The organism is Rhodothermus profundi, assembly GCF_900142415.1.
GTDB lineage: Bacteria > Bacteroidota > Rhodothermia > Rhodothermales > Rhodothermaceae > Rhodothermus > Rhodothermus profundi.
The window spans coordinates 226,473-284,143 of sequence record NZ_FRAU01000002.1; the positions used below are offsets into that span (position 1 = coordinate 226,473).

A 57,671-nucleotide genomic window follows, 5' to 3' on the forward strand; every position below is an offset into this window, starting at 1 on the left:
TTCCAGCATAGTCGTTGTGGGTTGATGAACGATTCGGCCGAGTAAACAACTTTTTAGTTATGTTGTTTCCAGGTAAGACTCCTTTTCACAGTCAAAGTAATGTGGATGGTTGCGTGAAAAGGAATATGGGTTGCTTCGGAACCAATATAACCAAAGAGTGATTTATGAGGCAAGTTTTACGGGAGGTGTTGTCCGATGGAGACCTTGATTCCGCGTTCAAAGCTGCGCGAGGTTGCCCGGCGATTTCGGTTGCTGGGCGATCCGGTACGTCTGGAAATTCTGAACCTGCTCCACGTGCACGGAGAGCTGACTGTGCAGGAGCTGGTAGCAGCCACCGGGCAGAGCCAGGCCAATATCAGCAAACATTTGAAGCTGCTGCGGGAAGCCGGTCTGGTTACCCGGCGGCAGGATGGACTCTATGCCTATTATCGGATCAACGATCCGATGCTGGCCGCGCTGTGCGTACTGGTGTGCAGTCAGGTGCAGGCCGTTGTGGAGACCACAGATTAAGGAAGCCCCAGAGCGCAGCCGGTCCAATCCATTGCCCGAAGTAACTGGCGAGGCGGTTGGAGCACCGGGTCCAGCAGGCCGATAGGAGCTCCCGGAGGAAGTTCCAGGCGAGGGAACGTAGGTGCTTCGGGCGTAAAGGTGCGATTCAAGAAGCGTAAGATCCAGGCGCGGTGGTAGCGACGGTGAGCACGCGTAGCCGCATCGGGTCCGGGATGCTGCGCGAGCCAGTCGGCCAGCGTCTGCAGGTGGGCTTCCAGCTCGACGCGCACGTCGATGGGCGTCTGATGATCCTGCACGCGTTCGAGCAGACCGGCGGTCCAGGCCGTTTGAACGACGCGCTGCAAATGCGCCTCGTAAGGGTCGTCGGGGATAGCGGCCTGCCAGACGCGTCGGGTTATCTGGTGGAGCACTTCCGTCAGGGAGGGCAGCTCAGGGTTAACGAATACCTGGTAGCGCAGGCGGCTCAGGCGTTCGGGTTGCAATAGTAAATCGAACACCTGGCGGGCAGCTGCTTCGGCAGGAGCGATGGGATCGAAGAGCGGAGCCGTCCGGCGGGCGAACAGTTCGCGATGGGGCGGGTAGCCCGGGGGGCGGGGCGGAATAAGGGTGCGAAGCGATGCAGGAAGTCGCAGCGTGGCGGGCTGCACAATGGTAAGGAGCGCGTTCAACGCAGCACGCTGCGTGGCGCCGGGTACAGGGCGGACAATTGGCGCGTCGGGCATTGCTTCGGAGCGGAGGGCGTACGTGTAGAAGGCCCCGCCGATCAGTTTGACGGTGGCTTCTGTCTGGTATCGGTGCCACAGGTAGATCGGAACCAGCACCTCTTCGAGAGTGGCCAGTGGACGTCCTGCGCGCAGGTTGTGCAGGCCAAAGCGCTCCAGGGCAATCTGGCGCACCCGGAGCTCTCGGTGCAGCGCTTCGACCGCGTCGGTGCCGTTGTCCCAGAGGTGGGCCAGCGGATGCGCTCCGCCGGGAGGCCGCGCGTCGGCGTCCGTTATGAAGTGCAGGCCCTGTCGGGTTGCTTCTTCGAGGATTGCTTCCAGCGCAGCCGTTTCGTCGGTGCCCGGTGGAAACTGGCTATAGCCATAGCGAATGGCTACTTTGTCCCAGGCGCCGATGCCGGTATCATAGGCCTCCGAGACGTCCAGGGAGCCGTCAGCGCGCACGCGCACGTACGGAGCCGGATAGTCCATGACCGAAGCGCGGTCGTTCACCGAGGCGGCAAAGTTATGCTGCAGCCCCAGAGTGTGTCCGACTTCGTGCGCAGCCAGTTGGCGAATGCGTGCCAGAGCCAGTTGCAGCATGGGATCGGCTTGGGGCGGGTAGCCCTGCGCGTGGGCGCTGTCGTAGGGCGCCAGCAGTCCTTCAAAAATCAGGTAGTCCTGACGGATGCGCAGGGAGCCCAGCGTGACATGCCCCTTAATGATTTCGCCGGTCCGTGGGTCGATAATTGTGCGGCCATAGCTCCAGCCGCGGGTCGCCCGATGCACCCACTGGATGACGTTGTAGCGCACGTCGAGTGGATCGGCGGTATCGGGCAAGAGTTCGACGCGGAACGCATTGCGGAAACCAGCTGCCTCAAATGCTTCAGCCCACCAGGAAGCCCCTTCGATTAGCGCCTGCCGAATGGGCTCAGGCGCTCCGGGGTCTACGTAGTACACAATGGGCTTCACCGGCTCGCTGACCGGCGCGTGGGGGTCTTTCTTCTGGAGCCGGTGCCGGACGATCCAGCGGCGGGCCAGGGGTTCGCCTACAGGGCTCGTGTAGTCATAAAAAGTGAGATGAAAGAAACCGCTGCGCGGATCATGCAGGCGGGGTTGGTAGCCCGGTGGCGGCAGGGCCACAAACATCAGGCGCTGGCGCAGCGTGACGTGCTCGGGAACGGCCGCTACCTGCCGCACAAAACGGCCCGGCTGATCACTGGAGAAAGTAAGCAGCGCGTCGATCACAATGTTTTGAGGAAAGGCTTTGACCGCTTCAAACAGAATCGTGCTCCGGTCGCGATCCAGGCGAAACGTGCCCTGGCGGGTCCGCCGCAGGCGGCCGACCACGTCCATCGCGTCGTGCAGCGCAAAGTCGGTTGCATCCACCAGAAAGCGATTTCCCTGACGGGCTACGACCGGAAAACGCCAGAGCACCGCGGCCGCAAAGGCCTCTTCGACGGCCCGCTGGGCCGGCGCGTCTCCGGTAAGGGCGCGGTAGGTCAGGTTAGGGGCATAGAGCAGGATCTGGTTGCCGGTGCGCCGAAATTGTACGACACGCTCTTCGCCAAAAAGTCCGCGGTCCAGCCCTACGTCGTTAGAGCCCAGTCCTGCCGGCAGGGCTGGAACCAGCAGCAGCGATGCCTCAGAGGGGACGACTTCCAGGTAGAGCTTGCCGTTCAACGTGTCCACGTGCACTGTAAGCAACCCCTCATGACGCACCATGCCCTGGGTGAAGGTGTCGATATTCGGCAGTTCCTGGGCAAAGAGCAGGGATGTCCAGAGCGCAGGTAGCGCCAGCAGTAAAAAGCGGTGCCGCATCGCTTTTCCTGGGGATTTATAAACGGCCTGACTCTGCATCAAAATAGCAAATTCTGTATTTTCTGAAAGCGCTTTTTGTTAACCAGACCTGCAGGCCGCCATGCGTCGCGTAGCCCTTGTTCTGTTGCTTCTGCTTGTCTCTGGTGCGGAGAGTTATGCGCAATCGGCACGGCTGACGCTGGACCGCTATCTGGAGTGGGAAGATGTAGACGATCCGCAGATTTCTCCGGATGGTCAACGCATTGTCTTTACGCGCCGGTGGGTGGACAAGCAAAAAGATCGATGGCAATCAGCGCTCTGGATTATGAATGCTGATGGGTCGCAGCAGCGCTTTCTGGTTGAGGGACGGTCGCCGCGCTGGTCGCCGGATGGGACGCGCATTGCCTTTATCGCCAACGATGCGGAAGGGCGCCCGCAGATTTTTGTCAAATGGGTCGATCTGCCAGAGCCACCTACGCAGTTAACGCGCCTGACCGAAGCGCCGGCCAGCCTGAGCTGGTCGCCCGACGGGCGGATGATTGCGTTCACGATGAACGTACCGGTCGAGGTGCGCTGGAACATTAAGCTGCCTCAAGCTCCAGAAGGAGCGCAGTGGACCAAGCCACCTCGGCTGGTGCGACGGCTGCATTACCGGGCCGACCGCCGGGGATTCATGGAGGAGGCCTACACGCATCTCTTTGTGATTCCCGCCGAAGGAGGCACGCCCCGGCAGCTTACGGAAGGGACCTGGCATGTGGGACCCCGTTTTGATGGTCTGCCGGCCCGCGCTACGCTGAGCTGGACGCCGGACAGCCGCACCATCGTGTTCGATGGATTCAAAGCATCAGCCGATTCGGTGGACCGTAACTATCGCAACGCGCATCTCTATGCGATTGATGTGGAAACCCGGCAGCTGCGCCAGCTTACGCAGCGGCCCGGACGCTGGACGCAGCCGGCCGTCTCGCCAGACGGCCGATGGGTAGCTTTCACGGGCTTTGCCGAAACCCGCCAGACCTACCATGCGGCGGATCTCTGGATCATGCCGCTTGACGGCAGCGCCGAGCCCCGTAACCTGACCCGGACGCTCGACCGGGACGTCAGCAACCTCCACTGGGCCCCCGATGGCTCAGGCGTCTATTTTACGATTAACGACCGGGGCACGCGCAACGTTTACTTCGCGTCGGTTCGAGGCGAGGTGCGCCAGGTAACGCGGGGCGTGCACATGCTCTCGCTTACCTCAGTGGCGCGTAACGGAATCGCCGTCGGCGTGCGCACCAGCTATCATGAGCCGGATGATGTGGTCCGCTTTGCATTGAGCCGGCCCGACCAGATCGAGCGGCTGACGGCGGTTAACGACGACGTGCTGCAGGACGTGAAACTGGGCGAAGTCGAAGAAATCTGGTACGCTTCGCGCGACGGGACGCGCATTCAGGGCTGGATTGTCAAACCACCGGACTTTGATCCCGCTCAGAAGTATCCTTTAATTCTGCACATCCATGGCGGTCCGCATGCCATGTACAATGTGGGCTTCAACTTTTCCTTCCAGAATTTTGCTGCCAACGGGTATGTTGTGCTCTATACCAATCCGCGGGGCAGCACAGGCTATGGGACCGAGTTTGGCGCAGCGATCAGTCAGGCCTATCCGGGGGTGGACCACGAGGACCTGATGGCCGGAGTCGATGCGTTGTTGGAGCGGGGCTACATTGATCCGGATCGGTTGTTTGTAACCGGATGTAGCGGAGGCGGCGTGCTTTCCAGTTGGGCCATTGGCCAGACCGATCGGTTTGCTGCCGCGGCTGTGCGCTGCCCGGTAACCGACTGGATCAGCATGGCCGGTACGACCGATATTCCGCTTTTCACGTTCAACTGGTTTCACAAGCCGTTCTGGGAAGATCCTTCAGAGTGGTTGGCGCGCTCGCCTCTGATGCTGGTCAGCAACGTTAAGACGCCTACGTTGCTGATGACCGGCGAGCTGGACCTGCGCACGCCAATGAGCCAGACGGAAGAATACTACATTGCACTGAAGATGCGCGGCGTGCCGGTCGTGTTGCTCCGCTTTCACGACGAGTATCACGGCACGGGCTCGCGGCCGTCCAACTTTATGCGGACGCAGCGTTACATCATGGACTGGTTTGAAAAGAAAGGCCGCATTCCGGGCGTGACGGTCGAAGCATCGAAGTAGCCGGGCGTCAGGACAGGCGCTCTGCCTCCAGACGCGCTTCCAGCGCCAGAGCTGCTTCGATCAGTTGCTCGCGGAGGGGGTGAAGTTGCTCGTGCTGGTCGATGTAGCGCGTGAGGGCTTCGCGCAGTGAGCTGTCGCGTTCAACAATGGTGCGCTGCTCGCGCACGACCGGTTCGACCGTACGCTCAATGCCCGCAATGTGGGCAGCAGCCTGCAGGGCTTCACGGATGCGGCGCAGGTCGATACGGGCTACCTGGTCTTCGTTCACCTGGTAGCGCACGCGCACAATGGCATCGGCTACCGCTACCCGGCCAATAGCGTTCAGAATGCGCTCCGTAGGGTCGTCGCTGTCTCGAGCGTCCACCTGCACGTCCACGAAGCGACGGGCCGGGGTTTCCACGAAGCGATACTGCGTCTGTTTGCGGGATCCCTGCGTCTGGATTTCGACCAGGACAAACCCTTTGGGATCCTCTGCTTCGCGAAAGGAGACCCGTTCGATGCTGCTGCTGTAGACGACCGGGATGCCGTCGGGGTTGAGGTTCTGGTGCCGGTGAATGTGGCCCAGGGCAACGTAGTCGATGGGCGGCAGGGCCAGCTGGCCTACGGTAAACTTGGGTTCGTAGGCTATCAGACTGGTACGCTCCGAGCCCGACAGTTCTGCGCCCTGCACGCTGAAGTGTCCGGCCAGTATGGTAGGGAGCGAGGGATCCAGTCGTTCAACGGCTTTCTGGACGTATTCCGTGTAGAGTTGCTCGATGACCTCGCGCACTTCTGCGGCTGATTTCTGACGATATTCCCTGCGGGTCAGGAGCAGGCTGCGCACGGGCCAGGGGAGCGCGATGAGTTGGAGGGGGCCGCTTTTGGTCTGGATGGTAGCCACTTCAGGACGTCGGAAGACGCGGGCCTGGCCTTCCAGATAGCGAAAAATATCAATAGAGGATGCGCGTCCAAAGGTAACGGGATGGTCGTGGTTGCCTACCAGCAGGACGAGGGGAATCCCCCGTTCTACGAGGGGCTGAAGACATTCGGCAAAGATCATCTGCTCGGTGGGCGAAGGGTCCGGGTTGCGAAAGGCGTCGCCGCAGAACAGAAACAGATCGACGTCTTCGGCAAGCGCTTGTTCTACCAGAAAGGTAAACGACCGTCGGAAGTCCTGCAGGCGCGAGTTCAGACCGGTGGCCGGATCAACGCGGCCATACGTTGTGATGCCCAGGTGGATATCGGCTGTGTGCAGGATTTTCATGGCATGGACGGGCTACCGGTCGTCGCCAAAGATAAGACGACCGTGCCTTGAACGCCAGCGTTACCAGCCGACGCGGCGTTGATGCAGCTCTGGAATAATTCGGCGTTCCTGTTGGAGCGAATCGGCACCGGGCAGATGCAGGCCGAGAGGCAGCGGGAAGGTGGCATCGCTGATTTCGATATCCGGCGCCTGCTCCATGCGTCGCCAGAAGTCGCCGACGATCAGCAGCGCATTGTGAGCGCCCTGGCCCCACCAGTGCGTGCGGAACGTGACCCGGGGGTCGTTAAAGCCCACCCATGCACCGGTAACCAGCTCCGGATGCATCAGAACAAACCAGCCATCGGCGCTATTCTGCGTAGTGCCCGTTTTGCCTGCCAGATCGTACCGCGTCAGCCCGAACTGCCAGCGGATGCGCTGCCCTGTTCCATAGCGGATTACGTCCCGCAGCATATCGACTACCGTGTAGGCGGTTTCTTCAGAGATGGCTTCGCGGGGAGTAGGCCGCGCTTCGTAGAGCACATGACCGTTGGCGTCTTCGATCCGGGTTACCACGGTGGGTTCGTAATACAGGCCCCCGCTGGCCAGCGTAGCGTAGGCGGAAACCAGCTCGAGCAGCGTTACGTTGCTGGTCCCCAGCGCCAGGGAAGGGACGGCTTTTAGCGGACTTTTGATGCCCATGCGGCGGGCGTAGAAGGCAACATTACTGGGACCTACCTGCAGCACCAGGCGGGCCGAGACGGTGTTTACCGAGCGGGCCAGGGCTTCGCGCAGCGTGATGAGCTGTCCCGTCGATTCGCCCTCTGCATTTTTGGGCTGCCAGACATTTCCGGCCGGATCCACGTACGTTACAGAGCTGTCGGGGAGCACGTCGTAGGGCGACCAGCCGTTGTCGATGGCGGCAGTGTAAAGGAATGGCTTGAAGGTAGAGCCCGGTTGCCGACGGGCAATGGCGACGTGGTCGTACCAGTCGCGCGTCAGGTCGCGGCCACCCACCCAGGCCCGAACGTAGCCGTTGCGCGGGTCAATGGCCACAAAGCCAGCTTCCAGCCGCGTCTTGACGGCTTTAAGCGAATCCATGAAGCGCTGGTCGGCTCGAAGCTGGCGCAGCGCTTCTTCCGGAGCAATGCCCTGTGCTACCAGACGCCGGTAGCGTTCCGTTTCCCGGATAAACTGATCTACCGTGTCTTGCTTGCTGGACCAGTAATAGGCAAACGGTTCATAGTGCTGCTGCCGAAGGTACCGGTTGATGTCGTCGCCCAGAAAGTAGCCGGTTTCGCGACTCCACTCGTAGTTGACCACGGCCTGCAGCTTATCGAGCTGCTCTACCACTGCCTGGCGGGCCAGCTCCTGCAGCCGACTGTCCAGCGTGGTATAGACGCGCAGCCCATCGGTGTAGATGTTGTAGCCGTGCGCTTGGGCCCAGTTGACAAGCCAGCGGCGCACGTATTCTGCGAAGTACGGCGCGATGCTGGCGGTGATCGAAGAGGTGTGGAAATCCGTAACGATGGGGTCATCCTTGTGCGCTTCAAAAAAGGCGCGGTCCAGATAGCCGCGTCGGACCATTTGCCAGAGCACCACGTTGCGTCGCTGGCGGGCGCGTTCCGGAAAGCGGATAGGGTTGTAGAGAGCCGGGTTGCGGAGCATGCCGACCAGCGTCGCCGCCTCCAGCACGTTCAGGTCTCGGGCAGGCTTATTGAAAAAGGTGCGGGCGGCCGATTCAATGCCAAAGGCGTTGTAAACGAACTCGACCGTGTTCAGGTACATTTCGATGATTTCGCGCTTGGTGTAGCGGCGTTCGAGTTCGACGGCCGTGACCATCTCTTTCAGTTTGCGTTTGATGGTCTGGGCGCGGCCGATTTGCTCGTTGTACAGGTTACGAGCCAGTTGTTGCGTGATGGTGGAGCCGCCTTGCACCTCGCGTCCCAGGCTCAGGATCGTTTGCGCTACGGCCGAGGCGGTGCGAAACAGGTCGATGCCCCAGTGGTCGTAGAAGCGGTGGTCTTCGGTAGCCAGCAGGGCCTGAATCACATAGGGGGAAATCTCGTCATAGGAGACCCAGGTGCGGTTCTGACGGGCGTAGCGGGCCAGCTCGCGGCCGTCGGCGGTGTAGGCGACGGTGGCCAGTTCGAAGGTAGGGTTGTCCAGTTGTTGAAAGGAAGGCAGTTCGTCGGCAAGCGACCACACGTAAAGTCCCAGTGCTAGCATGCCCAGCAGCGCCAGCCCTACCAGTACGCTCAGCACCAGGGCGGCCTGCGCCTTGCGGGGATCCCGGAAACGCCGGTAGAAGAAACCGCTCAGTCCACGGCGTTTCCGGGCAGGGCGGCCGTCGGAGCGTAGCCGGGCATGGCGGAAATTGGGGTCGTTGAAGTACCGTTGCAACTCTTCTTCGGTGTGGGTCCAGCGGTCAGGCATGGATTCGTTGCCGTTCCACGGCTCAGGGTAGGGGATACCGGATCAACGTCTGTAGGCCGTCTGGGGTCCAGCGGCAGAGCGCCAGCGCGTTCGCTTCCAGGAGGCCGAATGTCTGGTCCTGATACCAGCAGCCCGGGTTCAGATAGAGACCTTCGGGCCAGCAGTGCAGTTCGGCCTGATGACTGTGGCCCAGGACCACAATGTCGGCTTGTTTTTCCTGCAGCACGCGATGCGCATGCTGGCGCAGGCGCTCGGCGATAACAGGGTTGAGCCGCTCGGGGCGCCATTGCGTAACGCGTCGGGCCAGGGCAAGGCCCAGGTCGCCAGGTAGCAGCGTTCGGTACAGCCAGACCGGTACAGGATGCCGGAGCAGGCGGCGGAGGGCGCGGGAGAGGGGGCCAGCGATAGCCAGATCCCCATGGTCCAGATAAACGCGGTATCCCAGCAACGTATCGACCACGGCTCGGTGCAGCACGCGCACGCCCAGCTCCTGGGCGAAATAGTTCTGGTGCCAGGGGTCATGATTGCCGACCACGTAGGTGACCGGAAGGCCGCGGTCGGTCCAGCGTGCCAGCAGCGCCTGAAAGCGCACAAAACCTTTGGGCACGAGATGCCGATATTCAATGTAGTGGTGAAAGACATCCCCTACCAGTACCAGGTGCTGCGTCTGAGGGGCCAGGGTGTTCAGACAGGCCAGCAGGGATTGTTCGACAGCGCGTTCCGTGGCCGGATCCGCGCGTCCTAGATGTAAATCGGCAAAAAACAGAATCACGGACAAAACGTTAGGAAGTCGCCGTAACTTAAAGGCAACGCGCGGCCTTGTTCGCCTGAGGGGGTGGTAGAGTTCCGGGCCCGCGTCAGGTCCGCACCCTTTTGGCGTCTGAGGCGTTGGATGCGCGTCTGCGAACCGGTAGTGAGCCAGCAATCATGTACCGAGATTACGACTATTACCAGCCGCCCACGCGCTTTGCGGTTTTTCCGCCGGTCGTTAAGAATCTCCTGATCTTGAATGGGCTGGTATTTCTGGCGCAACTGGTACCCACCACCGACCGATTGCTGATCGAGTGGTTTGCACTCTGGCCGTTAGGGCTCCCGGAATTCTATCCTGGATTCTGGCCCTGGCAGCTCCTCACCTATAGTTTTTTGCACGGAGGCTTTGCGCACCTCTTTTTTAATATGTTTGCCCTCTGGATGTTTGGGGTGCCGATTGAGCGGGCCTGGGGGTCGCGGCGTTTTGGCGTATACTACTTTGTGAGCGTCATCGGAGCAGGGCTTACGCAGTTGCTTGTGGTGACCCTCAGCGGGGCGGTATATCCAACGGTAGGGGCTTCGGGAGGCGTTTTTGGCATTTTGCTCGCTTTTGGGATGATGTTTCCCAACACGCCTATTTACCTGTACTTTCTGTTTCCTATTAAGGCGAAATGGCTTGTCATTGGCTACGGGCTGCTAGAACTCTGGGCGGGCATAACCGGCACGCAGGCAGGCATTGCCAACTTTGCGCATCTGGGCGGGATGCTTTTCGGGTTTCTCCTGATTCAGTACTGGCGAGGCAAGCTGCCCTGGCGTCCGACTCGGCGCCTGTACTGGTAGCAGGACAAAACCTTTCGCCGGTCCATGCAGTACACACCAACAGGTCCGTGGAACCATCCATTCGGAGCGATCCGTGAGCCGGTTTCTGGTCTGGTACCGCATGCAGCCGCCTGCGTTGCGGGCGTTGCTGACCATCAACGCCGGATTCTATCTGCTGTGGGTAGTGGCGCTCATGCACATCGATGTAGTGCGCCGGTTTGTCTGGATGCACCTGGCCCTGAATCCTGACTGGCCGGCCATCTTAACGCATCCCTGGCAACTGGTCACCTACAATTTTTTGCACCTCCAGCCTGGCTTCTGGGGGTTGATTCACATTCTGTTTAACATGCTCTGGCTGGTGTGGATTGGGCGTGAGTATGAAGAGTTGCATGGGTCACACCGGCTGCTGGCGTTGTACGTAATTGCCGGGGTAGGGGGCGGCCTGCTCACGGTGGTGCTGCACATGCTGTTTCCGGGCGTGGGCGCTTTCGGGGGGCTGGTGCATGGCGCTTCCGCTTCCGTGCTGGGGGTGCTCATGGCAGTGGCAATTCTTTATCCTTTCAAGAGCGTGGCCCTGTTTCTTTTAGGTCCGATCCGGTTGCTCTATCTGGTGCTGATCTTTCTGGCACTCGACGTGCTCTTCATGGCTGGCGGCGGGACGGCCGTTGGAGCCCATCTGGGAGGTGCCCTGTTTGGCCTGCTCTATGCAAAAGCTGAGCAGCGGGGCATTGAGCTGGCCGGTTGGGCGCGCGTCTTTTTCCAGAGGCGACGCGCGCGTCGGCGGCAACCCGTTGCCGCCGAAACCGGATGGAGCCTGCGCCGGGTGGGGGCCTGGATGGAGCAGCGACGCGGATCGGCGGCAGAAAGCCGGGGCAGCGCTGCCCGAGAGCGCTCGCTGGAGGAAGAGGTGGACCGCATCCTGGATAAAATCAGCGCGCACGGGTACGATTCCCTTACCGAAGAGGAGAAGCGGATCCTTTACGAAGCCAGTCGGCGTTGAAAGCTTCGAGTCAACCAGCACAACCACTGAGCTGCTAACGATGGAGCGACCACGTCGCAAGTCTCGGCCGGTGATGGTCGGGAACGTGCAGATAGGGGGAGGGGCCCCGATTTCGGTGCAGTCGATGACCACGACCAAGACGCACGATGTGGCGGCCACGCTGGCCCAGATTCAGCAACTGGCTGAGGCGGGAGCCGACATCGTGCGGGTGGCTGTCCCACGTCCGGAAGATGCGGACGCTTTGCGAGACATTGTGCAGGGGAGTCCGGTGCCCATCGTGGCCGATATTCATTTCAACTATCAGTATGCCCTGAAGGCCATTGAGGCGGGCGTGGCCAAAGTGCGGATCAATCCGGGGAATATTGGCAAAGAAGAGTGGGAACGAGAAGTGCTACTGGCCGCCAAAGAAAAGGGGATTCCAATTCGCATTGGCGTCAATTCGGGCTCGCTGGAGCGTGATCTGCTGGACAAGTACGGTTATCCCAGGCCTGAGGCGCTTTTTGAGAGCGCCATGCGACACATCGAAATCTGCCACAAGCATGGATTCGAGGATATTGTCATTTCGGTCAAGCATTCGGACGTTTACTACATGATCCAGGCGTATCGGCTGATTGCCGAACGCACGGATTTTCCGCTGCATCTGGGGGTTACCGAGGCCGGTTCCTTTGTCAGTGGCAGTATCAAGAGCGCCATCGGCATTGGAGCGTTGCTGGCCGAAGGCATTGGCGACACGATCCGCGTTTCGCTGGCTACCGATCCGGTGCAGGAAGTAGAGGTAGCGCACCAGATCCTGAAGGCTTTGCGGCTGGGGCCGCCTGGTGTCAACATTATTGCCTGCCCGACGTGTGGTCGGCTGACCGGAGATCTGTTTTCTATTGTGGAGGCCGTGGAGGCGGCCGTCAAGGCCCGGAAGTTCAAAAAGAATCTGAACGTGGCCCTGATGGGCTGCGCAGTGAACGGGCCGGGCGAAGCGGCAGGGGCCGATTTAGGCATTTCGCTGGGACGAGGCCGCGCGCACCTGTTCATTCGGGGCAAGGTCGTCCGGGTGGTGCCCGAAGATCAGATTGTCGAGGCCGTGCTGGAGGCTATTGAGCAGTGGGAAGAAACGTCGGATGAAGCGGCACACGCCTCTAAGCAGAATCATACATAAACTGCACACTTTCTTGTCCTAAATTTTTTTATCAATCGTTTTTCACAGGAGTCTTGAAACCGGAGGCACAAGGGGGACGTTGGGAGGCGCCGGAAGCGCTTTTGCTGTGTAAACGGGGCCGTTGTAGGGAGGAAAGGAAAGCGAGCTCTTTTTCAGTAACAAGCTGAGTTAACAGCAGGTCTTATGGATTACAGCTATCCTAAGGCAGCGCCTTACAAAGTCAAAATCGTCGAGCCTCTTCCGCACCTTTCTGAAGCCCAACGTCAGGAAGCCCTGATCCAGGCAGGCTACAACGTCTGGCGACTGCGCGACGATCAGGTCTTCATCGACCTGGCAGACGCCCACGGCAACGGAGCCATGAGCCAGGCGCAGTGGGCCGGGTTGATGATCGGCGACGAAGCCTACGCAGGCAGCATTAACTTCGAGCACCTGCAGGAAGCCGCGCAGGCGCGTTTTGGAAAGCGCTACCTGGTGCCCACGCATGCCGGACGTGGCGCCGAACATCTGGTATTGCTTGCCTTAAGCCATGACGGGCAGCAGGTGGTGGGCAACGCGCCCAGTCCCACGTTGCTTCGGTTGCTGGAACGCTATGGCCGGACGTACCGTGACCTGACGGATGCCGCCTCGGCGTTTCCCGGCGACGTGAACCTGCAGGCGCTGGAAGCCCTGCTGCAGGAAGCGGCCGAGCAGATCGCCTATGTGGTGCTGCATGCGGCTGCCTGGGTGCAGGGCGGCCAGCCCTTTTCGCTGGCCAATGCCCGTGCCGTGGCCGAGCTAGCCCGTGCCTACCAGAAACCGCTGGTGCTCGACGCAACGCATGTCTTCACGCAGGCCCTGATCTTGCAGGAGCAGGAGGCCGACCTGAAAGCGCATTCGGTCTTTGCTATCGTACGAGCTCTGGCCGACCTGGCCGACGTAGTGTACCTTTCGGCTCGAGGTGATCTGGGGTGTCATGTAGGCGGCTTTATTCTGACCAATTCGGAGGCAGATTACATCCGGCTGCGGAGTCTGGTGGTCGTGTTTGAGGGGCTGCATACCTACGGAGGGCTGGCCGGACGCGACATAGAGGCCATTGCGGTGGCCCTCCAGGAAGTCTCCGAAGATGAACTGCGCTTCCACCGAGGACAGCTCCAGGCGTTAGGCCATCGGTTGCGGGCGCTGGGCTACCAGGTGGCCGAACCAGTGGGCATGGTGGGGCTCTCGCTGGACGCCGCTGTCCGGGTCGAGGGAGAGTTTGCGGCCCACGCGCTGGCAGCCGCGCTCTATTTGCTGGCAGGAGTCCGAGGAGGACCCCGGGGGACGCACCTGCATCTGGCGCTGCCGCGCCGCGTCTACACCGAGCACCATCTGGACTACGTGGTGGCTGCCCTGCAGGCCCTGCAGACGGTGCCGGTTCCCTCTCTGAAGCTGGTAGAGGACCATCCCCTCCAGCGAGACGCATTGGCCCGGTTCCGGCCGGAAGGGACATTTGAGGCAACAGCCTGGTCCCCGGAGGTGCAGCCCGAACCCTATCGGATCAAAGCCATTGAGCCGCTGGTGCTCACCACGCGGGCTCAGCGGGAGGCCGCTCTGCGCGAAGCCGGATGGAATACGTTTTTGCTGCGCTCGCAGGACGTATATATCGACTTTTTGACCGATTCGGGCACGTCGGCCATGAGTAGCGTGCAGTGGGCTGAAATGATGCGTGCAGCCGAAACGCTGAGCTACTCAGCGGCCTACCATCGTTTTGTGGAGACGATCCAGGAGGTATATGGCTTTCCCTATGTGCTGCCTACCCATCAGGGACGAGCAGCCGAGCACGTCCTGTCGCAGGTGCTGATCCGGCCCGGGCAGTATGTGGCCAACAACATGTACTTTACAACGACGCGCGAGCATCAGGAGCGTGCCGGTGGCATTTTCGTAGACGTGATCATTGATGAGGCGCACGATCCGGCGGCCCATCATCCCTTTAAGGGGAACATGGACCCCGAGAAATTGCGGGATCTGATCCGTCGCGTGGGACCCGAGCAGGTGGCGTACGTCTGTCTGGAGCTCAACGTCAATATGGCGGGTGGGCAGCCCGTCTCGCTGGAAAATGTGCGAACCGTGGCGCAGCTCTGCCGGGAATTCGGCATTCCCCTGATCTTCGATGCCACCCGGGCGGCTGAAAACGCCTACTTTATCAAAGCGCGGGAGCCCGGGATGCAGGACCGGGCGATTCCGGACATTTTCCGCGAGCTGATGTCGTACGCAGATGGCATTACCGTCAGTGCCAAAAAAGACCTGCTGGTAAATATCGGCGGCTTTCTGGCGGTGCGGGATGCAGCGCTTTACCGTCGCATGGAGCAATTTGCCCTTCGATTTGAAGGACATCCGGCGGATGGAGGGTTAGCGCGGCGAGACCTGGTAGCAATGGCGCAAGGTGCGCGGGAAATGCTCGATGTCAACTACTTGCGAAGCCGTATTGAACAGGTAGCCTATCTGGCCGCCGCGCTGCGGAAGGCCGGAGTGCCGATTGTGGAGCCGCCAGGAGGTCATGCCGTTTTCATTGATGCGCGCCGGTTTTTGCCCCACCTCCCGCAGGACCAGTTCCCTGCGCAGCGGCTGGCCGGCGAGATCTATCTGGCTGCCGGCGTGCGGGCAATGGAGCGTGGCATCGTCTCGGCCGGTCGCGATCCCGAGACAGGACAGCACAAATATCCCCGGCTGGAACTGGTGCGCCTTACCATTCCACGACGCGTCTACACGCAACGACATCTGGATGTAGCGGCTGAAGGAATTCTCGACGTGTTTGCCCGGCGAGAGCAAATTGGCGGTCTGCGGATGGTTTTCGAGCCGCCTGTGCTGCGGTTCTTCACGGCGCGTTTTGAGCCGATGGCGTGAAAAGGTCCGGGCTTGCTTTCATGAGACCGCCCACAACGGAGGCGGGCAAATGCCTGCGGGGCTGATTATTTCATCTTTTTACCCACCGATCTCAAACGTTGCTCAGGGGATAGGGGCAACCCGTTGGAATTTAACACGCTGTCTTTAGCGCCGGTCTCGAGCAGAACGAATTTTCCTCCGTACGCGAGAGGACAGCAGGGCTTTTTTTTCTCGCGGGGAAAACCCGGGGGCTTGACTAAAATGCAAATGCGTTGTTTATTTAGCCCTTGGTAAGCGCTTACGCAAAACCGACCAATCGGCCGGGGCATGGGACTGACCATTTACGACATCGCCCGTGAAGCAGGCGTTTCGATTGCTACTGTCTCTCGCGTCTTTAACAACAGCCCTCGGGTAGCGCCTCACACGCGTAAGCGGGTGCTGGAAGTGGCGCGGCGGTTGGGCTATCAGCCCCACGTATCGGCTCAGAGTCTGGCGCGGCGGCAGGCGCAGACGGTAGCGGCCATTGTGCCCATGTTGACCAACTACTTTTTCGTTGAGGTATTGCGCGGGTTGCAGGATCGACTGGCCGAAACGTCTTTCGACTTGCTCGTCTACGCAGCTCCTACGCTTTCTGACGTGAATGCGCATCTGGAGCGTGCGTTGCAGCGCGGACGCTCGGCCGGCGTCATGATTTTTTCGACGCCGATGACGGAGGAGCGGGTTGAACGGCTGCGGCGCAGCCGGCAGCCTGTGGTTCTGGTGGACTCGTTTCATCCTGATTTTGATTCGGTTTCGATTGATAACGAGCAGGGCGGTTATCTGGCGGCGCGCCATCTGCTTGAGCATGGCTATCAGCGCATAGGGTTGCTTATGGCCCACCCTGATTCGGTGCCTGCGCGGGAGCGCCGCCACGGTTACGAGCGGGCGCTTCGCGAGGCAGATCTGGAGCCTGATCCTGCGTTGATTGTTGCCAGCACAGATCCGCATAACCACGGCTACACGGAGGAAGGAGGGTATGAGGCGATGCGGCGGCTGCTGGAGCGGAATCCTCGTCCAGAAGCTGTGTTTGTGGTATCCGACATTATGGCGCTGGGCGCTTTGCGGGCTATTGAAGAAACGGGGCTGCGGGTGCCGGAAGATCTCGGGCTGATCGGGTTTGACGACCTGCGCGTGAGCCGCTTTCTGGGGCTGAGCACGCTTCGCCAGCCGATGTACGAGATGGGAAAACTGGCTGCCGAAAAGCTCTTGCGACGGATTGCCGAGCCAGAGTTGCCGGTGACCAGTACGGTTTTCGCGCCCCGACTGATTTGCCGTCGCACCTGCGCCTCGGACGAGCAGGACGGCCAGCGTGATGTGACAACGCTAACCCGAAATCTGGCATGAAAGCCCTGAGCCTCGCTCTTGTCGGGCTGTTGCTGTGGAGTGGGTGTCGGTCCGATTCCGCGCAGCGGACGCTGCTGGCCGAAGGCCCTGGCGTGCGCATAACGGCCGATGCGTTTCGCGAGGCGTACCTTGATTACCTGCTGCGGACAGGGCTTTCCGATCACCCCCGGCTGCGCCGACTGTTTCTGGAGCAGATGATTCAAGAAGCGCTTGTTGTGTATGAAGCGCGTCGGCAGGGGCTGGAGCGCACGCCGGCCTATCAGGAGGAGGCGCAGGCGGTCGAGACAAAGTTGCTGGTGGAAGCCTACGCGCGGCGCGTGCTCTACGATACAGTGCAGGTGCGTGAGCAGGAGCTGGCCGAAGCGTTCGTCCGCCTCAATACCGAAGTGCGGGCGCGCCACCTGTGGGCGCCCACGCGGGCAGCCGCTGAGTCGCTCTACGCGCGGCTTCAGGCCGGGGCTTCGTTTGAGGAGCTGGCGGCAGAGGTCTTTCAGGATAGTACTCTGGCCCGCAGCGGCGGGGATCTGGGGTGGTTTACCTTCGATGAAATGGATCCGGCTTTTGAGGACGTAGCCTTTCGGCTGCAACCTGGAGAAATTTCACCCCCTGTGCAGACCGCCTATGGCTACTCGATTATTCAGGTAACCGACCGCTTTACCAGACCGATTTTGACCGAAGTCGAGTTTGCAAAAAAGCGCCCCTTGCTGGAGCGTTACCTGCGCTTCCGCAAACAACAGGCCGCCCGCGAAGCGTGCGCGCGAAGCCTGGCCGACTCACTCCAGATTCGCTTTTACGAGGCGACGCTGCGCCGGCTTTATGCGCGCATTGCCGGGCGCGTGGTGCAAGAGACCGAAGCCGACCGCGATGACTGGATGCAGGCCCCACTGCTGACGTTCGGTCCGGCCGCGCGGCGCGTTACCTGGACCGTAGCCGACTTTCGGGAGCAGGCGCGGCTCACGGGGGCGGCCCACCGAGAGGCAGCAGCCCGTTCGCCCGAAGCGCTTAAGGAGTTTGCCCGAGGGCTGGTTGTGCGCCACGTGCTGGCGGAGCGCGCTCGAACCGCCGGGCTGCACCGGACGCCAGATTTTGCAGCAGCCCGGCAGCAGGCGCTTGATCGCTGGCTGTACCAGTATGTCCGGCAACAGGTGCAGGCGGAAGCAGTCGTGCCCGAAGATACGCTGCGAGCGTTTTACGAGGCGCACCGCGCCGACTTTCGGATGCCGGCCCGCCGGGCCGTCTGGGAAATTCTGGTGCCTACTGAGGCAGAGGCTCACCGCCTGCAGCGGTTGCTTGCAACTACCGACTTTGTAGCGCTGGCCCGTCGCTACTCGCGGCGGCCCGGCGCCGCGACGACCGGCGGGTATCTGGGCTTTGTAACGCAGGAGCAATTAGGCAAACTCGGGCCCGCGGTCTTCAGAGCCCGTGAGGGCGATGTGCTGGGACCGCTACGCGTTGCCGACGGATACGTCCTGCTGCGGGTCGGAGCATGGCAGCCTGAGCGGCCGATGACGCTGGAAGAGGCGCGGCCGCTGATCGAACGCCAGCTAAAGCCCTATTTCGCACGAAAACGCTGGCGGCAGTACCGGGCAACGCTGATGGCACAATATGCAGAACGAATCACGCGCTATCTATCCCGACTCGACACGCTATGCCTGACGCCCTCAACCGATGCCTGAACGGGACCAACTGAGTGGCAGCAGTTGATCATGAAGCTACGAGCCATTGTAAGTAAAGCGCTTACACTATGGGGCGGTCTGCTACTGAGCGGATTACTGGGAGTCCCGGTTGCCGCGCAGACCACCGGTAAAATTACGGGCCGTGTTATTGATGCGGGAACGGGCGCTCCATTACCTGGTGTGAGCGTTTACATCGAAGGGACGACGCGGGGCGCTGCTACTGACATTAACGGTGAGTACGTCATCATTGGCCTGCGGCCAGGGACATACACCGTTGTCGCCTCCTTCGTAGGGTATGCTACCGAGCGCCGCGAAGGCGTGCAGGTGAGCAGTGGGTTGACCACGCGCGTGGATTTTGCGCTGCGGGAAGAGGTTATCCAGGGCGAAGAGATCGTGGTGGTCGCGCCGCCTATCACCGTCCGAAAGGACCTGACCAGCGCAGAAGCGCGCGTAACGGCCGAGACCATTGACCGCCTGCCCGTCCAGGAGGTGAGCCAGGTGCTGACGCTGCAGGCGGGCGTGACCGAACGCGGCGGATTGCACATCCGAGGCGGCCGCGCCAGCGAGGTCGTGGTGATGGTTGATGGGGTGCCTGTCACGGATAACTTCGATGGTTCCACGGCCGTCCAGCTCGAAAACGAAGGAATCCAGGAACTGCAGGTCATCTCGGGCACCTTCAACGCCGAGTATGGCAATGCGATGTCGGGCGTAATCAACGTCGTTACCAAAGAAGGACGCTCCGATCGATGGGGCGGAGCATTGAAGGTGTACAGTGGCTCCTATCTGGTTTTCGGAGAAGGAGGAGCAGCCTACCTGCGGGGCGTCGAGGTGGCCCGCTACACGCGCCAGGGCATTCAGTACCGGGACGTCGATCCGTATAGCTATCTGCCTGTTAATCCTACGCATTACTACAACATTGAAGCCGCTCTGGAGGGACCAGTTTTTACGCCGCGTCTGACGCTCTTCGGACTCGTCCGCTACTTCCACAACGACGGCTGGCTCTACGGCGCCCGCCTGTTCAACATGGATGGCACGTATGGCGACTCGGCCCTGGTACCCATGAACACCTATACCAAACTGAGCTGGCAGGGCAATCTCCGCTTTCAACTTACCCCGAACCTGTTTTTAAATCTGATCGGACTGGGATCGGTGACGCGCAGCCGCCCCTATGATCTGTACTGGCGCTGGAATCCTGACGGCCGCACGCGCAGCTACGACCTGGGCTACAATCTGAAATTACAACTCAAGCATCTGCTCAGCGCCCGCACCTTTTACACCGTACACCTGGCTACCTTCCGGCGCCATGCCTGGAGCCGGCGCTTCGACAATCCGCTCGATCCGCGCTACAATGGGCTGGCCGTTCTACCCCCCGACTCGATTGAGGTGGCGCCAGGCATCTGGAGGCCCTACCTGACAGGAGGAGGTCGCTTCGCCCGAGGGGGAATGGATATGAACCACTTCGAGCGCACCTCGCAGGCCTATTTCGTCAAGGCCGACCTGACCAGCCAAGTGGCGCGCAACCATCTGGTCAAAATTGGAGCCGAGCTGCGCATCGACCGGCTGAACTTTACCGCGTTCAACCTGATCCCGGCCACCGATGCCGATGGCAACGTAATCGAACCGTTCCAACCAGCTATTCCCCCCGAAACGTCCCCCCAGTATCAACACTACGAGAACGTCTCGCCCCTTACAGCAAGTGCCTATGTGCAGGATAAGATCGAGTTTGAGGATTTCATCGTGAACGTCGGACTGCGGTTCGACTACTTCGATGCCCGCACGCCTGTCCCGGCCGATCCCGAAGACCCGAACATCTACTTCCCCTTTAAAAAGATCCACATTTACAAAGACCTGAATGGCGACGGCGTGATTACGGTCGATGAGGAGCGAGAAGACAACCGCTATACGCTGGAAGAACGGGAGGCCTTCTGGTGGAAGTATCCGGCCCCGAAGTTTCAGCTTTCGCCCCGGCTGGGCATTGCCTATCCCATCACAGAGACCGGCGTGCTGCATTTTTCGTACGGCCACTTTCTCCAGATTCCCACGCTGAACCTGCTCTTTGCGGGCTACGGCTACAAGATTCAGAACCAGTCGGGGCAGTACGGACCCTATGGGAATCCCGACCTGAATGCGCAGCGGACCGTCATGTACGAAATCGGTTTTCGCCAGGGATGGGGGCCGTTCCTGTTCGACGTAACCGCTTACTATCGGGACGTGCGCGACTGGGTCTCAACCTCGACACCTATCGAGACGGAAATTCCCGGGGTCGTCTATGTGATCTACACCAATCGAGACTATGCCAGCACGCGCGGCGTAACCGCCACGTTTTCGCGGCGCTTTGAAAACGGCTGGGGCTTTGATGTGAATTACACCTTTCAGGTGGCCGAAGGCTCTAACTCGAATCCCGACGAGGAATTCTTTGCGCGGCTGAGCAATCAGCAGCCGCCTCTGGCCCTCCTACCCCTCGACTGGGATCAGCGGCACAAGGTGGCGGCGGCCCTGTACCTGGGCGGGCAGAACTGGGGCGCCTCTATGGTGAGCGTCTGGGGATCGGGCTTTCCCTACACGCCCTCGTTTCCGGAAGCGGCGATCGCGGGCCCGGATGTGCCCCCTGCCTTTCCGCGAAATGCACGCCGTATGCCTTCCACCTGGCAGGTGGACCTCTACGTTTACCGGGACTTCGAGATCGCGGGCGTGCGGCCGCGCCTGTTCCTGCAGGTCTATAACCTGCTGGACCGCCGCAATCCCGTATCTGTCTTCAGCGACACGGGCCGGCCCGACGTAACGCTTCCGCAGCAACAGGCGGCCTCGTTCGATCCGGGCTACTTCGTACGGCCTGAGCACTACAGCGAACCCCGACGGCTCCACATAGGACTGGAACTGCAGTTTTAATCAAGGAAAACACGGGCCATGCGTATGCGCCTGCCTCATAGCTGCCTGATAATGCTGGCTCTGGCAGCCGGCTGGATCGCCGGTAACCTGACGGCAGCGCAGCCGATTGAGCGAGAGCACGTGCCCAGCAAAGAGCGCGTCGATCCCCTGGAGCGGCGGCGCGATGACATCGACGGCAACAACGTCCGCGCAACGATCACAAACTGGCTCCAGACGGCCCAGTCGGGTAACCCGGGCGACTTCTGGTACGAGTGGCCCAAAAACACGCGCCGCATCTACGTATCGCTCACCCAGCTCTGGGTCGGTGCCCAGGTAAAGGCCAACGTGGGCAGCAATCCGGGCCAGACCCTCTACATCGTCGATGTGGCCGACTTTCGGCAGAACCGCTTTGGCGGTACCAATTCCTGGACGTTTGAACCCATTAAGGGCTACGTCAATCCGGCTGGCAGTGAATACGGCATTGCCCAGAGCGACGATCCGGAAAGCTGGCCACCGTTCTGGCCAGACAAGCTGGCCGATCAGAACGACCCGGGCTGGCGCGGCTCCTGGAATGGCTTCTTTGGCAAAAACATTTTCAACGCGGACCAGGAATTCTTCTTTAAGGCCGGCGACGACCAGTACGACCGCTACCTGAATGCCTACCGACCTGACTCGACTGATCCAACACGGGGCGGCCTGGGGCTTGTCGTCGAAGCCCGCTACATGGCCTGGACTCAAATTCTGATTGACGATGTGGTCTTCTTGCTCTATGAAGTCAAAAACGACGGGACCGAAGACCTTGAGCGCGTAGGCTTTACGGTCTGGCTGGCCGACTGCGTAGGCGGTGATTGCGGCGATGATATCCCCTTCTTTGACATCCTGGAAGACGTCGCGTTTATGACCGACCGCGACGGCGTGGGCGACCAGAACTTTGGTCCGGACCCTGTCGGCGTAGCCGCCATCACCTTCCTGGAAACACCCGGGAATGGCATCGACCGGATCGATAACGACGCGGATGGATCGACCGGCAACCCGGACTGCAGCGTGGCCGAGTGCAACAGTCCGGTAGTGCCAGAGGCTTTTCTGGTAGGCGAAAACCCGCTGAATGGCATCGACGACAATGGCAATGGACTGATCGACGAAAACGCTTCGCACGTGCCTTTCCAGGCCGAGCAGGGATCCAGCCCCGGAGTGGGCTACGCGGATTTCATTGACAACGATGGCGATGGGGAACTAAACAGTCCGGTCGTGACGGAAGCCATGGTGGCGGCCGCGGCGGCCGACGTCTGGAACCGCTGGCCGCCCAATCCGGAGGCTGATTCGCTTCAGCAGCGGGCGGACGGCCGACCCATCGTGCACCTGATCGGAGTAGGACAGGAAGATATCGGGCGCGGCTTTAAGGATGGGATTGATAACGACAACACCTGTGATGCAGAAGGACACATCCTGGCCGAGCCGGGCTCGCCGCGGGTCACGCAGGAGATGATCGATGCGGCGGCGTCGGATCCCTACCGTCGCTACCGACTCCCTGGCACCGATCTCATCCTTTATGACGTGGGGCCCGAAGATCTCGGTAAGTGCTATGCAGATGGCGTGGATAACGACGGGGATGGCGCCGTGGACGAAGGCATCGACGAGGGCATTGACGAAATGATCGATGAGCGCCGCGACGATGGCCTGGACAACGACGGCGACTGGAATCCGCTTCGGGACGACACCGGCCTGGATGGCGTGCCGTATTCCGGGGACCCCGGCGAGGCGGACGGGCTCCCCACCAGCGGCGCCGGCACGCCCTTCCCCGGGGAACGCAACATTGATAAAACTGATGTGGCTGAGTCGGACCAGATCGGCATCACCAACGTGCAGGTCTTTCCAGCAGGCTCGCTGAACCTGACGCAGACGGCCGATCAGACGCTCTTTAACACCTTCATGCTGCCCGGCGAGCTGGAGCTTGAGCGGCCGCCGGCCGGCGACAACGACCTGGCAGTCTCCAGCGGACTTTTTCCGCTACGGGCCGGGCAGATCGAGCGTATCTCCCTGGCCGTCGTGCTGGCTACCGGCCGAGAGGAGGCGCTGCAAGGACGTGACTATGCGCTGAGCGCCTACGCCGAAGACTACCAGTTTGCGCAGGCTCCCCTGACGCCGACCGTTGTGGCCGTGCCGGGAGACGGCCGCGTCACGCTCTACTGGGATGCGAAAGCAGAAGAGTCCGTGGACGCCTATCTGGAAAGCATCGGGCTAAATGGCCGCGATTTTGAAGGCTACCGGATCTATCGGGCGACCGATCCGGCCTTTCTCGATGCGCTCGTCATCACCGATGGCTTTGGCAACCTGACCTTCCGCAAGCCTATTGCTCAGTTCGACCTGAAAGATGGCATTACGGGCTTCCATCCTGTGGACATCAATGGCATCAAGTTCTATCTGGGTAACGACAGTGGAATCCGGCATGTGTTTGTCGACACAACGGTCACAAACGGCATCACCTATTACTATGCGGTAACGGCCTACGATTTTGGAGCAGCTGAGGCGAACATTGCTCCCACAGAAACACCCATTCGGATCCGGCGGCTGCCCGACGGTACCATCGAGACCGGCCCGAACGTGGTGCGCGTGACGCCTACCGCTCCGGTGGCCGGCTACCAGAACGCCGAGCTGGAGAACGTGGAGGGCTTTCTTCCACGCGTGCAGGGCTTTACAACCAGCCGCATCGGCTATCAGATCATCGATCCGCGCGCCGTGCGCGATGGGGCCCGCTACCGCATCGTCTTCGAAGACACGTTGATTCCCGGCACGCGTACCACGCCCGACACGCTGACTACCAAGAACTTCTCGCTGATCGACATCACGGATCCAGACAATCCTGACACCCTCCTGCACCGCTCCACAGCCTTCAAGCCCGGGCGCGAGGTGCCCGTGGTGGATGGTTTTCAGCTCATCTTTTTCCCGGATCCGTACGTGGTGCAGGACCGCAACCAGTCGGGCTGGAATAACCCGGACGTATATGATCCGGTCATGGAGCCGTTTGTGCAGCCGCCCTTTATCAAGGGACTCCGCAACCCGGCCGACTATCGGGTTGAGATCGTGGCCGATGGTTCGGTCATGTCCGAGCCGCTTCAGATCGGGCCCCAGCTTATTCCAGCGCGGCCCACGAACGTTCGCGTGGTCAATGTATCAACAGGGCAGGAAGTAAAGTTCGCTTTTCTGGACCGGGACAACACCGATGGCGGTGTCTTTGCCGATACGCCTGCTCGGTTTACGGCCAGTCCTGAAGCCACGCCTCCGGCCAGCGATTATCTGATTCTGATTGAGCCGCTGCCTGGCGGTGGCGAAGGCGTCACCTGGCGTATTTCGCTGGACATCACGCAGACCGGACGGCGCAATCCGCAGCAGGGCGATGTGGCCACCCTGGTCACCCGCAAGCCGTTCCTTTCGACCGACGTGTTTGAGTTTACGGCCCGGGGACCAACGGTGGACCGCGAAAAGGCCCGCTCGCTGCTCGACCAGATTCGCGTGGTGCCCAACCCCTACATTGCTACGAACCGCTTCGAGCAGCAAAATCCCTTCGCGACAGGACGAGGGCCGCGGGCCATTCATTTTATTCATCTGCCGCCGCAGGCTACCGTGCGCATTTTCACGATCAGCGGCCGCCTGGTGCGCACGCTCCATCTGAACCAGGGGGCAAACGATGGACTCGACGCGGCCTCGCTCCTGAACGGCACGCTCGTGTGGGATCTCCTCACCGAAGACGGACTGGAGGTCTCCTACGGCGTCTATCTCTACCACGTGGAAGCCCCCGGCATCGGTGAAAAAACCGGAACCTTTGCCATCATCAAATGAGCCTTATGCGTGGATATAGATCCATTGGAATGGCTCTCTGGCTCCTGGGGCTGGTCGTCGGACCGGCGCAGGCGCAGTTTGCCAGCCAGACGCGTACGGTCACGCGTGCCGGTACGGCCGCAGCCGAGTTTCTGAGCATTCCGATCGGGGCGCGGGCTACCGCTATGGGCAGTGCCGTCAGCGCAGCTATCGACGACCCGACGGCCATCTACTGGAATCCGGCAGGACTGACTGGGTTGACACGGGGGACGTTTACGGCTGAATACGCGCAGTGGCTGGCGGGCATCTCGGTGAATTACATGGCGGTTGCAGTGCCTCTGGGTGCGGGCGCGGTAGGCGTAGGGGTGACGGCCGTGCGCACGCCCGAAATGGAAGAGACGACCGTTGAGCAACAGGAGGGAACCGGACGCACGTTCACGGCCGCCTCGTACGCCATCGCGCTGAGCTATGCGCGCGCGCTTACCGATCGGTTCTCGGTGGGCGGCTCGGTCAAATACATCACCGAACGCATCTCCTACTCAACCGCCAGTGGACTGGCGCTCGACATCGGGACGCTGTTCGTGACGCCGTTCTGGGGCATTCGCCTGGGGGCGGCCATCACAAACTTCGGTACCAAAATGCGGATGCGCGGTGATGATCTGTTGACGATTGTGGATATTGATCCAAACAGCCGGGGCAACAACATAAGCAACCGGGCAGAGCTGCGCACGGATCCGTTTGATCTGCCACTGACCATGCGCATCGGACTGGCCGGCGAAGTCTGGCAACGTGATGGCTACCGTCTGACGCTGGCCATCGATGCGCTCAGCCCGAGCAACAGCAGTCAGTACGTGAACCTGGGCGCTGAGCTGGGACTGCTGGGTGACCTGATTCTGCTGCGCGGCGGCTACAGCGAACTGTTTCTAACCGACAGCGCCCACACCTTCTCCCTGGGAGGGGGCCTGCGCTACCGGTTCGGCTCCTTCTACGTCACCTTCGACTACGCCTACGAAGGATGGCGCTACTTCAACGGAGTTAACCGCTTTACGCTGATGGTTGGCTTCTAACCATACACTCGACCCCCCACAACCAAACCCATAAACCCGCCATGGTAAGCGCTACCACAAAACTCGGCGGCCGCCTGGGCCTGCTGCTCATGGCAGCGGTGTTGATGGCTGGCCAGGCGCTGGCGCAGCGCACGGTTACGTTGCGCCTGAACACGGCTACGCTGCCCGACACAACGGGCACGGCCGATGGCCTCATCCAGGTACGCGGCCAGATTACGAATCAGAACTGGCCCTTTACGTTGCCGGATGGCAATGTGATCTCCTGGGATGATCAGACCACCCTCAAACCCAGAAATGTAGGCGGGGACTACTGGGAGATCAGTTTCCAGATCCCCGACAACGAAGAGTTGCAGTTCAAATTCTTCTCCACCCAGGCCGATCAGATCCAGGGACTGGGTGGCTGGGAGGACGGCAACAACCATGTGCTGGCTGCCGGCACAGGCGACACGACGCTGGTGCTCCACTTCTTCGAGAAAGGGGGTGATTTTGCCTATGACTGGCGGCCCTGGCAGCAAAAGCCCGATACCATTGCCGTCTGGTTCCGCGTCTACGTGAGCACGGAAGAAGGGGCGGCGGACGGCTACGACCCGAACGCCGATAGCGTCGTGGTGGGCGTGCGGGGCGATCCCCTCAACGGCGCCGGTCCGCTGGACTGGGGATCGACCAAGGTGATTCTTCGGCGCGAATCCAGTGACCAGGCGCAGCCCGGCTATCACCTGTTTTCGGGCGTTGCCTACTACCCGGCCTCGCTGGCAGGGACCGAGCAGCAGTACAAGTTCTTTATCGAGCCCAACGGCTGGGAGGAGGGCAATCTGACCGGGAACCGGTCGTTCATTATCCCCGACAAAGACACGACGCTGCACTGGGTCTACTACGGCAATACCAAACCCGTAGATCTGCTGGGACAGCAGCGGGTAACGGCGCAGGTGATCTTTACGGTGGACATTGATCCGCTGGTGAATGCCGGGTTGTTCGATAAACAGCGGGGCGACACGATCATTGTGCGGGGCGACTTCAACGGATGGGGCAACTGCCTGGACGCCGGGAATCCGGATGACTGCGCGCTGTTCGAGTCGGTGGATCCAACCCAGTACACGACCTCGATTCCGCTCACTTCCTTCCCGAACACAGAGTTCAACTACAAATTCTACGTGGACTATGCGCCCGCGGACTGGCCGGAAGGCTGGGAAGAGCCCCTGGATTACGGAGGCAGCAACCGCCGGTTCATTTTCACGGGTGACGATCCGTTGAACCTGGGCGTCCAGTTCTTCAATGATGTGCGCGCCGGCAACGTGATTCCGCAGGGCACCCAGATCAACGTGACCTTCCAGGTGGACATGAGCCCGGCCCTGAACTTCCAGGTAAAGCGGGCCTTCGATCCGCAAAAAGATAGCGTCTATGTGGTTTTTGAAGACCCGCTCTGGCGGCTGACGCAGGCGCGTCCGCTCGGGCTGAACGATCTGGATCCGCTGCTGCTTTCGGATCCGGATGGCGACCTGATCTACACCGGTACGCTCACGGTCACCGGTCCCACCTACAACGGGATTGGCTTCCGCTATCGCTACGGCAATACCGTGGATGGCTTTGTAGATGAGGGCGACGGCGGTTTTGCCCCGGGCCGGCGGCGCTACCAGTATATCCTGCCCTCGGCGGCCAAGAACTGGCCGACCGACTACACCATGCCGCTGGTGCAATTCCAGGAAAAGGGAGCGCTGCCGTTCGAGTGCAATCCAACCGCCGATGTAGCCTCGCTGCCGCAGGACGTGCAGGATCTCTGCTATCCTGCCGGCACCTCGCCCACGGCTGTCGAGCTGGTGGACGGAACGCGGCCAGAGCAGTTTACGCTGAGCCGTAACTACCCGAACCCATTCTCAGACCGCACGACCTTCGAGTACACGCTGCCCGAAACGCAGCCGGTGCGCGTGCGCGTCTATGACCTGCTGGGCCGGGTGGTGGCTACCCTGGTCGACGAGGTGCAGCCGGCCGGTACGTACCGGGTCGTCTTCCGCGCCGACGGCCTCTCCAGCGGCATTTACGTCTACCGCCTGGAGACCCCGGCGGGCGTCTATGCGCGCAAGATGATGATTGTCCGATGAGTGCGGGCGCGTAAACCGGGCGGAGTCGGAGCAAATGCATTCCATAGGTCCGGCAGCTCCGGCTCCGCCCGCTTTTTAACCAGGGATCGGCATGATCAGGTATTCGATCGGGTGCGCCCGCGCCCCTCAAAATTCAGCGTACTGATGCGCAGGTTGTGGTTTTTCGCTTTACTCCTCTGGAACGGAGTGGCCATTGTTCGGGCCCAGGTCGTCTGGACCGATCCCGCTGTTGTGCGCGTGGATCGACCCGTTACTGTTTACTTCAATGCGAAGGAGGGGACCGGCGGTCTGGCCGGCTACACCGGTGATGTTTATGCCCATACAGGGGTGATCACCAATGAAAGCCGCACGGACACCGACTGGCGCTATGTAAAGGCAGACTGGGGAGAAAACCGGGCGGACATCCGCATGGAGCGCATCGGGGAAGACCTCTATCGGCTGCACATTCCGGATATTCGGGCCTATTACCAGGACTATTCCGGCACGCCACCCTCCAACGCGCCACCATGGGATAACATCTACGACGAGCAAATCCGGAAGCTGGCCTTTGTTTTCCGCAATGCGGATGGCTCGCGGGAAGGCAAGGACGTGGGCGGCCGCGACATTTTTGTGGACGTGGCGCCTCCAGGGGTGGCCGTTACGTTTATGGCCCCAGGCGTGTCGCCGTTGCGACCGCTCATTGCGCCGCGCGATACCAGCGTGGAAGTTGTGGCCGTGGCGGATCCGGGTGCCGGGGCGATGCTGGTGGCTTTCCGGCTGCTGGTCAACGGCCAGGAAGTAGCGCAGACAACCGAGGACACGCTCCGCTACACGCTGACGCTGAATGCGCCCGGTCGCTTCGACGTATGGGCCGTTGCAGAAAATACGCTGGGAGAGGTTGACACGGCAGCTTTTTATGCGGTTCGCAATCCCCCGATCGTTGACCAGCCGCGCCCGCCCGGCATTGAAGATGGCATCACCTACGATCCGAACGATCCCTCCCGCGTCACACTCTCGCTCTACGCGCCCGGCAAGTCGTTTGTCTACGTCATTGGCGACTTCACGAACTGGGAAGTGGACCCCGCCTACTTCATGCGCCGCGATGCCCCGCGGCCCGACAGCGTGCACTGGTGGATTACCATCGAAGGGCTTACGCCCGGTCAGGAATATGCCTTTCAGTACTTCATTGATGGCACGTTGCGTCTGGCCGACCCATTTGCGCACAAGGTGCTCGACCCCTGGCACGATCCGTTCATTCCAGCCAGCACGTATCCCGATTTGAAGCCCTACCCGACGGGCAAGACCGAAGGCATTGTGGCCGTGCTCCAGCCCGGCGCCTCGCCGTACGAATGGCAGGTGACCGATTTCGAGCGACCGCCCGCGCACGAGCTGGTCATCTACAAACTACTCGTGCGCGACTTCATCGCCCGGCATGACTATGCTACGCTGATCGACACGCTTGATTACCTGGAACGTCTGGGCATCAATGCTATTGAGCTAATGCCGGTAGCCGAGTTTGACGGCAACATTAGCTGGGGGTACAATCCGGCTTTTCACCTGGCGCCCGACAAGTACTACGGGCCGGCCAGCGATCTCAAGCGCTTCATTGACGAATGCCACCGCCGGGGCATTGCTGTTATCCTCGATGTGGTCTACAATCACGCAACCGGCAACTCCCCGCTTGTGCAGCTCTACGGTCCTACGCCAGACAATCCCTTCATCAATATTCCTGCTCGCCATCCCTTTAATGTTTTTTACGACTTAAATCACGAGCACCCGTACATCCAGTACTGGCTGGATCGGGCCAATCGCTACTGGCTGGAAGAGTTTCGCGTGGACGGTTTTCGGTTCGATCTGTCCAAGGGCTTTACGCAGAAGGACACCGACAACGATGTGGAGGCCTGGAGCGCCTACGATGCTTCTCGCATCCGGTTGCTCAAGCGCATGGCCGATGCCATCTGGGCCGTCGATTCTACCGCCTACATTATTCTGGAGCACTTTGCAGATAATCAAGAAGAGAAAGAACTGGCCGAACATGGACAGCAGCGCGGTCGCGCCGGCATGCTGCTCTGGCATAATCTGAACCGCGCTTTCAGCCAGAGCGTGATGGGCTACCTGAACGATCCGAACTTTTCCTCCGACCTGACTACGATCTATTACAAGAACCGCGGTTTTCCTACGCCGAACCTGGTGACTTATATGGAGAGCCACGATGAACAGTGGCTGATGTACCGGATGCGGGCCTACGGGGCGCGCCGGGGAGCGTACGATGTGCGCAGCCTGCCGGTCGCGCTTGATCGAATGAAGCTCGCCGGGGCATTTTTCTTCACAGTGCCTGGCCCCAAAATGATCTGGCAGTTTAGCGAGCTGGGCTATGGCTATGGCGAGCGCGGCGAGCAATGCTTGCGAGGAACAGGCGATAGCTGTCCGTCCATTGCGCCGGGCCGCACCGATCCCAAGCCCATCCGATGGGACTATCGCAACGATCCGTTGCGCATGAAGCTCTACAAAACCTGGGCCGAGCTGCTCCGGCTTCGACGCGAGCATGCCGTGTTTCGGAGTCCGGAGACGCGGGTGCGCATGCGCCTGCAGCACGGCAGGCCGGGGCGGTGGATCTCGCTGGAGCATCCGGAACTCAGCGCAGTGGTGGTAGGCAACTTTGGCCTGGAGCCCCTTGTGGTCACGCCTACGTTTCCGCAGACAGGCACCTGGTATGACTACTTCAACGGCGACTCGCTGGGGGTCGACAATCCGGAGACGGCTATCGAGCTTCTTCCCGGCGAGTTCCGGCTGTACACGAACCGGTATATCGGCCGGGCCGAGCCCGGATTGATCACGGTGGGCATTGCGCCGGACGCAACGCCTGCGCCTCCGACCTCGTTGCGTCTGGAAGCCCCCTTTCCGAATCCGTTTCGCACGGCTGTCACGGTGCGCTACACCCTGCCGGCGCCGGCGCATGTGCGAGTGGCGATCTATGATGTGCTGGGGCGCCGCATTGCGCTGCTGGTAGATGGGCTACAGTCGGCCGGCGAACATGTGACCACGTGGAAGCCTACCACCCTGGCGGCCGGCCTGTACCTGGTGCGGCTGGAAGCTGCTGGTCGCTCGGAAACCTACCCGCTGCTCTTTGCACCATGAATGCGCCGTTACATGCCATGTATCAACGCGTTCTGTTGATCTTACTGCTGGCCGGATGTGCGGCCGAGCGCTCAACCGGCCCGCACGTGCCGGACTGGGCAGCCGATGCCGTCTGGTATCAGATTTTTCCTGAGCGATTCTGGAACGGCGACCCCACAAACGATCCCACGCGGGCTTCGCTCGAATATCCACCTGCTCTGCCCGAAGCACCGCCCTCATGGCGGTTGTCGCGCTGGACTGCCGACTGGTACGCGCGCGACGACTGGGAACGGGAGATGGGAGACGACTTCTACGAGAGCTATGCGGTCTTTCACCGACGCTATGGGGGTGATCTGCAGGGCGTAATTGACCGACTCGACTATCTGCAAGAGCTCGGCATTACGGCTATTTACTTCAACCCCGTCTTTTATGCACGCTCGCTGCACAAGTACGACGGGAACACCTTCCACCACATCGACCCGTATTTTGGACCGGATCCGGAGGGCGATCTGGCCCTTATGGCCCAGGAGACCGAGGACCCGAACACCTGGCACTGGACTGCCGCTGATCGGCTGTTTTTGCAACTGATCCAGGAAGCGCACGCTCGGGGCATGCGCATCATCATTGATGGCGTTTTCAACCATACCGGCCGTGACTTTTTTGCCTTTGCCGACCTGCGCCGCCGCCAGCAGGACTCGCCCTACAAGGACTGGTATATCGTCTACAGCTTCGACGATCCAGCGACCCCCGATACCAACGAATTCGACTATGAAGGCTGGTGGGGGGTCAAGACCCTGCCGGTTTTTGCAGACAATGAAGACGGCACCGACCTGCATCCTGGACCCAAGCGCTATATCTTCCACGCTACAGCTCGCTGGATGGACCCCGACGGCGATGGAGACCCGTCTGACGGCATTGATGGCTGGCGGCTGGACGTGACGAACGAGGTACCTGTAGGCTTCTGGGCAGACTGGAACGCCTATGTGCGGGAGCTGAACCCGAACGCCTATACGGTTACCGAACTCTGGCAGGATGCCAGTGAAATGATTGTGCAGGGCGGTTTTTCGGCAACAATGAACTACTTTGCCTTTGCCTTTCCGGTTAAAGCATTTCTGATCGACTTTGGACTGGACGCTTCTGCCTTTGCCCGGCTGCTTGACGAGCGGCGCAACCGGTATCCAGAAGCTGTGCAATATGCCCTGCAGAACCTGATTGACTCACACGACACCGACCGGCTGGCCTCCATGATCGTCAACCGGAACCCGGCCGACGTCCACCAGGATCAGTTTGGCTACGACCGGGACGTCTCGCCGCGTCACAACCCGAGCTACGATGTGCATGCGCCTGATGCTACCGGACGGGCTATCCAGCGGCTAGTGGCGCTTTTCCAGATGACCTACGTGGGCGCACCCATGATCTACTATGGCACGGAAGCCGGAATGTGGGGAGCGGATGACCCAGACGACCGAAAGCCCATGGTCTGGCCCGAGCTGACCTATGCCGACGAAGCCTCTGACCCACTGGGACGACCTCGCCGGCCGGACCCGGTACGGTTCGATAGTTCTCTGTTTCGCTTCTATCAGCAGATCATTGCGCTGCGCAGGCAATCGGCTGCCTTGCGCCGGGGCACGTTTTCGGTGTTGACGGCCGATGGCGGCCTGTTTGTGTTCCGCCGAACGCTCGGCGACGAACAGGTGCTGGTGGCGCTCAATCGTGAGGAAACGGCACGGAAGCTCGCGCTGCCGCTGGCTGAAGCAACGCGCTTCCAGGTTCGCCTGGCGACGGTAGCTGAAGGATATGCGGTGACGTCTGCTGCTGACACGCTCCATCTAACGCTTCCATCGCTGAGTGGCCTGGTGCTGGTGCGAGAGTGAAGCGAGGCCGCCACGATGGCGGCGACCCGCTGCAGGGATGCAGTGGGGAAGCATCAGGAGGGGAGTACCTTCAAAATGACCAGCGTAAAATCGTCGTCGGCATTGGCAGGGCGGTTTGTAAACTGCTCGACGGCCTGTTGCACGGCAGTTACGATAGCGTGAGCGGACTGATGGCGATGAGCTTGCAGACAGGTCAGGAGTCGGTCTTCCCCAAAAGGCTCATGGTGGGGGCCCATTGCTTCGGTGACCCCATCGGTGAAAAGTACGAGCAAATCGCCGGCGTTCAGCGACAACCGTTCGGCTTCGTAGCGAGCCTCTGGTAACACGCCCAGGAGCAGGCCTCCATGGCTTAGCCGTTCCACTTGGCCAGAAGCGCGAAGTAAAAGCGGGGGATTGTGCCCGGCATTCACATAGGTAAGCTGGTGGGTAGAGGGAGTATAGCGAGCTTGAAAGAATGTGATGAACTGGTCGGGTTCGGTGTTATCGCAGATGACCCGGTTGATCTGGGCCGTGCTTTGTTCCAGCGTGCTTTCAAGGGGCAGGAGCACGTGCAGACAGGCCTGCAGGTTGGCCATGAGCAGGGCAGCGGCCATCCCTTTGCCGGCCACGTCGGCAATGGCCAGCCGCAGGCTCCCATCGGATTCATAGAGCACGTCGTAGTAGTCGCCGCCCACATCCTGGCTGGGCAGGGCACATGCGGCCAGTTGCACACCGGGCGCTTCGGGCAACCGTTGCGGCAGCAGGCGCTGCTGGATCTGGCGAGCCCGTTGCAGTTCGCGTTCTAAGTGTTGGCGTTCAATCTGGGCCTCGATCAGAAACGTGTTGCGGATGGCCGAGGCGGCCAGGGTGCCCAGGGCATAGAGAAACTCAATTTCACCCGGACCGTAGGCGGCTCCGTTGATGCGCCGGCCCAGTCCCAGTACGGCTTGCGTAACGCCCTGCTGCCGAATGGGCAGTACCAGATACAGATGAAAGGCGCGCAGCCAGTCCCAGGTAGCAGACGCCTCTTCCAGGAGCAGGGGGTGTTCCAGGCGGCCCAGTTGCGCTGCACGTTCGGGGGGGAGGGTTGCAGGCAGGCCTCGGCTGGCGAGCACTTCAAAGGAGGCGGTTCCATCCGGCGCTTCCACGCGCACCAGGAGCAGATAGCGGTTGATCAGGAGCTGGCCCATTAAGGCCAGCGAAAGCAGATGAGCCAGTCGATCCCGGTCGATGGTAGCATTGAATTCCTGGGACAGCTCAAACAACGTGTCGAGCTGTTGCAATCGAAGGTCAAGGTCTCGGTTGGCCTGTTGCAGCTCTTCAATCAGGAGGGCGTTATGCAGCGCCGCAGCCGAAAGCGTGGCCAGAGCCTGCGCGAATTCCAGTTCCCGTTTTGAGAAAGGCTGGCCTGTTGCCTTGCGGCCCAGCGCAAGGAGGCCCAGCAGCCGATGTCGAAACATCAGGGGAACAACCAGGCATAGCCCGTGCGCGCGTAGTGCGTCAGGTACCTCGGCATCATGGAGCAGATGGTCTGAAGGCGGCAGGGGTAAGTCCAGCGTCGTGCCGGGCGTCAGATCTACGGGGCCTCGCGCATCGGCTACCCGGAAGCGCTGGGCGAGTGGATCAAACAACAACACAGCACCTCGTGTAACCAGCAGCTTGCTGAGCGTTGAAAGCAGCAGGTTGCGCACCACGGCTTCTCGGTCATCCGACGTGCTCAGCAGGCGGCTGGCCTCGTAAAGGGCGCGCAGATCAAAACGGTCGGTGGGTTTGGCTGTCGCGTGATCGCTCATGGCGCCGAGGCTTCAGGGATTTCATCGAGGTGTACCACTTCCGCCTGACGGGTGCGGCCCTGTGCCAGGTGCAAGCGCACGCAGGTTTTGATGCGATGCAAGCCTTCGCGTCCGGCTGCTCCAGGGTTCAGGTACAGCATACCGTTTAGCGACGAAACGCGTTCGATGCGAAGAATATGGCTGTGGCCGCAGATAAACACATCGGGTCGTTGCTGGCGTAGTCGCGAAGCAATGCCGGGCGCCCAGCGTCCGGGGCGCCCTCCGATATGGGTCATCCAGATCCGCACCCCTTCCAGCATGAGCGTAAGCTCTGCGGGAAGGCGCCGGCGCAGCTCAGGCCCGTCAATGTTGCCATAAACGGCATGGACGGGCGCCAGGGTTTTGAGCCGTTCGAGCACGTCAATCGAACCAACGTCGCCGGCATGCAAGATCAGGTCCACATCTGCAAACGCTTCCGGCAGCGCTGGATGGAAAAAGCCATGCGTGTCTGAGAGAATGCCCAGAATCATAACGCCATGCGGCGTGTCACACCGTCGCTGATTGGCAGAGAAAATACGACGCCCGCCGGTGGCATCAAAAATGGAGGGTTCGCAATGGCCAGTCGTCAGCGAAGCGTCAGGCGCAATCCGGCCTGCACCCGCGGCGCAGCTTCTTCCGTTTCAGAGGACCAGAAGAGCAGGGGCAGGCCTACGAACGGCAAAATCTGATAGGAGGGGCGATTGTATTCCAGGCCGCTCTGCACCCAGACAATTCCGCCGGTATACGTGCGCTCCCACGTCGCTGCTGCATCGGCGCTACGCTTGCCAGCCCCTTCAGCCATGGTACGGGTTTCTCGCGCCGATTCGATCAGGTTGTAGTAGCGGGCTGTTCCCGTCAGGCTGACAAAAACATTGCTGCGGGCGGGATTAAGCAGCAATGCGTAACGCACGAGCAGGTGCAGCTCCCATCCAAAGGCTTGCTGATAGGTAATTTCAAAGCGAGGCGGCGGATCGGCGGTTGTGAAAGCAGCATCTGAAGCTGTTTCGGGCTCTTCCAGGGGCGTCCAGCGCTCGTAGCCTGTGCGCACGCGGCGCAGGCCAACGGCGTAGTTGGCTACCACAAACGGCGATAGCAACGATGAGGTAAGAAGAGCCACATCGATTTGAGGAAAACCGAGCATGCCATCCATGGCCGGATCGACAGCCAGTCGGAAGGCATAGCTGTCCTTTTCGGAAGCCTGGTAGAATTTGAGAAGAATCCAATCAATGGCCAGCGTACGGCCAGTAGTTCCGCCACTGGCGTTGAGAACGACGCCGAGATCAAGCTGATCTCCCAGCGCATAGTTCAGGTGGAAGCGCAGCCCTAAAGGCAGGCCGAACAGTCCACTACTGGCTGGGCCACTTTCCTGGCCCAATGTGCGAGCACAGCAGAATAGCTCGGTTCCCACCGCATAGCCATCAAAGAAACTGCGGCGGGCCGTTTCGCTATGATAGAGCCCATCATTGAGCTGAGCGGGCGTCTGCGCTCTGGTCGGATCGCTTAAACCGGCGCCCAGCAGCAGTAACATACTGCCGGTGCGGGCAATCCGACGTAGCGCCTGGAAGCCTGCGCCTCGCATGGTGGGGGATCGATGGTGAAAAATAAACGGTACGGGATCGGACCGTACCTTTCTGTACAATTTAACAATTTAAAAATTATCTGCAAGAAGTCCAGCCTCTTAGAGGGTCAGGCTTTCTCCTGGCTTCATTACCTGCACCTTGAATCCTTCCTGCTCCAGACGCTTGCGGCACTGCTCAATATCGATCTGGATGGGCGGAAACGTGTTGTAGTGGATGGGAATAATCAAGCCAGGTTTGAGCATCCTGGCAGCCCGAACGGCTCCTTCAACGCCCATGGTGAACAGATCGCCTACCGGCATCAGGGCGACGTCAATGTTATAGTCTTCGCCATACCAGGCCATTTCGGCGAAGGGGCACGTGTCGCCCAGGTCATAGATAACCTTTCCTTCGATTTCGAGCAAGTACCCATTGGGGTTACCACCATAGGTGCCATCGGGGAATGAGGAGGAGTGCCGGGCATAGGTCTGCGTCACACGGCCCCACGGAAATTGCCAGGAGCCTCCTGTGTTCATAGGGTGCACGTTGTTGTGCCCATGCTTCTGGGCATACTGAGTGATTTCAAAGTTGGCAATCAGCAGGGCACCGGTGCGGCGTGCAATGTCCAGGGTGTCGCCCCAGTGGTCGCCATGGGCATGCGTCAGTAGAATGACATCAGGCTGCAACTGATCAGGTGTGACTACCCCCTGCGTGTGCGGATTGCCCGTGATAAAGGGGTCGAAAAGGAGCGTGGTCCCGTTTGTCTCAATCTGGAAGGCCGAATGTCCGAAATAGGTGAGCTTCATGGCTATCCCTGGTTTAATTGGACCGGATACGCCTGTCGTAATAAACAAGAAGCCAAGCGTTTTTGCCAGTCGAAGGTACCGGGGTGCTTGTTACGATTCGGCTACGTGCGGGCTACGCGATACAGCCAGTACACAAAGCCAAGGAAAACGAGCACGCCCAGTCCGTGGGCGATGGGCGTAAAGCTGTCAGGTACCAGGCGCAGCACATCGGTGCTCTGGGCCAGCGCAAACGGAATGGCGAGCAGAATGCCCACCAGGGCTTCGCCAGTAATTAATCCGGAAGCGAAGAGCAGTCCGCGCGACGACTCCGACCGTCCGCCCAGGGCGCGCCCGGCTGCGTAGGACACGAGTCCGCCCACGAAGATGGGCACCGACAGCTCCAGGGGCAGGTAAATACCCACGGCAACCGCTAGCACAGGCATTCGGAAACTGCTTCCTCGAGCCTTCAATACCTGATCTGCTGCAATGATCGCAACGGCAATCAGGGCTCCGATACCGATAATTGACCAGTCCAGACTACGGGCGAAGACCCCCTGCGCAACCGACTGCATGAGGCTGGCCTGCGGCGCTGCGAGCATCTGGGAGGGGTCCATGCCCTCTCGGGGAAAGACGCCGCCCAGGCCGTACGCATTGAACAGCAGTTCCAGCACCGGAGCCAGCACCAGCGCAGCGGTTAGCACGCCGATCATTTGCATGATCTGCTGCTTGTAAGGCGTAGCCCCTACCAGATGGCCGGTTTTTAGATCCTGCATGTTATCGCCCGCAATGGCCGCTGCCGAACAGACCACGGCACCGATCAGAATCGCCGTGGCCGCGGCGGCTGTTGCCCGTTCCGGATTGACCTGCAGGTCAAGCTGGCTGCCCAGCAGCACCAGCAAGAGCAAGGAAGCCGTCAGGATGGTCGCAATGGTAACGCCAGAGATTGGATTGTTCGAGGATCCTACCAGACCTGCCATGTAGCCGGCCACGGAGGAGAACAGAAAACCGGCGGTGAGGGCAAACAGGACACCGAAGGCTATCGTGGCCGCATAGGTGTCGTCCGACACGCCCAGATGCGGCTGATCGATCACGTGTAAAAACACGAATACGAGCGGAAGAGCCAGGGCCAGCGTACCTGCCAGCACAAAGTGAATGGGCGTGTCGCGCTCCGTGCGAGGAATGGTGCTCTGGTATCCTTTGCGGGCCTCGCGAACAGCCTGCCAGGAAGCCCGCACGCCATCCCGAATGGGACGGATAAGCGACAGCAGGGCCCACAGGCCTCCTACGGCCATGGCGCCCACGCCCAGGTAGCGGATCTTGGTGCTCCAGATCTGCAGGGCCGCCTCATAGCCTTCGACGCCTTCCGGCAGGCCGTGCAGGGCGGTGTAAATGGGAATGCCGAAAAGCCACGAAATCAGCCCTCCGGCAAAAACAAGCGTCGCAATGCGCAGGCCGACGATGTAGCCTACGCCCAGCAACGCCACACCCAGCTCGCTGCCAAAGCCAAACAGTGCGCGTCCGGCCTGCACAGCTCCTTCCACCGTGCCGGCCAGCACGCGGAAGCCGGTCTGGGCCAGTTTGACCAGGCCACCGGCAATGGCTGCTACCGCAATGTCGCGTACGCCTCGGCCGCCCTCATCGCCTGCAATGAGCACTTCGGCCGTCGCGATGCCTTCGGGAAAGCGCAGTCCCCCTTCCAGGATGAGCGCCCGCCGCAACGGGATTGTAAACAACACGCCCAGCACGCCACCGGCCGCTGCCACGGCAAGGGTGTCGATGTAGGGAAAGCCGCGCCAGTACCCCAGCAGGATCAGAGCGGGCAGGGTAAAAATCACGCCGGCTGCCAGCGACTCCCCGGCTGAAGCAGCCGTCTGCACAATGTTGTTCTCCAAAATGTTGGACCGGCGAAACAGCCGTAGCACCCCCATCGAAATGACAGCAGCCGGAATGGAAGCCGACACGGTCATGCCTACCTTGAGCCCCAGGTAGGCATTTGCTGCTGCCAGCACCGCCGCGAGAATTACGCCCAGAATGAGCGCTTTGACCGTTATTTCCGGAAGCGACCTGTCAGGGGGTATGTAGGGACCCGTTGTAACCGAAGCCGGACGTTCCATAAGCTCAGCGGACCAGGATCATTTTGTGCGTCTGCACGCCTTCGGGCGTTTCCAGGCGAAGAAAATACGTACCGCTGGGTAAATCTGCAGCGTCAAAGATGAGGGTATACTGTCCGGCCGGTTGCAGGGCGTCGATGAGCACGCGCACCTCATGGCCAGAAAGATCCCAGATGGATAACCGAACCGGCATGGGCTGGTGCAGTTCGTACTGAATCGTGGTCCGTCCCTGGAATGGATTGGGGAAATTGCCCAGCAGCAATGCGCGGCTGGGCTGCACCGGTCCCAGCCCCAACTTGAGCACAGCCGAGGGGTAAAGGATATCGTCTTCAAATTTCTGCTGAATGCGATAGTAAAGCACCGGAGCACTGGGAGGAGCAGGATCGCGAAAGCGGTAAGGCAGGCCTTCACAGGCAGCTGGCAACTGCGCAATGGTGGTAAAGGTGCGGCCGTCTGTAGAGCGTTCGACTACAAACGCCTGCGTCTGCCGGTCGGTGCAGATCCAGCTCAGCAGCACGTGCTCTTCGTCGGCGCGCAGCACCCGAAGCTGGCGCAGGGGCTCAAAGAAGAACAGATCGGCGCGGCGGCGGGATAGCCCGTGTTCTGCCTGAAAAGAGGCCGTCTCAAAATCCAGGCGCAGACCCTCAACCGGAGGATCGGGTTGCCGATAGATGCGGCGAATCCAGGTGGCCGACCAGGCACGCCGGTCCAGCACGAGCATGTCCAGGTAGCCTGCAAAGCTTGTGGCGCGTTGGCCTAGACGTCCTCCGATAGTCAGCATTGATGGCGGATTGATGGGGAGAATGTCCGGCGCAAAAAGGGAGTCGGCCGCCAGGCCATCGAGGTAGAGATAGCTCCATCCTGAGAGGGGATCATACGTTAGCGCGATGTGGTGCCAGCTACCATCTGCGACAGGACGAGGTGTAATCAGCGCTTGATGCAATCCGGGGCGGCCTCGGTAAGCCCGCAGAAAGCCTGCCGCGTCCAGCACCAGTTCCAGCGGATAGCTTTGCTGCTCGTCGCCACTCCAGGTAGAGAGCACCACAGCATTACGCGTAGTGCTTTTGAGCCAGAGAGCCAGCGTGAACGGATGCTGCAGGTCCAGCCGGTGCAGCAGCGAGTCGGTTACCGGTAACGGGCGGGCGCCCGTCTGCACTTCCAGTACATAGTTGCGAGGGTTTTCAGTGTCAGCGGATTGCACGAAAAGCGGACGGCGTTGCGTGCTGGCAGGGCGTGGCACCGGGTGCTTTGAGGAGATATCGGCTGAAGCAAGCGGGGTGAGCTGCCAGAACGCAAGGCCCGAACCCGCCGGGGTAACCGTGATGCAAAGCATCACGGCCTCGCGAATTGGCTGCGCGGGTTGAAGATAAAACCGCCCCTGCGCGAGCGTATCAATGCGCAGCACGACAGGAGGACGACCCGTGCGCACGGCCCAGGCCTGATGCACAGACCAGTCAGCGGGCACTTCCAGTTCGACGCCATGAAACGGCTCCTGGGCTTCCCAGCGGGCAAATAGATTCGCTGGCTGCCCGGCCCGCAGCCGCTCACCGCTCCAGAGCGCTTGCAATTGCGCCCGCGCTGCGCCTGCGCGCAGACAGGACATCAGCAGCACGGCCCATACCAGAATACGCGCCCGCCTTTCCATAGAGAAGCGCCGGCGGAGCGGCGATTGGTGGGGAATCTGTTTACTAATCCGAAAAGATAGGCGCGGACCCTTCCTCTGTCAAATGGGGTTGACATGCAAAACGCTCGAAACCAGTCCGTTTCTTTTCCTATGGCTCGACGATTACGAATCGGCTTGCTGACCGGCGGAGGCGATTGCCCGGGGATGAATGCGGTCATCCGGGCTGTTACCAAAAGCCTGATTCTGCAGGCTAATGCCGAGGTAATTGGCTTTGAAGATGGATATGAAGGGCTCATTGAAGGACGCTTCCGAACGCTTGAGTACCGGGACGTAAGCGGCATTCTGACGCGAGGGGGCACCATTCTCGGAACAAGCAATCGGGCTAATCCCTTCCGCTACTACCGGCGCGGTGAAGCCGATGTATCGGCAGAGGTTATTGCGCTGTATCGTGAGCTGGAGCTGGACGGCATTGTGGTGATTGGAGGAGATGGGACAATGACGATCGCCCATGGACTTTCAGAGCGGGGACTGCGTTTTATCGGGGTGCCTAAAACGATTGATAATGACCTCTGGGGCACCGAGCGCACGTTCGGGTTCGACACGGCCGTGCATATTGCTGCCGAGGCCATTGACCGGCTGCATACCACAGCGCAAAGCCATCACCGCGTGATGATCTGCGAAACCATGGGGCGATACGCAGGCTGGATCGCTCTGTATGCTGGTGTGGCGGCCGGGGCCGACGTCATTCTGATTCCGGAGTTGCCTTTTGATGTGGAAGTGGTGGCAGAGGTATGCCGCGAACGGGAAAGCGATGGGCGACGCTTTACGATCATTGTGGTCGCCGAGGGCGCTCGGCCGGAAGGAGGGACGTTCCATGTGCGGGAGCATGTCCCTGAAAGCCCTGATCCTATCCGGTTGGGCGGCATTGGCTATGAACTGGAACGCCAGCTTCGCGACCGGCTGCGTAGTGAAGTCCGAACGACGGTACTGGGCCATGTGCAGCGGGGAGGCACGCCTACAGCGTACGACCGAAATCTGGCCTCGGCGTTTGGCGCCTATGCAGCGGCTATGGTACGGGCCGAACAGTACGGATGTATGGTAGCGCTTCGAGATGGGCGATTGACGGCTGTGCCGCTGGCGGAAGTGGCCGGACGCACGCGCACGGTGCCACGCAATGCGCCCATGCTGGGAGCCGCCCTGGCCGTAGGAACCTCCCTGGGCGTTCGAACGCTGAGTTCGCCCCTGGTGGGAGATGCCCCAACGATGCCGCTGGCGTAAACCACCACTGCGGCACAACCCTGCGTTTGCCCTATGAAAGTCTATCTAACCGGAGCTACCGGGTTTGTCGGACGCTATGTTCTGCGGGCGCTGCGAACGGCAGGACATCAGGTCCGCTGCCTGGTTCGACAACCCGACCGACCGCTTCCTGTTGAGGATGAAGGAGTCGAAAAAGTCGCCGGAGATTTGCTCCGGCCGGAGACGTTCGCAGGTACGCTTGAAGGCTGTGAGGCCGTTGTGCACCTGGTGGGTATCATTGCCGAAAAGCCTCGGCAGGGGATTACGTTCGATGCAGTGCATCGCCGGGGAACGTTGCACATCGTAGAAGCCGCTCAACAGGCAGGTATTGCACGCTTTATCCATATGAGCGCCAACGGCGCTCGCCCCGACGGCATAACCGCCTATCAGACAAGCAAGTGGGAAGCTGAAGAGATTGTGCGGCGGGCTGGCTTTGCACACTGGACTATCTTTCGACCGTCGGTCATCTTTGGGGACCCCCAGGGCGCTCCTATGGAATTTGTTACGCAACTGGCTCGTCGGCTTGTCCGGCCCTTTCCTGTTTTGCCTGTGTTTGGGGACGGTCGGTACCAACTGCAGCCCGTAGCTGTCGACGTGGTAGCCAGTGCCTTCGCGCAGGCGCTAACCAGAGAAGCAGCGCACGGGCAGACCTACTGTGTGGCCGGGCCCGGCCCGCTGTCCTACGATGAAATTCTGGACATAATTGCCCGGGCGCTTCGCGGAAAACCCCGGCCCAAGCTACATGTGCCGCTGGCGCCCATACAGGTATTGGTCAACACGCTGGGACGCGTAGGTCTGCTGCCGATTACGCCGGAGCAGCTCGCCATGCTCGTTGAGGGCAATACGTGTGATCCTACGGCTTTTTATCGCGACTTCGAAGTTCCACAGATCCCCTTTACGCCGGAAACCATTGCCTACGTGCGTCGCGTCGCTTGAAGCCGGCGCCAGTGCGTCCGATAGATCAGGCCGGCAAGCAGCACCAGCACAAGGTTAATCAGCAAGCCCCGAAGCGCCCGCCGCCGCATGCGGAGCTGTTCGGTCTGCTGCCATGCCTGCTCGTAAAGCAGGGGCGTTCTGGTCGCAGGCAGCGCATGGGTTGTATCGGAAGCGACAGGGGCAGGCCCGAGGATGGGGGGCGGATCGGGCAGCAACAACTCTACCCCATGGCGCACGCTCTGCACGCTGCCTACAATCAGGAGAATCAGGGTGACCAGACACACCAGCGACAGGTACAATTCGCGAAGATCCAGTGTAGCCATGAGCCGCTTAGCATTCTGAGACGCGCCAAAAGATAGCCTTGTCGTATCTTGAGGCCGGTTGCGTAAGATGATACGAATCGAACAGGCTTATGGCTGAACGTGCAGCGTCTTCCCGAAAAAAACATATAGCCATTGCAGGCAATATCGGGGCCGGGAAAAGCTCGCTGACCCGTGTATTGAGTGAATACTTCAAATGGGAAGCTGTTTATGAACGCGTAGACGACAATCCTTATCTGGCTGATTTTTACAACGACATGCGTCGCTGGTCCTTTAACCTGCAGATTTTTTTTCTGTCCAGCCGCTTTCGGCAGCAGCGTCAGATAGAAGCATCGCCCCATTCCGTCGTGCAGGACCGGTCGATTTATGAAGACGCCGAAATTTTCGCCCGTAACCTGTACGAAATGGGCCTGATGTCCCAGCGCGATTACGAAAACTATGTGGCGCTTTTCGAAATCATGACGTCGTTTCTGAAACCGCCGCACCTGCTGATCTATTTGCGCGCGTCGGTGCCGACGCTTGTGCGGCATATCCAGGCGCGCGGGCGGCCTTACGAAACAGCCATTCGCATCGAATATCTGGAACGGCTCAATCGACACTACGAAGACTGGATTGCCCGTTACAATCTGGGGCCGAAAATGATTATCGATGTGGACGAGCTAGACTTTGTCAATAAGGAGGAGGACCGGCGAGAAGTCATTCGTCGCGTAGAAAGCCGACTGTTTGGCCTGTTTCCCGATGAATAAGCGGACGTTGTGGATTGGGCTGGCACTGCTGGTACTGCCGGCTGCGGCGCAGGCTCCGGCCGATACCGCCGGTGGACGTCCGCCTGTAGGGTTCAGGCAAATATCCTGGGGGACTGCTGTGAGCGACACGTTGCCGGCCCGTCTGGCACTCCTGCACCTGACGGATCTGCTGGGACGCTTGCCGGGTACGTTTACCTATGCGTTTCGGCTGCTGGGCTGGCCCGAAGGATGGAGCCCAGACGGCCTTCCGCCCCATCTGGTTGGTCTGCGCCTGGACGGGCACCCTTTCAATGATCCCGTTACGGGCCGGCCAGCCTACGAGCTGCTGCCCCTTTTTTTTCTCAGTCCTGTTCGGATGGGAGCCGCTGTTGACCAGGCACCGCTCACCGTCTTTACCGAGCTGCGTCCTTATGGAGTGCCGCGCCCTCTAACGGAGCTTCGTTACCGAACAGGCGGCGACGGCCTGCAGAGCATCATGGCACTCCACGTGCAAAACCGAAGGCAGTCGCTGAGAGGAAGACCGGGACTGCTGCAATTGCTTTTCGGCTATGGAGGGCATGCCATGCAGGGCGCCTACCCGGGCAGCCGCCTGCGTCGAGGACGCCAGGTCCTGGTGCGACTGCGCTACCAGCAGCACGACTGGGCGTTGACGCTGATAAATCTGCATAACCGCTCGCGGGTAGGAGCACATGGCGGCGTGCTGCCGCATCCAGGCCAGGCCTTTGAGACCATTTATGAACCCTTTGGCGCGGCCGTTCGCTACCCGTCCGCGCGGCGCCAGACAATCCGCAACGATCTGGCGGTAACGCTGCGCGTTCGCACGGGCCTGACACGCGCACCTCTGACTGTCTCCGCCTACTGGACAGCGCAAACCTTCCGCTATCGCAATCCTGAGCTGGATACCGTTGCGGCTCATACAGATCGCTATGGCTTTTATCTGGAGCAGACGCTTGCCGGAATCATCTGGCGGCTGGAAGGGGTCTGGGACTGGCTGCGCCAGCCTCAAGCTACGGCAACTGATGCCCGGTGGACCCGTGCCCGTATGCGGTTGCTGGCTGCCGACACGCTCTGGCAGCGCACCTGGTATCTCGCATGGAATGGCCAGGTATTTCGACAGGAAAAGCGCATAGGCGCCGAGGCGACGCTCGCACTGGGGCGAGCGAAAGGACGTTGGCGTCCTCTCCTGCAGATGGGGCTGCATCATCCCGAGCCGCCCTGGGTGTTTCGCACAGGCTGGGGCGAATTGCTCCAGCCCTGCGTCGCGTGCTCGGGCGGACGCGTGGTCCGGATAAAACTGGGCGTGCAGCACGCGGTCGGTTCGTTCCGGGGCCGCGTCGAAGGTTTCATGATGCGGCTGGAAGAGGTGCCAGACCTCTACGCCGTGGGGAGGGGCGACACAGTGCAGGTGCAGGCGCTCAAAGCCGGATTGGTGCACGGAGGAGTGACGGTTGGTTTTGAGTGGCGGCGTGCAGCCCGGCGCGGTCCGTATGCCCGGGTACAGGCCACGACGTTTCGGACGTTCAATGCCGCAGCTTCAAGCCTGCATCGTCGCCAGGCAGCGGCGTTACCCGCGCTGCTTTTGCACGTACGGTTAGGGGGGCGGTTGCTCCTGTTTCAGGAACTGGATACGGATCTGTATCTGCTGGGGCGTTACTGGACCTCCTTTCGGAGCCGCCTGCTGCATGCAGCTACAGGCCTGCTGGCGCTCCCTGAGCGAGGCGCTCGCCGCTTCGGACCGGCAGGTACGCTGGACCTTTATGTAGAGGCCGGCCTGCGAACAGCTAAGCTGTTTCTGGTGTGGGAAAACATTATCAGCGGCACTGTCCTCCAGCCGGGCGTCCTGCTCGTTCCCATCTATCCACTACCGGCTCGCCGTTTGCGCTTTGGCGTGTACTGGCCTATCTGGGATTAAACCCTGTTCAAGCAGACCATACCGTGGCGTCAGCGGCCAGCGCTATCTGTACTGGTCTGCGCGCGCCTATTCCTCCGGGCAGGATGATTCGGAAATGCAGCCTGTGCAGACTCCAGTCCAGGCAGTCCGGGGCCGACGTTGAGGCTGTCTGGTCCGTCCGGCGAGAAGTAGGGCAAGAGCGCTGTTCAGGCGTCTGGGACGTTTTCTCAGGGGATACTTTTGCCTATCTTGTAACGCCGAACCGATGACGCACCCCAGCAGCCGGTGCAGCTCGGGCGGCCTTTCTGTAAAACGACGCTCCCAACGGCTACGCAGGCTGTATGGAATCCATTGTACTAGGTATTGTTGCAGTGCTGGTGCTGGGCGTAGGGGCTCAGTGGCTGGCCTGGCGCTTCCGCCTGCCCTCTATCTTGTTGCTGCTCACCTTTGGGTTTATTGCCGGGCCGGTAACCGGGCTGCTGCCGCCCGAGGCATTGCAAGGGGATTGGGTGTTTGCGTTTGTTTCGCTTTCCATTGGCATCATCCTGTTTGAGGGCGGGCTGAACCTGCGTCTGTCGGAATTGCGAGAAGTCGGGAAGGCCGTTCGCAACCTGATCACCCTGGGGGTGCTGGTTACCTGGGTACTGGCCGGGTTGGCTGCTTACCATATTGTCGGGCTGAATCCGAGCCTGTCTGTGCTGGTGGGGGCCATTCTGACCGTGACCGGACCAACGGTCGTCATTCCCCTGTTGCGTCACGTGCGGCCTTCTGGACGCGTGGGGGCGGTGGCCAAGTGGGAAGGGATAACTATTGATCCCGTCGGGGCCATTCTGGCGGTGCTGGTACTGGAAACCATTCTGTTACTGGAAGCAGCTCCGGGCGCTGCCGAAAGCCTCAGTGAAGCGGTATGGCATGCCCTTGAAGGGTTATTGCTGACGATTACGATCAGCGTGGGCATCAGCGTACTCGGAGCCGCGCTGCTGATCCTGCTGCTCTACCGACGGCTTATCCCCGACTATCTGCAGAGTCCGATAGCCTTGATGATTGTAGTGGCCACGTTTGCCCTGTCGAATGTATTGCAGGAAGAGTCGGGGTTGTTGGAAGTAACGCTGCTAGGCATCATCCTGGCGAATCAGCGATATGTGCCGGTGCGTCGCATTACAGAATTCAAAGAAGATCTGCAGGTGCTGCTCATCTCGAGCCTCTTCATTGTGCTGAGCGCTCGGCTGGAGCTTGAGACGCTGCGCTACATTGAACAGCGGGCTCTGGTATTTCTGGCGGTACTGGTTCTGGTGGTACGGCCGGTTGCGGTATGGCTGTCAACGCTGGGAACGAATTTGAACTGGCGTGAGAAGGTGTTTTTATCCTGGCTGGCGCCTCGAGGCATTGTGGCGGCGGCAGTAGCCTCGCTGTTTGCTTTTCGCATGGAGTCGCTTTACCCGGCCCAGGCCCAGGCCATGGTGCCGCTCATTTTTCTGGTCATTGTGGGGACGGTAGCGCTCTATGGCTTGACGATTGCGCCGCTGGCGCGTTCATTGAAGCTGGCTGATCCTAATCCGCAGGGCGTCTTGATTCTGGGAGCGCATCTCTGGGCGCGGCGGCTGGCAACGGTGTTGCGTGACCTGGGCTTCAAGGTGCTGTTGATCGACTCGAATGCCGACAACATTGCTCGGGCGCGTCGCGCCCGGCTGCAGGCGGCTCGGGTAAATGCGCTTTCGGAAGAAGTGCTGGATGAGTTGGATTTGAGTGGCATTGGCTATTTTCTGGCCCTGACGCCCAACGATGAGGTGAACGCACTGGCCGCCCTGCACTTTGCCGAAATTTTTGACAGCACCTCGGTTTTTCAGCTCGCTACTCGCACCGAGGGAAGTGAGCAGGATCTGCCTGCGCATCTGCGAGGCCGTCCGCTTTTTGGCGGCAAAGTAACCTACGCGACGCTCACCGAGCGCTTCAACCAGGGCGGTGAAATCCGGGTCGTAGAGCTTTCCGAAAAGATGCCCTACGAGGCGCTGCAGGAGGCTTACGAGGGGGATCTGATCCTGCTTTTTGTAGTGCGCGGTAGTGAGCTGCTCATTCATGCCGAAGAGGGCCAGTTGACGCCGCAGCCTGGAGACAGGGTTGTCGTATTTCTGCCGCCGCAGGTTCGGGAAAAAGAAGAGGTAGAGGCTGTTTCGTTCGAGCAACTTGTTACGCGAGCCTTTGTGCGCGATCTGGAGCAGTGCGCTCCTTTCAACGAACTTGTCGAGGACGTATCGGGGCTTCTGGCGCAGCGGCTGCCGGTGACTGCGGCTCGTCTGGTTCGGGGATTCCTGGACGGCGCTCGCTATGGACTCATGCCCATTACCCATGGGGTAGCGCTGGCGCATCTGCGCGTGCCCGAAATTGACGAACCCGAGCTGGTGCTGGTGCGCTGCCGTCAAGGCGTGCAGATTACGGTAGATGGCGAGGCGGTGGAAGCATCTGCGTCGGAGCAGCCTGAAACAGTTTATGCGATCCTGTTTCTGGTCAGTCCTGAAGAAAACCCGGGCAAGCATCTGCGCACTCTTGCATACCTGGCCTCGCGCATCGATGAACCCGACTTTCTGGATCGATGGCGCAGTGCTTCTGAGGAGCTGGAGCTAAAGACAACGCTCCTGGATCCCGAACACTTCCTCTTGCTCACGTTGCGCTCTGATGACGAGACGGCGGTCTGGATCGGACAGGATGTGGGCGAGCTGGAATTGCCCGCTTCCTGCCAGGTGGCCCTGGTGCAGCGTGAGCAAAAACGCTTTGTGCCGACGCCCTACACGCGGTTGCAAGAGGGAGACCGGCTGATCCTGATCGGGGAAACAGCGGCTATTCGAGCCCTTCGCCAGCGTTTCCCGACAGGCCGGCCGGTCTCCCCCACGGCTCCGCAATGATTACACGTTACGCGCGGTAAGCCTGTCAGGGAACCGTTGCCGCCACGCGCGCTCTCCATCGCCGCGCAGCTTCGACCATATGGCGCAGGGCTGGTTCCACTTCGGTCCAGCGCCGCGTCTTCAGGCCACAGTCGGGGTTTACCCAGAGCCGTTCGGGCGGGATAACGGCCAGGGCGCGCTCCAGCAGCGTTTCCATCTCTTCGACCGACGGCACGCGCGGCGAATGAATGTCGTACACGCCGGGCCCAATAGCGTTTGGATACTGAAAGCGCTGAAAGGCCTCCAGCAGGGCCATGCCCGAGCGGGCTGCCTCTATGGAGATCACGTCGGCGTCGAGTGCTACAATGGCTTCCAGAATGTCCTCGAAGTCGGCATAACACATGTGGGTGTGGATCTGCGTATCATCGCGCACAACGCTGGCCGTCAGGCGGAAGCATTCAACGGCCCACTCAAGGTAGGCTGGCCAGTCCCGACGACGCAGCGGCAGTCCCTCGCGAAGGGCTGGCTCGTCGATCTGGATCACGGCGATGCCGGCGGCTTCCAGATCCGCCACTTCGTCCCGGAGCGCCAGAGCGATCTGGCGACACGTGTCAGCCCGCGGCTGATCGTCGCGTACGAACGACCACTGCAGCAACGTGACGGGGCCGGTCAGGATGCCCTTGACTGGCCGCTCGGTGCACTGCTGCGCGTAGGTAATCCAGCGGACCGTCATGGGGCCGGGCCGGGATACATCGCCGTATAGAATGGGGGGACGTACGCACCGCGTTCCGTAGCTCTGCACCCAGCCGTTGCGCGTAACCAGAAAGCCCTGGAGTTGCTCGGCGAAATATTCGACCATATCGGTGCGTTCAGGCTCGCCATGCACAAGCACGTCCAGTCCGAGAGCTTCCTGGCGGGCAATTGTATCCGCAATGGTGCGTTCCAGAAACTGTTCGTATGCTTCGCGAGCAAGGTCTCCCCGGCGTAGGGCCGCCCGTTTTTTGCGCAGTTCCTCTGTTTGAGGGAACGAGCCAATGGTCGTGGTAGGCAGCAAGGGGAGCTGCAGTCGGGCGCGCTGGCGTTCATAGCGTTCGGCAAACGGACGCTTTCGACGCGCCATATCAGGCGAGAGATGGGCCAGGCGCTGACGCACTGCTGGATTCGTGCGGCGCGGTGAGGCCAGACGCTCAGCCCGTGCCCTGCGGGCTGCCTCGAGCTGGTCGCGCACAGCTGCTTCGCCCTCATTGGCCAGCCGCTTTAACGTAACCAGTTCCTCCAGCTTCTGACGGGCAAAGGCCAGCCAGGGACGAATTTCCGGATCAAGATCCGGCTCGGCGTCCAGGTCGATGGGCACGTGCAGGAGCGAGCAGGAAGGGCCAATCCAGACTCGATCCGGCCCCAGCGCTTCAAGGGCGCGTTTTAGCAGCGCAGCGGCTGCGTCGAGATCGGTGCGCCAGACGTTGCGGCCGTCCACCAGACCCAGTGAGAGCATCCGATCTGCGGGAAGGTGCGCCAGGGCTGGCTCAAGCTGTTCCGGTGCGCGCACCAGATCGAGATGCACCGCCGCTACAGGGAGCGAAAGCGCCAGCGACAGATTGTCTTCCAGCCCGCCGAAGTACGTCGTCAACACCAGGGCTGGATGATCGGAATGGTTCAGCGCAGCGTAAGCTTGCTGGTAGGCCTGGCGTGCTTCGGGTGTCAGGTCGCTTACCAGACAGGGTTCGTCTATCTGGACGTACCGGGCGCCCGCAGCTTTCAGGCGACGCAATACTTCGGCGTAGACAGGCAGGAGGCGGTCGAGCAGCGTCAGCGGATTGAAGCCGGGTACCGTTGCGCGTCCCAATAACAGGAAAGAGACGGGTCCTAGCAACACCGGCCGCGTTTCAATGCCCAACGATTTTGCCTCCAGGTACTCGTCGATGGGTTTGGTTGAAGCCAGCCGAAACGTCTGCTCTGGATAAAATTCGGGCACCAGGTAATGGTAGTTGGTATCGAACCATTTGGTCATTTCCAGGGGAAGGACCCCGGTACCTTCCAATCCCCGGGCTTCCAGTTCTTTTTCCTGAACGCCCCGAGCCATCGCAAAGTACGTTGCCAGGTCAACGACCTCGCCCTGCCAGCCGAAGCGTTCGGGTACGGCGCCTACGAGCGCGATAGTATCAAGCACATGATCATACAACGAGAAGTCGTTTGAGGGAATCTGGTCGAGCCCGGCTGCTTGCTGCCAGCGCCAGTGACGGGTGCGGAGTTGACGGGCAGTGTCCGCCAACGCCTCCTCCGAGACGCGGCCGGCCCAGTAACCCTCAACCGCCCATTTCAATTCCCGTTGCAATCCGATGCGCGGAAAACCCAGATTTGTCGCCTGAACCATGACGTCTTCGTTGTTTTCAGGAGTGAATGCCGTTTTACTTTACTCATCCCACGACAGGGCAGCAGCCTGTTGATATTCGGTAACCCGCGTTTCGAAAAAGTTCTTTTCTTTGAGTAGATCAATCGTTTCGCTCATCCACGGGAACGGATTTTTCGAGCCGTAGCGTGCCTTGAGGCCAATGCGCTCCAGGCGTCGATCGGCAATGTACTGCACATATTCCCGGAACATAGGGGCGGTCAGGCCCAGCACGCCGCGGGGGAGACAGTCGTACGCATAGGCCACTTCGAGTTCGACAGCTTCTTCGATCAATTGTTGCACTTCGCGCTGGAATTCAGGAGTCCACAGCTCCGGATTTTCGGCTTTGATGCCGTTGATCAGATCAATGCCAAAGTTCAGATGGATGGTCTCGTCGCGCAGGATATATTGAAATTGCTCGCCAATGCCGGTCATTTTATTCTGGCGGTGGAAGGAGAGGATCATGGCAAAGCCGCTGTAGAAGAAGATCCCCTCCATGATTACGTAATAACCGATCAGGTTTTTCAGAAAGGCCTGGGCTCCTTCGATGGTGGCCGTGGTAAAGTCAGGGCGCAGCACTTCCCGCGTTAATTCCATTTCGAACTCGTCCTTGCGGGCCACGGACGGAATTTCGCGGTACATGTTAAAGACCTCGCCTTCGTCGAGCCCCAGGCTTTCGACGATGTACAGAAAAGCGTGGGTGTGAATAGCCTCTTCAAAGGCCTGGCGGAGCAGGTATTGGCGGCACTCGGGGTTGGTAACGTGGCGGAAGATGGCCAGTACGATGTTGTTGCCGACCAGGCTTTCGGCCGTGGCAAAAAAGCCCAGGTTGCGCAAAATGACCAGGCGTTCATCGTCGGTCAGTTTATTGGAACGCCACAGCTCAATATCCCGGGCCATGGGGATTTCATTGGGCATCCAGTGGTTTTTGCAGCCGTTGAGGTAATGCTCCCAGGCCCAGGCGTACTTGATCGGCATGAGCTGGTTGACATCTACTTCGTGACAGTTAATCAGGCGCTTGTCTTCGACGTTGATGCGGCGCGCCCCAAAAGCAGGCAGCTCCATCATGGCAGGTACGGGGTTTGGGGTTGAACAAAAGAGATTTCTAGGGAATGCGCATTTACTGGCAGGCTTCGCAGCTTTCGTCGTCGGGCGAGCAAGCAGGGCCGTCGCGGCGGACGATGATGTCGCTGGAGGGAGAGCGGCTTTTCATCCAGCGCGGCTGGATGCCCCGCCGGTTAATGTCAAGCGTGGACTTTTCGATCTGGGTGGCGGCCAGCGCCCGCAGGTAGTAGGTCGTTTTCAGGCCGAGCTGCCAGGCCAGCAGGTACATCTCGCTGAGCTTGCGACCGCTGGGCTCGGCCAGATATAGATTGAGCGACTGGCTCTGGTCGATCCATTTCTGGCGACGAGCAGCGCACTCAATGAGCCAGCGCGGTTCTATTTCAAAGGCGGTGCGGTAGCGTTCTTTGAGTTCCGGGGGGACGCGGTCGATTTCTTGCACCGAGCCGTCATAGTACTTCAGGTCGTCCAGCATCGCTTCGTCCCAGAGGCCCAGGGCCTTCAGGTCGCGTACCAGGTAGGGATTGAGCTGGGTAAATTCGCCGGAGAGATTGCTTTTGACGTAAAGGTTTTTGTAGGTGGGTTCAATGGACGGGCTGACGCCACAGATGTTGGCAATCGTAGCCGTGGGGGCGATGGCCAGCACGTTTGAATTGCGCAGTCCCTGGCGGCGGATCTTTTCGCGCAGCGCGTCCCAGTCGAGTCGAGCAGTGCGAGGTACCGGGATCGGCTCGCCCCGTTCGGCTTCGAGCAGGTCCAGCGTGTCGAGCGGCAGCAGGCCGCGATCCCATTTAGATCCCTTGAAGGTCGCATAAGCGCCCCGTTCAGCGGCCAGGTCTGCCGAGGCTTCGTAGGCATAATAGGCGATTCGTTCCATAAGCTCATCGGCAAATTCCACGGCCGCCTGGCTGGCATAGGAAAGCTTACGGCGGTAGAGCACGTCCTGAAAGCCCATCAGGCCCAGTCCGATGGGGCGATGCCGCAGATTAGAAGTGCGAGCCTCCGGGATCGGGTAAAAGTTGAGATCAATGACGTTGTCAAGCATGCGGACGGCCGTGCGGATTGTCTCGCGAAGCTTTTCCCAGTCGGGCTCCCCCTGGTCGTTTACATGGGCCACCAGGTTGATCGAGCCCAGGTTGCAGACGGCTACCTCCTCAGGCGACGTGTTGAGGGTGATTTCGGTGCAGAGATTAGAGGAGTGAACAACGCCTACGTGATCCTGAGGGGATCGGATATTGCAGGGATCCTTAAAGGTGAGCCAGGGATGACCGGTCTCAAAAAGCATGGAGAGCATTTTGCGCCAGAGCGTCAGGGCGTCGACGCGGCGCCAGTTCCGGATGCGGCCGGCTTCGGCCTCGCGCTCATAGTGCTCGTAGCGTTCCTGGAAGGCCCGACCGTACAGCTCGTGCAGGTCCGGCACTTCGTCAGGGGAAAAAAGCGTCCAGTGCTTGCGCGCGCGCACGCGTTGCATGAACAGGTCAGGGATCCAGCAGGCCGTGTTCATGTCGTGCGTGCGGCGACGCTCGTCGCCCGTGTTGCGGCGCAGTTCCAGAAACTCTTCGATGTCCAGATGCCAGACCTCCAGATAGGCGCACACAGCCCCTTTGCGTTTGCCGCCCTGATTGACGGCAACGGCCGTGTCGTTGACGATCTTGAGAAAGGGGATGACGCCCTGGCTGCGACCGTTGGTGCCCCGAATATGAGCGCCCAGCGCACGGACTGGCGTCCAATCGTTTCCCAGGCCGCCAGCCCATTTGGAGAGCAGGGCATTGTCGCGAATGGCTTTAAAGATGGCGCCCAGGTCGTCCTGCACGGTGGTCAGGTAGCAGGAAGAAAGCTGCGGGTGAGGCGTGCCTGCATTGAAGAGCGTGGGCGTGGAGTTCATAAAGCGAAAGCTGGAGAGCAGCTCATAGAACTGGATAGCTCGGGTGGTGGGGTCGTCTTCGTGGAGGGCAAGCCCCATGGCCACCCGCATCCAGAGGTACTGGGGAAGTTCAAAGCGACGGCCTGCGGCATCGTGCAACAGGTAGCGGTCATAGAGTGTTTGCAGGCCCAGGAAGGTGAACTGACGGTCGCGCTCAGGATGCAGAGCGTCGGCCAGGCGGATTGGATCGAACGTTTGCAGCAGACGCTCGTCGAGGCGGCCCAGGCGGAGTCCCTGCTCCAGGTAGCTATGGAACCCGGTGCGGCAGGCCTCGGCCTGTTCGTCCGGCGCGATAGCGCGGCCAAATACTTCTCGGTAGAGGCTATCCAGCAAGAGACGCGCGGCCACGTACGTGTAGTTCGGCTCTCGCTCGATATGCGTGCGTGCGGCCAGCGTGAGCGCGCGGTCCAGTTCATCTTCGGGAATGCCCGGATAAACGGTGCGAAGTAGTTCCTGGTAGACCTGTTCGGGATCGACGTCTTCCAGGCCGGCGCAGGCTGCTTCAATGCGTTGGCGGATGGCCTGGTGGGGAAACAGGGCCTCGGTGCCGTCGGCTCGTCGATAGGTAAGCTGCTGGCGGCGGCGTGCTTCGGCGCGGGCTTCGCGGTAGAGAATGTAGCGGCGTGCAACGGCGTAGCGTCCAGCCCGCATCAGCGTGCGCTCCACTTCGTCCTGAATCTCCTCAACAGACACTTCGGAGCGGTTGCGGCACCAGTGCACCACGGCACCGGTGAGCGCTTCAATTTCTGCGGCCAGTTCTACGGAGAGCGAGGTTTCGGCCGGCAGGTTAAGCGTTGCGCGAAAAGCCTTTTCGAGCGCGCGCCGGATGCGGTTGGCGTCGAACGCTACGCGCCGGCCATCCCGCTTGATAACGGTAGGCAGCGTGTCGGGTGCGAGCGTCTGCAAGGCGGCCATGGTGGTCCCTCGGGTTTGGTGAGACATCTGAGGTCGAGGTCCCCCGCGGCCAGAAGGTGGAGAAGGGCAGCAGCAGCCGATGCGAACGGCGACGGGTGTCGCCCGAAAGGTCTGCACCTGAACGCAGCAGCCACTTGCAGCCGATCACCACCCTGTGACGCGCAGGGTGTGCCAGCAATCCTTATGGGCGCTGGCTGTGATCGCACTTCCGGGCGGGCATTCGGGCTTTTACCGTTGCGCGACAGCGCCGGAATTCCACCGGCTTCCCCCGTGACGCCGCCTCGGCATCGGAGAGGCGGCCGCCGTGCCACGACAGCACGGCCCCGGAAGTGGCAGGGCCTGTGGCCTCAAGTATAGCGTGCTGCCTGGGCGATCACAAGGGGTGTGGAAAAAATCTGGATTGTATTTCCGTTATGCGCGATGGCATAGCAAATTTTCCACGGTCTGTGGGAGGCGTGTGAAATCTAGATGTCCGTTATGCGTCACTCTGTAGGCACTTCCCTGACAACGCACCAGGCAATTACCGGACAATGAAGCGCATCTCCTGCCTACACAACGCATCAGGATTTGCTCTCCTCCCGAAAGCGGTCGGCTTCGTTGCTTAAAGGTGCACCCTGAAAGCACGAGCGAGGCGGCCATGGCGGAAAATCGAGGGGGCAGCAACAGGGGAAGGCTGCGCATGGTGGTGGGACTGCTGATGATAGGGGCCGGAGTCGCGCAGGCGCAGCCGGTTACGCTGGCCCTGCAGTCTGAGGGAAGCTCTTTTGAAGTCAGGGGGACTTCGACGTTGCACGACTGGACCTGCACGGTGACAGACTGGCAAGGGACGGTCTCGCTGGAAACGTTCGGGGATTCAGTCTGGGTGCAGGCAGCCGTGGTTGTAGTGCCGGTAACAGCCCTTGCGTGTGGAAACGGTGCGATGGACCGCAAGCTGCGGCGTGCGCTAAAAGCCGACGTGTATCCGGAGATTCGGTTCGTGCTGACGCAGGTCGATTCCGTGGAGCGCATACCTGAAGGGTATCGGCTCTACGTGCAGGGCCAGTTGACCGTGGCCGGCGCAGAACGTGCGGTCAGACTGCAGGTGCTGGCTCGAGCCGAGAAAGCAGGCTGGCGCTTTCAGGGCATGCTGCCGCTATCCATGCGCGCCTTTGGCATCAAGCCGCCTACGGCAATGCTAGGGGTGTTGCGGACAGGAGACCAGGTTGTGGTGCGGTTTGAGGTGGGGGCCCGTCCGGTCTCTGGAACTCCGAAAGCGCCAGGGAGGGGATGATGCATGGGATCGGTCTGATGAACACGCTGCTGACGCTGGAGGAGCAGGGCACCGAAAGCATCTGGTATGTGCCGGATTCGGGGCGCAGCCGAATCCGGCACAAGGAGCGTTGGGCTGCAAGCTGCTTCACCGGCAGGACGGGGCGGGTCGTCGGGAAGGGGCAGATGGCCATGAACCGTGATCTGCGATGGGTCAGCGTAACAGGGGCCCTGACCATTGCCGGAAGTGCCCCGAGGGTGTGGCTTGATAGGGGCCGTCGTCAAATGGAGACCGGACGGGCCCGTCTAGTCAGGTCGCTGTCATTGCGGTTGTGTGACTGCCACGGGTTGCCACCGACAGCGCTGGGGAAGGTGAGTCAGAAGCGCGATCAGATCGCACCGCGATCTGATCGGATCGTGCAACCAGCGGCAGCACGGTGTCAGGCGGCCGATACAGGATCCCATTGAACAACCAAAAGGGGAGGGAATAGCCATGCGTGCGCTAACAAAAAGCTTCCTGGCCCTTATCGTGCTGCTACTCGGAGCATTGCCAGCGCGGGGCCAGGAAAAAACAACACCGAACGATGAAGGACCGGTGGTGCATGGTTTCCTGCGCCCGGACTGGGTCCTTCAGAAGGTGGACGATCCGTTTCGGGATGATTGGCGGGCCTACCATTTTCTGACGCGAACGCGAATTTATGTAAAAGGTACCTATGCGGGCGTTCGCTATCGGGTGGAACTGGGGCTGACCGGACCGGAAGCTGAAATTCCGGTCTCGCGGGTAGGCTTCTGGGGCATGCCGCAGATCGTGCAGGATTTCTATGCGGATGTGCCTTTCCCGGGCACAGAGAATGTCTACGTGCGGCTGGGGCAGTTCAAGGTGCCGGCCGGTGCGGAAGGGCTGACCTATTCCGCGTA

At 60.6% G+C, this 57,671-nt stretch carries 36 protein-coding genes, 1 pseudogene and 1 riboswitch (2 of these 38 cut by a window edge); of the genes and pseudogenes, 22 read left to right on the plus strand and 15 right to left on the minus strand.

What is annotated here, in order from left to right:
* A protein-coding gene (locus tag BUA15_RS04525; protein ID WP_072714776.1) for a YeeE/YedE family protein crosses the window boundary here: on the minus strand, window positions 1-9 show its 5' end (the start). It extends 555 nt beyond the left edge of the window; only the first 9 of its 564 coding nucleotides appear in the window; the start codon lies at window positions 7-9; the stop codon falls past the left edge of the window.
* A 186-nt stretch (window positions 10-195) separates the two neighbouring features.
* Between BUA15_RS04525 and BUA15_RS04530 the strand changes: the two genes are divergently transcribed.
* The gene (locus BUA15_RS04530; RefSeq protein ID WP_072714777.1) at window positions 196-510 is read left to right on the plus strand and encodes an ArsR/SmtB family transcription factor; all 315 of its coding nucleotides are present in this window, start codon (window positions 196-198) and stop codon (window positions 508-510) included.
* Here BUA15_RS04530 and BUA15_RS04535 read toward each other — a convergent pair.
* The gene (locus BUA15_RS04535; protein WP_072714778.1) at window positions 507-3,032 is read right to left on the minus strand and encodes a zinc-dependent metalloprotease; all 2,526 of its coding nucleotides are present in this window, start codon (window positions 3,030-3,032) and stop codon (window positions 507-509) included. The genes BUA15_RS04530 and BUA15_RS04535 overlap by 4 nt on opposite strands.
* A 100-nt stretch (window positions 3,033-3,132) precedes the next feature.
* On the opposite strand from BUA15_RS04535, the gene BUA15_RS04540 reads away from it, so the two are divergent.
* Window positions 3,133-5,193, plus strand: coding sequence for a S9 family peptidase (locus BUA15_RS04540; protein ID WP_072714779.1), 2,061 nt, complete (start codon window positions 3,133-3,135; stop codon window positions 5,191-5,193).
* Between the two features lie 7 nt (window positions 5,194-5,200).
* Here the strand turns inward: BUA15_RS04540 and BUA15_RS04545 are convergent, their stop codons facing one another.
* The 3 genes from BUA15_RS04545 to BUA15_RS04555 are packed head-to-tail and all read right to left on the minus strand — an operon-like array spanning window position 5,201 to window position 9,620.
* A complete protein-coding gene (locus tag BUA15_RS04545) occupies window positions 5,201-6,436 on the minus strand; it encodes a metallophosphoesterase family protein (RefSeq protein ID WP_072714780.1) in 1,236 nt (411 codons plus the stop codon).
* 60 nt (window positions 6,437-6,496) lie between these two features.
* Window positions 6,497-8,848: a penicillin-binding protein 1A gene (locus BUA15_RS04550; RefSeq protein WP_072714781.1), complete on the minus strand. Its 2,352-nt coding sequence runs from the start codon at window positions 8,846-8,848 to the stop codon at window positions 6,497-6,499.
* 22 nt (window positions 8,849-8,870) lie between these two features.
* On the minus strand, window positions 8,871-9,620 hold the full coding sequence (locus tag BUA15_RS04555) for a UDP-2,3-diacylglucosamine diphosphatase (protein ID WP_072714782.1): 750 nt from the start codon (window positions 9,618-9,620) through the stop codon (window positions 8,871-8,873).
* 155 nt (window positions 9,621-9,775) lie between these two features.
* Between BUA15_RS04555 and BUA15_RS04560 the strand changes: the two genes are divergently transcribed.
* From BUA15_RS04560 to BUA15_RS04620, 13 genes and pseudogenes are all read left to right on the plus strand, one after another.
* Complete coding sequence (locus BUA15_RS04560; protein ID WP_072714783.1) at window positions 9,776-10,438, plus strand: rhomboid family intramembrane serine protease; 663 nt, start codon at window positions 9,776-9,778, stop codon at window positions 10,436-10,438.
* Between the two features lie 73 nt (window positions 10,439-10,511).
* Entirely contained in the window at window positions 10,512-11,417 is a 906-nt protein-coding gene (locus tag BUA15_RS04565; protein ID WP_245771917.1) for a rhomboid family protein, read from the plus strand.
* A 40-nt stretch (window positions 11,418-11,457) separates the two neighbouring features.
* Window positions 11,458-12,567 carry a flavodoxin-dependent (E)-4-hydroxy-3-methylbut-2-enyl-diphosphate synthase gene (gene ispG / locus BUA15_RS04570; RefSeq protein WP_072714784.1) on the plus strand — a complete coding sequence of 370 codons (1,110 nt, stop codon included), beginning with the start codon at window positions 11,458-11,460 and terminating at the stop codon, window positions 12,565-12,567.
* Window positions 12,568-12,750: 183 nt separating this feature from the next.
* Window positions 12,751-14,013: pseudogene (locus tag BUA15_RS14070) on the plus strand (tryptophanase); the annotation flags it as partial.
* A 48-nt stretch (window positions 14,014-14,061) separates the two neighbouring features.
* The gene (locus tag BUA15_RS14075) at window positions 14,062-15,429 is read left to right on the plus strand and encodes a tryptophanase (protein WP_072714914.1); all 1,368 of its coding nucleotides are present in this window, start codon (window positions 14,062-14,064) and stop codon (window positions 15,427-15,429) included.
* A 306-nt stretch (window positions 15,430-15,735) separates the two neighbouring features.
* Window positions 15,736-16,791 (plus strand): LacI family DNA-binding transcriptional regulator, encoded by a 1,056-nt coding sequence (locus BUA15_RS04585; RefSeq protein ID WP_072714785.1) that lies wholly within the window; start codon window positions 15,736-15,738, stop codon window positions 16,789-16,791.
* On the plus strand, window positions 16,788-18,467 hold the full coding sequence (locus tag BUA15_RS04590; protein ID WP_072714786.1) for a peptidyl-prolyl cis-trans isomerase: 1,680 nt from the start codon (window positions 16,788-16,790) through the stop codon (window positions 18,465-18,467). The genes BUA15_RS04585 and BUA15_RS04590 overlap by 4 nt, the downstream gene beginning before the upstream one ends.
* A 30-nt stretch (window positions 18,468-18,497) precedes the next feature.
* Window positions 18,498-21,356 carry a TonB-dependent receptor gene (locus BUA15_RS04595; RefSeq protein WP_072714787.1) on the plus strand — a complete coding sequence of 953 codons (2,859 nt, stop codon included), beginning with the start codon at window positions 18,498-18,500 and terminating at the stop codon, window positions 21,354-21,356.
* Between the two features lie 18 nt (window positions 21,357-21,374).
* Window positions 21,375-25,172, plus strand: a complete 3,798-nt coding sequence (locus BUA15_RS04600) for a fibronectin type III domain-containing protein (RefSeq protein WP_072714788.1) — start codon at window positions 21,375-21,377, stop codon at window positions 25,170-25,172.
* Window positions 25,173-25,177: 5 nt separating this feature from the next.
* Window positions 25,178-26,218, plus strand: a complete 1,041-nt coding sequence (locus BUA15_RS04605) for a PorV/PorQ family protein (protein ID WP_245771918.1) — start codon at window positions 25,178-25,180, stop codon at window positions 26,216-26,218.
* 41 nt (window positions 26,219-26,259) lie between these two features.
* The gene (locus tag BUA15_RS04610) at window positions 26,260-28,314 is read left to right on the plus strand and encodes a T9SS type A sorting domain-containing protein (protein ID WP_072714790.1); all 2,055 of its coding nucleotides are present in this window, start codon (window positions 26,260-26,262) and stop codon (window positions 28,312-28,314) included.
* 144 nt (window positions 28,315-28,458) lie between these two features.
* A complete protein-coding gene (locus tag BUA15_RS04615) occupies window positions 28,459-31,431 on the plus strand; it encodes an alpha-amylase family glycosyl hydrolase (RefSeq protein WP_072714791.1) in 2,973 nt (990 codons plus the stop codon).
* Window positions 31,428-33,284: a glycoside hydrolase family 13 protein gene (locus BUA15_RS04620; RefSeq protein ID WP_245771919.1), complete on the plus strand. Its 1,857-nt coding sequence runs from the start codon at window positions 31,428-31,430 to the stop codon at window positions 33,282-33,284. Before BUA15_RS04615 ends, BUA15_RS04620 begins: the two co-directional genes overlap by 4 nt.
* A gap of 53 nt (window positions 33,285-33,337) precedes the next feature.
* Here the strand turns inward: BUA15_RS04620 and BUA15_RS04625 are convergent, their stop codons facing one another.
* The 6 genes from BUA15_RS04625 to BUA15_RS04650 all read right to left on the minus strand — a co-directional run bounded on the left by BUA15_RS04625 (window position 33,338) and on the right by BUA15_RS04650 (window position 41,171).
* Entirely contained in the window at window positions 33,338-35,056 is a 1,719-nt protein-coding gene (locus tag BUA15_RS04625; protein WP_072714792.1) for a PP2C family protein-serine/threonine phosphatase, read from the minus strand.
* Window positions 35,053-35,565, minus strand: a complete 513-nt coding sequence (locus tag BUA15_RS04630) for a metallophosphoesterase family protein (protein ID WP_072714793.1) — start codon at window positions 35,563-35,565, stop codon at window positions 35,053-35,055. Before BUA15_RS04630 ends, BUA15_RS04625 begins: the two co-directional genes overlap by 4 nt.
* Window positions 35,566-35,660: 95 nt before the next feature.
* Window positions 35,661-36,653 carry a hypothetical protein gene (locus tag BUA15_RS04635; protein WP_072714794.1) on the minus strand — a complete coding sequence of 331 codons (993 nt, stop codon included), beginning with the start codon at window positions 36,651-36,653 and terminating at the stop codon, window positions 35,661-35,663.
* A gap of 99 nt (window positions 36,654-36,752) precedes the next feature.
* Window positions 36,753-37,436 carry a metal-dependent hydrolase gene (locus BUA15_RS04640; RefSeq protein WP_072714795.1) on the minus strand — a complete coding sequence of 228 codons (684 nt, stop codon included), beginning with the start codon at window positions 37,434-37,436 and terminating at the stop codon, window positions 36,753-36,755.
* A gap of 101 nt (window positions 37,437-37,537) precedes the next feature.
* Window positions 37,538-39,529, minus strand: a complete 1,992-nt coding sequence (locus tag BUA15_RS04645; protein ID WP_072714796.1) for an OPT family oligopeptide transporter — start codon at window positions 39,527-39,529, stop codon at window positions 37,538-37,540.
* A gap of 4 nt (window positions 39,530-39,533) precedes the next feature.
* Window positions 39,534-41,171 (minus strand): LamG-like jellyroll fold domain-containing protein, encoded by a 1,638-nt coding sequence (locus BUA15_RS04650; RefSeq protein WP_072714797.1) that lies wholly within the window; start codon window positions 41,169-41,171, stop codon window positions 39,534-39,536.
* Window positions 41,172-41,300: 129 nt separating this feature from the next.
* On the opposite strand from BUA15_RS04650, the gene BUA15_RS04655 reads away from it, so the two are divergent.
* Together BUA15_RS04655 and BUA15_RS04660 are read left to right on the plus strand one after the other, a co-directional pair.
* Window positions 41,301-42,428: a 6-phosphofructokinase gene (locus BUA15_RS04655; protein ID WP_072714798.1), complete on the plus strand. Its 1,128-nt coding sequence runs from the start codon at window positions 41,301-41,303 to the stop codon at window positions 42,426-42,428.
* 33 nt (window positions 42,429-42,461) lie between these two features.
* Window positions 42,462-43,382, plus strand: coding sequence for a complex I NDUFA9 subunit family protein (locus tag BUA15_RS04660; RefSeq protein ID WP_072714799.1), 921 nt, complete (start codon window positions 42,462-42,464; stop codon window positions 43,380-43,382).
* Here the strand turns inward: BUA15_RS04660 and BUA15_RS04665 are convergent.
* Window positions 43,361-43,705, minus strand: coding sequence for a hypothetical protein (locus BUA15_RS04665; RefSeq protein ID WP_072714800.1), 345 nt, complete (start codon window positions 43,703-43,705; stop codon window positions 43,361-43,363). The two genes, BUA15_RS04660 and BUA15_RS04665, sit on opposite strands and share 22 nt — an antisense overlap.
* Window positions 43,706-43,794: 89 nt before the next feature.
* Between BUA15_RS04665 and BUA15_RS04670 the strand changes: the two genes are divergently transcribed.
* The 3 genes from BUA15_RS04670 to BUA15_RS04680 all read left to right on the plus strand — a co-directional run bounded on the left by BUA15_RS04670 (window position 43,795) and on the right by BUA15_RS04680 (window position 49,239).
* Entirely contained in the window at window positions 43,795-44,448 is a 654-nt protein-coding gene (locus BUA15_RS04670) for a deoxynucleoside kinase (protein ID WP_072714801.1), read from the plus strand.
* Complete coding sequence (locus BUA15_RS04675) at window positions 44,441-46,360, plus strand: putative porin (RefSeq protein ID WP_072714802.1); 1,920 nt, start codon at window positions 44,441-44,443, stop codon at window positions 46,358-46,360. Before BUA15_RS04670 ends, BUA15_RS04675 begins: the two co-directional genes overlap by 8 nt.
* A 320-nt stretch (window positions 46,361-46,680) precedes the next feature.
* Window positions 46,681-49,239 (plus strand): cation:proton antiporter domain-containing protein, encoded by a 2,559-nt coding sequence (locus tag BUA15_RS04680; RefSeq protein WP_072714803.1) that lies wholly within the window; start codon window positions 46,681-46,683, stop codon window positions 49,237-49,239.
* 25 nt (window positions 49,240-49,264) lie between these two features.
* Here the strand turns inward: BUA15_RS04680 and metE are convergent, their stop codons facing one another.
* Genes metE through BUA15_RS04695 form a run of 3 tightly spaced genes read right to left on the minus strand, consistent with a single transcriptional unit; the run spans window position 49,265 to window position 55,505 of the window.
* The gene (metE, locus tag BUA15_RS04685; RefSeq protein WP_072714804.1) at window positions 49,265-51,589 is read right to left on the minus strand and encodes a 5-methyltetrahydropteroyltriglutamate--homocysteine S-methyltransferase; all 2,325 of its coding nucleotides are present in this window, start codon (window positions 51,587-51,589) and stop codon (window positions 49,265-49,267) included.
* A 39-nt stretch (window positions 51,590-51,628) separates the two neighbouring features.
* Window positions 51,629-52,672, minus strand: coding sequence for a ribonucleotide-diphosphate reductase subunit beta (locus BUA15_RS04690; protein ID WP_072714805.1), 1,044 nt, complete (start codon window positions 52,670-52,672; stop codon window positions 51,629-51,631).
* A gap of 52 nt (window positions 52,673-52,724) precedes the next feature.
* Entirely contained in the window at window positions 52,725-55,505 is a 2,781-nt protein-coding gene (locus BUA15_RS04695; protein WP_072714806.1) for a ribonucleoside-diphosphate reductase subunit alpha, read from the minus strand.
* Between the two features lie 206 nt (window positions 55,506-55,711).
* A riboswitch (adenosylcobalamin-variant (AdoCbl-variant) riboswitch) is annotated at window positions 55,712-55,787 on the minus strand.
* 355 nt (window positions 55,788-56,142) lie between these two features.
* On the opposite strand from BUA15_RS04695, the gene BUA15_RS04700 reads away from it, so the two are divergent.
* Window positions 56,143-56,775, plus strand: a complete 633-nt coding sequence (locus BUA15_RS04700; protein WP_245771920.1) for a YceI family protein — start codon at window positions 56,143-56,145, stop codon at window positions 56,773-56,775.
* 471 nt (window positions 56,776-57,246) lie between these two features.
* Window positions 57,247-57,671 carry the 5' portion of a porin gene (locus tag BUA15_RS04710; protein WP_072714809.1) on the plus strand. 844 nt of this gene lie beyond the right edge of the window, so only the first 425 of its 1,269 coding nucleotides appear in the window; the start codon lies at window positions 57,247-57,249; the stop codon falls past the right edge of the window.

Bases quoted from the DNA above. Each gene is read 5' to 3' on its own strand.
- BUA15_RS04560 (WP_072714783.1), top strand. From the start codon at position 9,776: ATGTACCGAGATTACGACTATTACCAGCCGCCCACGCGCTTTGCGGTT.
- BUA15_RS04545 (WP_072714780.1), bottom strand. From the start codon at position 6,436: ATGAAAATCCTGCACACAGCCGATATCCACCTGGGCATCACAACGTAT.
- BUA15_RS04535 (WP_072714778.1), bottom strand. From the start codon at position 3,032: ATGCGGCACCGCTTTTTACTGCTGGCGCTACCTGCGCTCTGGACATCC.
- ispG (WP_072714784.1), top strand. From the start codon at position 11,458: ATGGAGCGACCACGTCGCAAGTCTCGGCCGGTGATGGTCGGGAACGTG.
- BUA15_RS04660 (WP_072714799.1), top strand. From the start codon at position 42,462: ATGAAAGTCTATCTAACCGGAGCTACCGGGTTTGTCGGACGCTATGTT.
- BUA15_RS04590 (WP_072714786.1), top strand. From the start codon at position 16,788: ATGAAAGCCCTGAGCCTCGCTCTTGTCGGGCTGTTGCTGTGGAGTGGG.
- BUA15_RS04680 (WP_072714803.1), top strand. From the start codon at position 46,681: ATGGAATCCATTGTACTAGGTATTGTTGCAGTGCTGGTGCTGGGCGTA.
- BUA15_RS04645 (WP_072714796.1), bottom strand. From the start codon at position 39,529: ATGGAACGTCCGGCTTCGGTTACAACGGGTCCCTACATACCCCCTGAC.
- BUA15_RS04595 (WP_072714787.1), top strand. From the start codon at position 18,498: ATGAAGCTACGAGCCATTGTAAGTAAAGCGCTTACACTATGGGGCGGT.
- BUA15_RS04695 (WP_072714806.1), bottom strand. From the start codon at position 55,505: ATGGCCGCCTTGCAGACGCTCGCACCCGACACGCTGCCTACCGTTATC.
- BUA15_RS04650 (WP_072714797.1), bottom strand. From the start codon at position 41,171: ATGGAAAGGCGGGCGCGTATTCTGGTATGGGCCGTGCTGCTGATGTCC.
- BUA15_RS04585 (WP_072714785.1), top strand. From the start codon at position 15,736: ATGGGACTGACCATTTACGACATCGCCCGTGAAGCAGGCGTTTCGATT.
- BUA15_RS04530 (WP_072714777.1), top strand. From the start codon at position 196: ATGGAGACCTTGATTCCGCGTTCAAAGCTGCGCGAGGTTGCCCGGCGA.
- BUA15_RS04670 (WP_072714801.1), top strand. From the start codon at position 43,795: ATGGCTGAACGTGCAGCGTCTTCCCGAAAAAAACATATAGCCATTGCA.
- BUA15_RS04605 (WP_245771918.1), top strand. From the start codon at position 25,178: ATGCGTGGATATAGATCCATTGGAATGGCTCTCTGGCTCCTGGGGCTG.
- BUA15_RS04675 (WP_072714802.1), top strand. From the start codon at position 44,441: ATGAATAAGCGGACGTTGTGGATTGGGCTGGCACTGCTGGTACTGCCG.
- BUA15_RS04635 (WP_072714794.1), bottom strand. From the start codon at position 36,653: ATGCGAGGCGCAGGCTTCCAGGCGCTACGTCGGATTGCCCGCACCGGC.
- BUA15_RS04630 (WP_072714793.1), bottom strand. From the start codon at position 35,565: ATGATTCTGGGCATTCTCTCAGACACGCATGGCTTTTTCCATCCAGCG.
- BUA15_RS04625 (WP_072714792.1), bottom strand. From the start codon at position 35,056: ATGAGCGATCACGCGACAGCCAAACCCACCGACCGTTTTGATCTGCGC.
- BUA15_RS04620 (WP_245771919.1), top strand. From the start codon at position 31,428: ATGAATGCGCCGTTACATGCCATGTATCAACGCGTTCTGTTGATCTTA.
- BUA15_RS04615 (WP_072714791.1), top strand. From the start codon at position 28,459: ATGCGCAGGTTGTGGTTTTTCGCTTTACTCCTCTGGAACGGAGTGGCC.
- BUA15_RS04700 (WP_245771920.1), top strand. From the start codon at position 56,143: ATGGCGGAAAATCGAGGGGGCAGCAACAGGGGAAGGCTGCGCATGGTG.
- BUA15_RS04665 (WP_072714800.1), bottom strand. From the start codon at position 43,705: ATGGCTACACTGGATCTTCGCGAATTGTACCTGTCGCTGGTGTGTCTG.
- metE (WP_072714804.1), bottom strand. From the start codon at position 51,589: ATGGTTCAGGCGACAAATCTGGGTTTTCCGCGCATCGGATTGCAACGG.
- BUA15_RS04690 (WP_072714805.1), bottom strand. From the start codon at position 52,672: ATGATGGAGCTGCCTGCTTTTGGGGCGCGCCGCATCAACGTCGAAGAC.
- BUA15_RS04610 (WP_072714790.1), top strand. From the start codon at position 26,260: ATGGTAAGCGCTACCACAAAACTCGGCGGCCGCCTGGGCCTGCTGCTC.
- BUA15_RS04600 (WP_072714788.1), top strand. From the start codon at position 21,375: ATGCGTATGCGCCTGCCTCATAGCTGCCTGATAATGCTGGCTCTGGCA.
- BUA15_RS04550 (WP_072714781.1), bottom strand. From the start codon at position 8,848: ATGCCTGACCGCTGGACCCACACCGAAGAAGAGTTGCAACGGTACTTC.
- BUA15_RS04540 (WP_072714779.1), top strand. From the start codon at position 3,133: ATGCGTCGCGTAGCCCTTGTTCTGTTGCTTCTGCTTGTCTCTGGTGCG.
- BUA15_RS04655 (WP_072714798.1), top strand. From the start codon at position 41,301: ATGGCTCGACGATTACGAATCGGCTTGCTGACCGGCGGAGGCGATTGC.
- BUA15_RS04640 (WP_072714795.1), bottom strand. From the start codon at position 37,436: ATGAAGCTCACCTATTTCGGACATTCGGCCTTCCAGATTGAGACAAAC.